This window comes from Flavobacterium sp. ZB4R12, assembly GCF_048276375.1.
GTDB classification, from domain to species: domain Bacteria; phylum Bacteroidota; class Bacteroidia; order Flavobacteriales; family Flavobacteriaceae; genus Flavobacterium; species Flavobacterium gawalongense.
Genome location: NZ_JBLNKS010000017.1, coordinates 1 through 57,671 on the forward strand (window position 1 = coordinate 1; position 57,671 = coordinate 57,671).

47 protein-coding genes are annotated in these 57,671 nt (G+C 34.8%); 18 read left to right on the forward strand and 29 right to left on the reverse strand.

The features are described from left to right. Positions 1 to 304: 304 nt before the first annotated feature. From ACNO7W_RS12965 to ACNO7W_RS12990, 6 genes are all read right to left on the reverse strand, one after another. A complete protein-coding gene (locus ACNO7W_RS12965; RefSeq protein ID WP_417938454.1) occupies positions 305 to 1,087 on the reverse strand; it encodes an enoyl-CoA hydratase/isomerase family protein in 783 nt (260 codons plus the stop codon). Between the two features lie 10 nt (positions 1,088 to 1,097). After that, entirely contained in the window at positions 1,098 to 2,513 is a 1,416-nt protein-coding gene (locus ACNO7W_RS12970; RefSeq protein ID WP_417938520.1) for a sensor histidine kinase, read from the reverse strand. A 59-nt stretch (positions 2,514 to 2,572) separates the two neighbouring features. Further along, positions 2,573 to 3,130 (reverse strand): CopD family protein, encoded by a 558-nt coding sequence (locus ACNO7W_RS12975; RefSeq protein ID WP_143388025.1) that lies wholly within the window; start codon positions 3,128 to 3,130, stop codon positions 2,573 to 2,575. Beyond that, a complete protein-coding gene (locus ACNO7W_RS12980) occupies positions 3,114 to 4,469 on the reverse strand; it encodes an MATE family efflux transporter (protein ID WP_417938455.1) in 1,356 nt (451 codons plus the stop codon). The genes ACNO7W_RS12975 and ACNO7W_RS12980 overlap by 17 nt, the downstream gene beginning before the upstream one ends. A gap of 1 nt (position 4,470) precedes the next feature. Then, complete coding sequence (gene hemH / locus ACNO7W_RS12985) at positions 4,471 to 5,532, reverse strand: ferrochelatase (RefSeq protein WP_417938456.1); 1,062 nt, start codon at positions 5,530 to 5,532, stop codon at positions 4,471 to 4,473. Positions 5,533 to 5,631: 99 nt separating this feature from the next. Further along, positions 5,632 to 6,507 carry a helix-turn-helix domain-containing protein gene (locus ACNO7W_RS12990; RefSeq protein WP_143388022.1) on the reverse strand — a complete coding sequence of 292 codons (876 nt, stop codon included), beginning with the start codon at positions 6,505 to 6,507 and terminating at the stop codon, positions 5,632 to 5,634. A gap of 229 nt (positions 6,508 to 6,736) precedes the next feature. Between ACNO7W_RS12990 and hemA the strand changes: the two genes are divergently transcribed. The 14 genes from hemA to ACNO7W_RS13060 all read left to right on the forward strand — a co-directional run bounded on the left by hemA (position 6,737) and on the right by ACNO7W_RS13060 (position 18,315). After that, positions 6,737 to 7,993 carry a glutamyl-tRNA reductase gene (hemA, locus tag ACNO7W_RS12995; RefSeq protein ID WP_417938457.1) on the forward strand — a complete coding sequence of 419 codons (1,257 nt, stop codon included), beginning with the start codon at positions 6,737 to 6,739 and terminating at the stop codon, positions 7,991 to 7,993. Beyond that, positions 7,993 to 8,910 carry a hydroxymethylbilane synthase gene (gene hemC, locus ACNO7W_RS13000; RefSeq protein WP_417938458.1) on the forward strand — a complete coding sequence of 306 codons (918 nt, stop codon included), beginning with the start codon at positions 7,993 to 7,995 and terminating at the stop codon, positions 8,908 to 8,910. Before hemA ends, hemC begins: the two co-directional genes overlap by 1 nt. A gap of 72 nt (positions 8,911 to 8,982) precedes the next feature. Next, a complete protein-coding gene (locus tag ACNO7W_RS13005) occupies positions 8,983 to 9,648 on the forward strand; it encodes a uroporphyrinogen-III synthase (protein WP_417938459.1) in 666 nt (221 codons plus the stop codon). A 109-nt stretch (positions 9,649 to 9,757) separates the two neighbouring features. Further along, complete coding sequence (gene hemE, locus ACNO7W_RS13010) at positions 9,758 to 10,783, forward strand: uroporphyrinogen decarboxylase (RefSeq protein ID WP_417938460.1); 1,026 nt, start codon at positions 9,758 to 9,760, stop codon at positions 10,781 to 10,783. Between the two features lie 152 nt (positions 10,784 to 10,935). Then, complete coding sequence (locus tag ACNO7W_RS13015; RefSeq protein WP_417938461.1) at positions 10,936 to 11,094, forward strand: hypothetical protein; 159 nt, start codon at positions 10,936 to 10,938, stop codon at positions 11,092 to 11,094. Then, positions 11,061 to 11,486: a transposase gene (locus tag ACNO7W_RS13020; RefSeq protein WP_417938462.1), complete on the forward strand. Its 426-nt coding sequence runs from the start codon at positions 11,061 to 11,063 to the stop codon at positions 11,484 to 11,486. The genes ACNO7W_RS13015 and ACNO7W_RS13020 overlap by 34 nt, the downstream gene beginning before the upstream one ends. Positions 11,487 to 11,617: 131 nt before the next feature. Beyond that, a complete protein-coding gene (locus ACNO7W_RS13025; RefSeq protein WP_417938463.1) occupies positions 11,618 to 11,998 on the forward strand; it encodes a hypothetical protein in 381 nt (126 codons plus the stop codon). A 96-nt stretch (positions 11,999 to 12,094) separates the two neighbouring features. Beyond that, positions 12,095 to 12,481 (forward strand): hypothetical protein, encoded by a 387-nt coding sequence (locus ACNO7W_RS13030; protein WP_417938464.1) that lies wholly within the window; start codon positions 12,095 to 12,097, stop codon positions 12,479 to 12,481. A gap of 58 nt (positions 12,482 to 12,539) precedes the next feature. Continuing rightward, complete coding sequence (gene hemF, locus ACNO7W_RS13035; RefSeq protein WP_417938465.1) at positions 12,540 to 13,460, forward strand: oxygen-dependent coproporphyrinogen oxidase; 921 nt, start codon at positions 12,540 to 12,542, stop codon at positions 13,458 to 13,460. 122 nt (positions 13,461 to 13,582) lie between these two features. Further along, positions 13,583 to 14,575, forward strand: a complete 993-nt coding sequence (gene hemB / locus ACNO7W_RS13040; RefSeq protein WP_417938466.1) for a porphobilinogen synthase — start codon at positions 13,583 to 13,585, stop codon at positions 14,573 to 14,575. Between the two features lie 277 nt (positions 14,576 to 14,852). Further along, positions 14,853 to 15,260, forward strand: a complete 408-nt coding sequence (locus ACNO7W_RS13045) for a c-type cytochrome (protein WP_417938467.1) — start codon at positions 14,853 to 14,855, stop codon at positions 15,258 to 15,260. A gap of 232 nt (positions 15,261 to 15,492) precedes the next feature. Beyond that, positions 15,493 to 15,963, forward strand: coding sequence for a methylated-DNA--[protein]-cysteine S-methyltransferase (locus ACNO7W_RS13050; RefSeq protein WP_143388011.1), 471 nt, complete (start codon positions 15,493 to 15,495; stop codon positions 15,961 to 15,963). A gap of 120 nt (positions 15,964 to 16,083) precedes the next feature. Beyond that, on the forward strand, positions 16,084 to 16,797 hold the full coding sequence (locus ACNO7W_RS13055; RefSeq protein WP_143388010.1) for a 3'-5' exonuclease: 714 nt from the start codon (positions 16,084 to 16,086) through the stop codon (positions 16,795 to 16,797). A 78-nt stretch (positions 16,798 to 16,875) separates the two neighbouring features. Then, positions 16,876 to 18,315, forward strand: coding sequence for a nucleoside recognition domain-containing protein (locus tag ACNO7W_RS13060; RefSeq protein WP_417938468.1), 1,440 nt, complete (start codon positions 16,876 to 16,878; stop codon positions 18,313 to 18,315). Positions 18,316 to 18,405: 90 nt separating this feature from the next. Here ACNO7W_RS13060 and ACNO7W_RS13065 read toward each other — a convergent pair whose 3' ends face one another. The 7 genes from ACNO7W_RS13065 to ACNO7W_RS13095 form a co-directional block, all read right to left on the reverse strand. After that, entirely contained in the window at positions 18,406 to 19,065 is a 660-nt protein-coding gene (locus tag ACNO7W_RS13065; protein WP_143388008.1) for a CoA transferase subunit B, read from the reverse strand. Between the two features lie 51 nt (positions 19,066 to 19,116). Next, on the reverse strand, positions 19,117 to 19,464 hold the full coding sequence (locus tag ACNO7W_RS13070; RefSeq protein ID WP_417938469.1) for a four helix bundle protein: 348 nt from the start codon (positions 19,462 to 19,464) through the stop codon (positions 19,117 to 19,119). 38 nt (positions 19,465 to 19,502) lie between these two features. Further along, complete coding sequence (locus ACNO7W_RS13075; RefSeq protein WP_143388006.1) at positions 19,503 to 20,204, reverse strand: CoA transferase subunit A; 702 nt, start codon at positions 20,202 to 20,204, stop codon at positions 19,503 to 19,505. A 160-nt stretch (positions 20,205 to 20,364) separates the two neighbouring features. After that, positions 20,365 to 22,674: a penicillin-binding protein 1A gene (locus tag ACNO7W_RS13080; RefSeq protein WP_417938470.1), complete on the reverse strand. Its 2,310-nt coding sequence runs from the start codon at positions 22,672 to 22,674 to the stop codon at positions 20,365 to 20,367. A 9-nt stretch (positions 22,675 to 22,683) separates the two neighbouring features. Then, positions 22,684 to 23,163 carry a gliding motility lipoprotein GldH gene (locus tag ACNO7W_RS13085; RefSeq protein ID WP_143388004.1) on the reverse strand — a complete coding sequence of 160 codons (480 nt, stop codon included), beginning with the start codon at positions 23,161 to 23,163 and terminating at the stop codon, positions 22,684 to 22,686. Then, positions 23,147 to 24,406, reverse strand: coding sequence for a PSP1 domain-containing protein (locus tag ACNO7W_RS13090; protein ID WP_417938471.1), 1,260 nt, complete (start codon positions 24,404 to 24,406; stop codon positions 23,147 to 23,149). The genes ACNO7W_RS13085 and ACNO7W_RS13090 overlap by 17 nt, the downstream gene beginning before the upstream one ends. Before the next feature lie 184 nt (positions 24,407 to 24,590). Next, on the reverse strand, positions 24,591 to 25,946 hold the full coding sequence (locus tag ACNO7W_RS13095) for a rhodanese-related sulfurtransferase (RefSeq protein ID WP_417938472.1): 1,356 nt from the start codon (positions 25,944 to 25,946) through the stop codon (positions 24,591 to 24,593). 440 nt (positions 25,947 to 26,386) lie between these two features. Here ACNO7W_RS13095 and ACNO7W_RS13100 point away from each other — a divergent pair, with 440 nt between their 5' ends. Further along, a complete protein-coding gene (locus ACNO7W_RS13100) occupies positions 26,387 to 28,927 on the forward strand; it encodes a PAS domain-containing protein (RefSeq protein WP_417938473.1) in 2,541 nt (846 codons plus the stop codon). 227 nt (positions 28,928 to 29,154) lie between these two features. After that, positions 29,155 to 32,007: a PAS domain S-box protein gene (locus ACNO7W_RS13105; protein ID WP_417938474.1), complete on the forward strand. Its 2,853-nt coding sequence runs from the start codon at positions 29,155 to 29,157 to the stop codon at positions 32,005 to 32,007. Positions 32,008 to 32,309: 302 nt separating this feature from the next. On the opposite strand, the gene ACNO7W_RS13110 is transcribed toward ACNO7W_RS13105, so the two are convergent. From ACNO7W_RS13110 to ACNO7W_RS13140, 7 genes are all read right to left on the reverse strand, one after another. Continuing rightward, positions 32,310 to 32,720: a BrxA/BrxB family bacilliredoxin gene (locus tag ACNO7W_RS13110; RefSeq protein ID WP_143387998.1), complete on the reverse strand. Its 411-nt coding sequence runs from the start codon at positions 32,718 to 32,720 to the stop codon at positions 32,310 to 32,312. Positions 32,721 to 32,818: 98 nt separating this feature from the next. After that, positions 32,819 to 33,970 (reverse strand): lycopene cyclase family protein, encoded by a 1,152-nt coding sequence (locus ACNO7W_RS13115; protein ID WP_417938475.1) that lies wholly within the window; start codon positions 33,968 to 33,970, stop codon positions 32,819 to 32,821. A 35-nt stretch (positions 33,971 to 34,005) separates the two neighbouring features. Next, a complete protein-coding gene (locus ACNO7W_RS13120) occupies positions 34,006 to 34,470 on the reverse strand; it encodes a thioredoxin family protein (protein ID WP_143387996.1) in 465 nt (154 codons plus the stop codon). Continuing rightward, positions 34,470 to 36,722: a TonB-dependent receptor gene (locus ACNO7W_RS13125; RefSeq protein ID WP_417938477.1), complete on the reverse strand. Its 2,253-nt coding sequence runs from the start codon at positions 36,720 to 36,722 to the stop codon at positions 34,470 to 34,472. Before ACNO7W_RS13125 ends, ACNO7W_RS13120 begins: the two co-directional genes overlap by 1 nt. A 161-nt stretch (positions 36,723 to 36,883) precedes the next feature. After that, a complete protein-coding gene (locus ACNO7W_RS13130; RefSeq protein WP_417938478.1) occupies positions 36,884 to 38,107 on the reverse strand; it encodes a hypothetical protein in 1,224 nt (407 codons plus the stop codon). Beyond that, positions 38,104 to 38,544, reverse strand: a complete 441-nt coding sequence (locus ACNO7W_RS13135) for a ubiquinol-cytochrome c reductase iron-sulfur subunit (RefSeq protein ID WP_143387993.1) — start codon at positions 38,542 to 38,544, stop codon at positions 38,104 to 38,106. The genes ACNO7W_RS13130 and ACNO7W_RS13135 overlap by 4 nt, the downstream gene beginning before the upstream one ends. A gap of 2 nt (positions 38,545 to 38,546) precedes the next feature. Then, a complete protein-coding gene (locus ACNO7W_RS13140; protein WP_417938479.1) occupies positions 38,547 to 39,746 on the reverse strand; it encodes a di-heme oxidoredictase family protein in 1,200 nt (399 codons plus the stop codon). A gap of 91 nt (positions 39,747 to 39,837) precedes the next feature. Here ACNO7W_RS13140 and ACNO7W_RS13145 point away from each other — a divergent pair, with 91 nt between their 5' ends. Further along, entirely contained in the window at positions 39,838 to 41,709 is a 1,872-nt protein-coding gene (locus ACNO7W_RS13145; RefSeq protein ID WP_417938480.1) for an Nramp family divalent metal transporter, read from the forward strand. Between the two features lie 147 nt (positions 41,710 to 41,856). Further along, the gene (locus ACNO7W_RS13150) at positions 41,857 to 42,510 is read left to right on the forward strand and encodes a metal-dependent transcriptional regulator (RefSeq protein ID WP_417938481.1); all 654 of its coding nucleotides are present in this window, start codon (positions 41,857 to 41,859) and stop codon (positions 42,508 to 42,510) included. Positions 42,511 to 42,758: 248 nt separating this feature from the next. Here the strand turns inward: ACNO7W_RS13150 and ACNO7W_RS13155 are convergent, their stop codons facing one another. The 9 genes from ACNO7W_RS13155 to ACNO7W_RS13195 form a co-directional block, all read right to left on the reverse strand. Further along, positions 42,759 to 45,212 (reverse strand): PAS domain S-box protein, encoded by a 2,454-nt coding sequence (locus ACNO7W_RS13155; RefSeq protein WP_417938482.1) that lies wholly within the window; start codon positions 45,210 to 45,212, stop codon positions 42,759 to 42,761. A 136-nt stretch (positions 45,213 to 45,348) separates the two neighbouring features. Next, positions 45,349 to 45,870 (reverse strand): YfiR family protein, encoded by a 522-nt coding sequence (locus ACNO7W_RS13160; RefSeq protein ID WP_417938483.1) that lies wholly within the window; start codon positions 45,868 to 45,870, stop codon positions 45,349 to 45,351. A gap of 74 nt (positions 45,871 to 45,944) precedes the next feature. Further along, positions 45,945 to 48,626, reverse strand: a complete 2,682-nt coding sequence (locus ACNO7W_RS13165) for a TonB-dependent receptor (protein ID WP_417938484.1) — start codon at positions 48,624 to 48,626, stop codon at positions 45,945 to 45,947. A gap of 595 nt (positions 48,627 to 49,221) precedes the next feature. Continuing rightward, positions 49,222 to 49,353 (reverse strand): FeoB-associated Cys-rich membrane protein, encoded by a 132-nt coding sequence (locus tag ACNO7W_RS13170; protein ID WP_143387985.1) that lies wholly within the window; start codon positions 49,351 to 49,353, stop codon positions 49,222 to 49,224. A gap of 6 nt (positions 49,354 to 49,359) precedes the next feature. Beyond that, positions 49,360 to 51,462, reverse strand: coding sequence for a ferrous iron transport protein B (gene feoB, locus ACNO7W_RS13175; protein WP_143387984.1), 2,103 nt, complete (start codon positions 51,460 to 51,462; stop codon positions 49,360 to 49,362). Next, positions 51,456 to 51,698: a FeoA family protein gene (locus tag ACNO7W_RS13180; protein WP_143387983.1), complete on the reverse strand. Its 243-nt coding sequence runs from the start codon at positions 51,696 to 51,698 to the stop codon at positions 51,456 to 51,458. Before ACNO7W_RS13180 ends, feoB begins: the two co-directional genes overlap by 7 nt. 173 nt (positions 51,699 to 51,871) lie before the next feature. Next, on the reverse strand, positions 51,872 to 52,537 hold the full coding sequence (locus ACNO7W_RS13185; protein ID WP_417938485.1) for an SCO family protein: 666 nt from the start codon (positions 52,535 to 52,537) through the stop codon (positions 51,872 to 51,874). A gap of 213 nt (positions 52,538 to 52,750) precedes the next feature. Beyond that, positions 52,751 to 55,069, reverse strand: coding sequence for a TonB-dependent receptor (locus ACNO7W_RS13190; RefSeq protein WP_417938486.1), 2,319 nt, complete (start codon positions 55,067 to 55,069; stop codon positions 52,751 to 52,753). Positions 55,070 to 55,302: 233 nt separating this feature from the next. Beyond that, positions 55,303 to 57,621 carry a TonB-dependent receptor gene (locus ACNO7W_RS13195; RefSeq protein WP_417938487.1) on the reverse strand — a complete coding sequence of 773 codons (2,319 nt, stop codon included), beginning with the start codon at positions 57,619 to 57,621 and terminating at the stop codon, positions 55,303 to 55,305. Positions 57,622 to 57,671 lie beyond the last annotated feature (50 nt).

A 57,671-nucleotide genomic window follows, 5' to 3' on the forward strand; every position in this document is an offset into this window, starting at 1 on the left:
ACTATCTGCCGACGTTCCATATTAGAAATTTCTATCGGCCTTTTAAATCCTAAAATAACTTTACTTGTTCTCATTTAATTGTCGTTTAAATGTGTAAACCTATTTTAGGACAAGACATTGATTTAAATTTGTTCTTTTCTATTTTAATTAAAAAAGTAGTGTCCCGAAGTGTCATAATCATGTTGGCTTTTTCATGTTATAATCAAAAAAACCTGTGAGAATCCGTCTAATCTGTCAAATCTGTGTTCTATTCTAATGTAGAAAATTTGTGTCCAGACGGTAGACCAAAACGGCTCTTTTGTTATTATTTTCCTGTAAACACCGCTTTTCTTTTCTCTAGAAATGCCGTTGTTCCCTCTTTAAAATCGTTAGTCCCAAAACATTTTCCAAACGCTTTTATTTCAGTTTCATATCCATTTTTGCCTTCTTTGAAATTGGCATTGATTGCTTTTATAGCTTTGCTGATTGCGTATGGAGAATTTTTTATTATTCTTTGTGCAACACTAGTACAGTAATCTAAAAGTTCCGCTTCAGGTACCACGTGATTTACCAGTCCGGTTCTATAGGCATCTTGTGCGGTTACCATTCCTGCAGTCATGATCATTTCCATAGCTCTTCCTTTTCCTATCAATTGAGGTAAACGTTGCGTTCCTCCATAACCAGGAATAAGCCCAAGTGAAACTTCAGGCAAACCCATTTTTGCATTTTCGGAAGCAACTCTGAAATGACATGCCATCGCCAGTTCTAATCCGCCGCCCAACGCAAAACCATTAATAGCTGCGATAACGGGAGTTTTTAGATTTTCTATATAATCAAATAATTTTTCTTGTCCTTCAGCAGCTAACAGCATTCCTTCTTCAATAGAAAAATTAGCAAATTCGGCAATATCAGCTCCGGCCACAAAAGCTTTTTCGCCACTTCCAGTTAGAACAATAGCACGAATTTCATTGTTTTTCCCCAATGTTTTGAATGCTTTATACAAATCAGTAATGGTAGCTTTATTCAAAGCGTTTAGTTTTGTAGGGCGATTAACGGTAATCGTTGCAATATTATTTTCTGTTGTAATTAAAATAGTTGAGTAATTCATGATTGTGATTTTAGAAGTTAATTATTGGAAGTGAAACCGTGAAAGTAGTTCCTTTTCCAAATTCAGATTCAAAGGTAATCGTTCCTTTATAATTTTCGATAATGTTTTTTATTATACCAAGGCCAAGACCCATTCCACTACTTTTGGTAGTAAATTTAGGTTCGAATATGCGGCTGATGTCTTTCGGTTGAATTCCAATTCCATTGTCCGCAACAGTAATCAGAACGTTGTTTAATTCTTTTCTTACGGTTACTACTATTGATTTTTCTTCTTGGTTTTCGGGAATGGATTGAATCGCATTTTTAACCAAATTTGTAATAATACGGATGAGTTGGGTTCGGTCTACTTTTGAAATAATTTCGGGTGAATCACTTTGAAAGGTGATATACTCTTCATTGAAAATATCCATTGCCAATTCTACCACTTCAACCACATTCAAGGTCTCGTTTTGTTGTGCTGGCATCGAAGCAAAATTGGAAAAAGCTGATGCAACCGCATTCATCGTGTCAATTTGTTGTATCAAAGTTTCGGAGTAATCCTTCATCTTTTGCTTTATATCCGCATCATTTGGATCAAATTTTCTTTGAAAACTCTGCACCGTTAATCGCATTGGCGTAAGCGGATTCTTGATTTCATGCGCCACCTGTTTTGCCATTTCTCGCCAAGCTTCTTCTCGCTCACTTTGCGCCAGTTTTATGGCGCTTTTCTCCAATTCATCAACCATTCCGTTGTATGCCTTTATCAATAAATTAATTTCTTTGCTATTGGCTTCTAATACAATTTTCTCGTTTTTTTGATACAAGCTGGTTTCACTTAACTTATCTGAAATCGTTTTTAAAGATTTTGTGATGTAGGAGGAAAGAAAATAAGCAACTGCAAAAGCGACAATTAGCATAAAGGAATACACTTGTCCTAATCGGATGAGGAAACTATTTAACTCATTTTTATAAAATCCGTCATCTTCAACATACGGCAAATTCAAAATACCAAGTGGTTTAAATTTGTCGTCTTTTATCTGGCTATAAGAGGAACGGTTTTTAACACCGTCAATGGTTTTGATATCAACGTATCTTTTTTCGATAGAAGAACGAACTAATTTCAGAATATATTTTGGAATAGAAGGCGATACCTTATCAACTGAAAACGATTCTTTAGATGATTTTAGCAGTTTTCCATCTAAGCTGTAAATGTTGATCTCAATATTGTGAATTTGCGCCAGTTCGTGAATTTTATCCTTAAAAATTAAATCTAAATTTCCGGATGTCAACGGATAAGTTGTAGTAGAGAGCACATAATTTATGTGCTGTTTTACGGCATTCTCGTTTCGTTCCAGACGTTCTTGGTGGTATTCTTTGGCTTCATTTTTAAATTGAATAATGGAAATGGACGCCAACAATATCGAAGCCATAATAATCAATACAATCATGGAAAGGAAAATCCTGATCCGTAATGAAAGCATTGTTGTTTTGAGGCTGTTGAACATAATTAAGATTGATTTCTTTCTCTAATTTTTTTATAAAATTTAAACCCGAGCATAATCAAAACGGAGAATAAAATAATCCCGATTACACCATAAATCCAGTTTACGGCATTTTTCAGTATCACTAAAAAAACCACCGAAAAAAGAATAATTGTGGCGCCCTCATTCCATAAACGCATGTAGTTTGTCGTGTATTTTACTTCGTCGTTTTGCAATTGCTTGAATATTTGATGGCATTTACCATGATATAAATACAACACAAATACAAAGCCAAGTTTTACATGCATCCAAGGCATTTTTAACCAAGCTTGTCCTAAATCCGTAAACAACAGCATCCAAAAAGCAAATATACTCGCTAATACTGCCGAAGGCCAAGTGATAATATACCACAGGCGATAGGTCATTATTTTGTATTGTTTTTGCAGAATTTCTTTCTCAGGAGATGGTTTTTGCGCGGCTTCAATTTGGTAAACAAATAAGCGTACAATATAAAATAATCCTGCAAACCACGTGATTACAAAGATGAGGTGTAAAGATTTAAGGTAATTATAATAGTCCGTCATTAGTTTGAATCAATTTTGTATTCATTTCTTTTTTTAGAAAATAGCCAGTAAGTATCGTCGATAAAATATCGGCGATTGGGAATGCAATCCATACTCCAAAAATACCTAAAAAATTTGGTAGAATCAGTACTAACGGAATTAGGAAAAATCCTTGCTTACTTAACGTTAAAAGCAATGCTTTTTTTGCCTTTCCCGCCGCTTGAAAATAGGCAGCGCCAATTAATTGAATAGCTATAATTGGCGAAGCTGCAAAAACCCAGCGCAAAGCTTCGGGAGTTTGTGCAATTACTATTGGATCTGTGGTAAAGATGGCTACGATTGGTTTGGCAAAAATTAAAATAACTACAAAAATCAGGGTAGCTAAAAAAGCAGCATATTTTATCGAAAGCAGAACACTTTCTTTAACTCTTTCATAATTCTGAGCACCGTAGTTAAAGCCTGCAATAGGCAGAAAACCTTGTGTAATTCCCAGAATTGGAAACAAAGCAAACATCAACATTCGGCTAATAATTCCATAAATGGCTACAGAATGTTCACCACCATACGTATATAAAGTATGATTCAGGATTATGGCTAAAATACTTACCACGCCTTGTCTAGAAAAAGTCACAAAACTCAGTTCCGTGATTTCTTTTACGATGGGAATTTTGAATTTAAAATGTCTCGCTTTTAGCTTTAATTCACTTTTAAAAACAAAAAACCATAGCACAAATACAAAACACATGAAATAGGATATTGCTGAAGCCAATGCAGCTCCAAACATCCCCATATTCATGTATTTTATAAAAATAATATCTAATATAATATTTACAAGAGCAGGAATAATCATGGCAATCATAGCAAATTTAGCTTTGCTTTCTGCGCGGATAATATTATTACCCATCATGCAAAGCGCTAAAAAAGGCACCGAAGTGATAATGGGATAGAAAAATTCCTTTGCGGGTTTCATTATTTCACCTTTGGCGCCAAAAAGCAACAGCATTTCATCGCTAAAAAAAATACCTAATAGCACAAAAACAGATGCCAATAGAAAAGTCATCATGATTTGGTTCCCAAAAGTGTGCAATGCTTTTTCTTTGTGATTGGCACCCAAAGCTCTTGAAAGTATAGAGCCTCCGCCCACGCCAATCGCCATTCCTAAAGAAGAAATCAAGAAGGTGATGGGCAAAACTACAGTTACTGCTGCAATGGCTAAGGAACCAATCCATTGTCCTACAAATATAGTGTCGATCACAACATTGACCGACATGAATAAAATCCCAATAGAAGACGGAACTGCTTGTTTTATCAAGAGTTTTTTGATATCCTGTGTTCCTAATTCATCGGCGGTAACGGCCATTTTAAGCGTTTGCTTTTTCAGAATCAACCTCTTTTTTCATTGAAGACGATGTATTGGACCAATTCGTAATCCAGTTACTCACGGTTTTACACCAATCGTCACTGTCATTTAAACAGGGAATCGCTTTGAAGTTTTCACCGCCGTGTTCTTTAAATTGATGATTGGCTTCCATGGCAATTTCTTCCAAAGTCTCCAAACAATCCGATACGAAAGCAGGCGTAACAACGGCCAGGTTTTTAATTCCTTTTTCCGGCATTTTATTCACTTCCACATCAGTATACGGTGTCAACCATTTGTCTCCAGCCAAACGGGATTGAAAAGTCTGACTGTATTTTCCTTCTGGAATTCCCAATAATTTCACGACTTGTTTTGTGGTTTCGTAACATTGATGACGGTAACAAAATTCATGTGCCGGTGAAGGCGTGTTGCAACAAGAACCGTCAATTTTACAATGTGATTTGGTGATATCCGTCTTGCGAATGTGACGCTCCGGAATTCCGTGATACGAAAATAATAAATGATCGTAATCAAAACCTTCTAGATGTCCTTTGATAGAATCAGCAAGGTTTTTTATATAATCGGGTTTGTTATAAAATGCGGGAACGATAGTAAATTTCATTTCCGGGAAGTGCTTTTTACGCAAATCTTCGGCCAATTCCAGAATGGTAGTGGTGGAAGCCATAGCATGTTGTGGATACAATGGAAAAAGCATCACTTCATTTACCCCTTTATCGTGCAATTCTTGTAATCCTGACAAAAGAGAAGGATTTCCATAACGCATCGCCAAGGAAACTGGAATATCAACTAGTTTTTTTACCTTTTCGTGCATTCTTTTGGAAATAACCACAAGCGGAGAGCCTTCATCCCACCATATTTTTGCGTAAGCAGCAGCTGATTTTTCAGGTCTTTTTCTTAAAATAATCCCGCGAACTAATAATGCTCTTAACAAAAACGGAACGTCAATTACGTATTTGTCCATTAAAAATTCGTCTAAATAGGGTTTAACATCTTTTGGAGTTGGACTTTCTGGAGAACCTAAATTAACTAATAATACACCTTTCATGTTATCTTTTTTTGTTGGTACAAAAGTAAATAAACTTACTTTTTTATAAATTGCGATTAACTATTTTTTATTTATTGTTTAATATGATAAATCAATTGTTTACTGCATATTTGGGTTGATCGACATCAAATATTTCTTTGGCGTTGTTGCAAATTTTTTCTTGAACGCCGCTATAAAATGACTTCCTGTGCTATAACCAATTTTTAATCCCACTTCGTTTACATTATAGGAACCACTGTCTAATAATTTTCGGGCAAAATCCATTTTATAGTCAAATAGAAACCCGTAAACCGTATCACCATAAATTTGTTTGAAACCCATTTTTAGTTTCTTTAGATTCAAACCAATTTCATCGGCTAATTCCTGTAATCCTGGCGGTTCGGCCATGTTTGCAATGATGATTTCTTTGGCTTTTTTAATTTTCATTACATTATCCTCGTCGATTAAAAAGGGACATTGTTCCGCGTTTGGATCTTCAGTTCGGTTGAAATACAAACTCAATAATTCATATCCTTTTCCTTTATAATAGAGATTTTTTATGGACGGATGCAAACTGTAATGAAACAATTGTGATAAAACGATTGCCATCGATGGACTGATATTTCCTTCGTTATAATATTTTTTGTCCTTATTGTCGGCACTTAAAAAGGTGATGTAGTCTGCTTCTGTCGAAAACAAAGCGTGAAACTTTTTGATCGAAATAATTACAGAAATCACCCAGGAATTTGGCGCTAACTCCAGATTTAAAGGCAATTCTTTCTGCGGATTGTATAAAAGCAATGATTTTTCTTCTTTTAATTCCAAAGCATAATTTCCCTGATTGAAGATGAATTTGGCACTTCCTTTTAATCCAAAATGGAACTGAATCAAACCGCTACCCACTTCGCGTTGTGCATTGAAAGTATCAACACTATCATTTTGAAAACGAATCAGGGTAAAATCATCTTCAATTTTTATAATTTCCTGAGAACCCATAGCGATATTTTTTTATTACAAATATGATAATTATCAGACATTTTTATTTAGAACAACTCTAAATAATTTGATTCCAACAACTTGATTTCACTACAAAAATAGAATTTTTTATAATAAAATAAGCAATTAGAATTAAAAAATCACTCAGCGATACAAAAAGAACTTCTAGCGTTACTTTTATAAAAACTATAGTGATAATTTTGTGTCACTTTCTGGTAAAGTGCAAAATATGGAAAACAATAACACATCAAAGCATCATTATTTTTACTCCGTTGGATTGAGTTATAAAAAAGCAGATGCTGAGATTAGAGGAAAATTTAGTTTAGATGCTGCTGCAAAAACGCGTTTACTGGAACAAGCTAAGACTGAAGGAATAGAGAGTTTAATAGTTACTTCTACCTGCAACCGAACTGAAATTTACGGTTTTGCAGAACACCCATTTCAATTAATCAAATTAATTTGCGAAAACAGTCAAGGTTCTGTTGAAGCATTTCAAAAAGTTGGTTTTGTTTATAAAAATCAAGAAGCCATCAGTCATATGTTTCGTGTAGGAACCGGTTTGGACAGCCAAATTCTTGGGGATTTCGAAATTATTGCTCAAATAAAATCCAGTTTTTCACAATCAAAATCTTTAGGTTTGGCTAATGCTTTCATGGAAAGATTGGTGAATGCCGTTATACAAGCCAGTAAAAAGATCAAAACCGATACAGAGATCAGCTCTGGAGCTACTTCGGTTTCTTTTGCTGCTGTTCAATATATTTTCAAGAATGTAGAAGACATTGGAAATAAAAATATTCTATTGTTTGGTACTGGAAAAATTGGTAGAAACACCTGTGAGAATTTAGTAAAACACACTAAAAACGAACATATTACTTTAATCAACAGAACGAAAGCCAAAGCAGAGAAGCTAGCCGGAAAATTGAATTTAGTTGTAAAAGATTATTCAGAATTGCATCTTGAATTGCAAAAAGCAGATGTTGTTGTTGTGGCTACAGGAGCTCAAAATCCTACGGTCGATAAAGCGATTCTGAATTTGAAGAAACCGTTATTGATTCTGGATTTATCCATCCCAAAAAATGTGAATAAAGATGTGGAAGAAATAGAAGGTGTTACGCTAATTCACATGGATTATTTGTCACAACTAACAGACGAAACTTTAGAAAATAGAAAAAAACATATTCCTGCTGCTGAAGCAATCATTGAAGAAATAAAGGAAGAATTTATTACTTGGACCAAAGGCAGAAAATTTGCTCCAACAATCAATGCTTTGAAAGCAAAATTGAATGCGATAAAAAATTCAGAATTGGATTTCCAAAGCAAGAAAATTTTAAATTTCAATGAAGAACAAGCCGAGATTATCAGTGCAAGAATTATCCAAAAAATAACAACACACTTTGCCAACCATTTGAAAGATGATGACACTATGGTAGATGAAAGTATTGAATGGATTGAAAAGGTTTTCAAAATTGGAACGACCACAAAATAATGAATAAAATTATACGCATAGGAACCCGCGATAGCGAACTAGCACTTTGGCAAGCCCATACAGTCGAAAGAAAACTAAACGATTTAGGGTATAAAACCGAAATTATAGCGGTAAAATCACAAGGGGATATCATCCTTGATAAACCACTTTACGAATTAGGAATCACAGGAATTTTTACCAAAACGCTGGATATCGCTATGATCAATGGTCAAGTCGACATTGCTGTGCATTCCATGAAAGATGTTCCTACGGCTTTGCCAATAGGAATTGTTCAAGCCGCGGTTCTGGAAAGAGCGAATTTTTTGGATATTTTGGTACACAAAGGAAATCTTGATTTTCTTAATGGAGAAGGAACTATTGCCACAGGAAGTTTACGTCGTCAGGCACAATGGTTGCATAAATACCCAAATCACAAGACTGTCGATTTGCGTGGAAACGTAAATACCAGAATGCAAAAGTTTCAGGAAAGTGATTGGAATGGAGCTGTCTTTGCGGCAGCAGGATTGGAAAGAATTAACCTGAAACCTGAAAATCATATTAATTTAGATTGGATGGTTCCGGCACCTGCACAAGGTGCAATGGTTATTGTTGCTATGGGAAATGATGAATTTTCTAAAGAAGCCGTTGCCCAACTCAACGATATCGAAACCGAAGTGTGTACCCATATTGAAAGACAATTTCTAAAAACGCTTGAAGGCGGTTGTACAGCGCCAATTGGAGCTTTGGCAACGTTTGAAGAAGATACTATTTTATTCAAAGGCGTTTTGTTTTCTATTGATGGAAAAGAAAGAATCGAGGTAAATAAAACTGTTCCATTAGAAGATTGGAAAAAATTAGGATTTACATCTGCTCAGGAAATTTTAGGGAACGGTGGAACAAAATTAATGCGATCCATTAAAGAAACATTAAAAAAATAATAAGTAGAGACGCAATAAATAGCGTCTCTCACATATCGCATTTAAGATTTATCGCAATTCATTAACAAAAACATGAGCAGACAAATTCAAATATTTTCAACAAAAGTACTTTCTAGCGTTCAAAAACAAGAATTAGTAAAAGCTAATTTCAATGTCATCGAAGCGGATTTTATCGACACCAAAAATCAACCTTTCGAACTAAACGAAATCAATGACAACTTGATTTTTACCAGTCAAAATGCAGCTCAAAGTTTGTTGCTTCACCCTAAATGCGAAGAATTAAAAACAAAAAACGTTTTTTGTGTTGGGTTGAAAACCAAAATTCTATTGTCGGAAAGCGGTTTTAACGTCATTGCTTATACGGGTTACGCATCAGACTTGACAGAAATAATAACGTTGATTTACTCCAATGAAAGCTACACTTTTTTTAGTGGCAATTTGAGAAAAGAAACGTTACCAAAAGCGTTGAAAGAAGCCAAAGTAAAGTTCAACGAAATCCAAGTGTATGAGACTTCTTTAACACCACACAAAATAAAAACTCCTGTTGATGCCATTTTGTTTTTTAGCCCATCAGGCGTGGAAAGTTATTTGAAAGAAAATAAAATTAAAGGGGAACTTTGCTTTTGTATCGGTACTACGACTGCAGAAGCATTGAACAAAACTACTAAAAACATTATTATCGCAGATCAACCGTCTATTGAAGATGTGATTGAAGATGTAATTGAAGAATATAAATAACCCCCGAAGGGGAATTAGAAAAGAAACCTAAGAACGTTGCAACTTCTGGGAACAAACATAAAATAAAAACTTTGAGCCTTTGTGCCTTTGTGGCATTAAATAAGAAATTATGATAAAGAACGACCTATTTTTAAAAGCATTAAGAGGAGAAACCGTAGAACGTCCACCAGTTTGGATGATGCGTCAGGCGGGAAGGTATTTGCCTGAATTCATCGCTTTGCGCGACAAATATGATTTCTTCACCCGTTGCCAAACCCCAGAATTAGCTGCTGAAATCACTGTGCAACCGATACGAAGAATAGCTCCGGATGTTGCGATTTTGTTTTCGGATATATTAGTAATTCCACAGGCAATGGGAATTGAAGTCTTGATGAAAGAAAATTTTGGTCCGTTTTTGCCAAATCCTATTCGAACGATTCAGGATGTTGAGAAAGTGATTGTTCCGGATATTCAGGAAACTTTAGGTTATGTGATGGATGCCATTAAATTGACCAAAGAAATGTTGAATGATGAAGTGCCATTAATAGGTTTCGCTGGTTCACCATGGACAATTTTCTGTTATGCAGTGGAAGGAAAAGGTTCCAAAAGCTTTGATATGGCTAAAGGATTCTGTTTTTCGCATCCGGAAGCGGCACATGTTTTATTGCAAAAAATCACAGATACCACTATTTTATATTTAAAAGAAAAAGTAAAAGCTGGAGTTGATGCCGTTCAGATTTTTGACTCTTGGGGCGGAATGCTTTCTCCAGTTGATTATCAGGAATTCTCTTGGAAATACATCAACCAAATCGTTGAAGCTTTAGCCGATGAAACCCATGTAATTGTTTTTGGAAAAGGATGTTGGTTTGCGTTGGGTGAAATGGGTAAAAGTAGAGCATCAGCATTGGGTGTTGACTGGACTTGTTCTCCAAGGAATGCGAGATACTTGTCAGGTGGAAACATCACGTTGCAAGGAAATTTTGATCCGTCAAGATTGTTGTCGCCTATTCCTGTCATTAAGAAAATGGTTCATGAAATGATTGATGAATTCGGAAAAGACAAATACATCGTGAATTTAGGTCACGGAATTTTACCAAATATTCCAGTTGATCACGCGAAAGCGTTTATTGATGCGGTGAAGGAGTACGGGAAATAGTGTTCAGTGTTCAGTAATTAGTGTTCAGTTTGCAGTATCTCTCCTGCAAGGTTTTTTTCGAACCTTGTAGGGATGTTTGATAATATCAGCCTAAGCGATACCTACGAGGTTTTGGAAACCTTGCAGGATTGTAAATATATAAAAGCCGAAATATGAAATTAGAAGTTTTAGAAAAAGATGGTTATTATCATATTTATAATAGAGGAATAAACGGGTGTTTAATTTTCGAAAATGATGAAAACAAAAACTTCTTTTTAAAACAACTTTCAAAATATTTATGGGTAAAATCTCAATATTTGGATATTGCTTAATGGATAATCATTTTCATTTGGTCATTCGATTAAATGAAGATGAAGAAATAGTGACACAAGCATTTTCTAATTTTTTTAATTCTTATGCTAAAGCTTTTAATAAGGAAATAGATAGAACAGGAAGTCTTTTTGAAAAACATTTCAAGAGAATAAGATTGAATGGTGATGATTACTTAAAGCAATTGATAGTATATGTTCATTTGAATCCGAAGCATCATTTAGATTTAAAATTTCAGGATTATAAGTATTCGTCATATAAAGTTTTTATTTCTAATAAAGAAACTAAAGTCGAAAGAGAAGAAGTGTTGAAGTTGTTTGGTGGTCTTGAAAATTTCATTTTTTGCCATAATCAAAGAAATGATTTTTTAACTGAAAAATATACATTTGAGTAATATTGTGGCAATCCTGCAAGGTTTTTTTTAACCTTGTAGGTATGTTTGATTAAGATTGTCATTACTAGTAATACCTACAAGGTTAAAAAAAACCTTGCAGGAAACAAAAAAACAAAAATTAAGTAATAAAAATGCTAAACAAAGGATTACGAGACCAGGAAAGTGTGCGAATAGACAATGTTCTAAAGACGTTGCTTTCTATAGTTTTTGTGCCTAAATTTTGGGATTTAGAAGATAAAATCAACATAGAAGATCAATTGAAAGACTTTGGATTGAATATTCAAAGTCTGATTGATTGTAATGAAAAAGATTTAATTAAGCATTTGTTACGTTGTCATTTGGATTGGAATCAGCTGGAGCAATTTGCCGATTTTTTAGTGATTGCTTCGAAAGATAATCCGTTTGATTTTTCTGAAAAAGCGATTGCCATTTACAATTATATTCAGCAGGAAAGTAAAATGTTTTCGTTTGGAATCAATAGTAAAATAGCTGCTGCAAAAGCAAATTTATAATGAAAGAACAATCCTATTTTTGTTTTACCTTCTTAAATAGCATAGATTTGTTAATGTCTCATTCCTAATTAGAAAAGTTTCTATAAATTATTTGAAATGACAGAAAATGAATTACAGAATTACCTAAAAACTAACTACCCACGTGAAAACGAAAAATGTGAGTGGAAAGAATTTAAGTCCTTAAAAAGTGCTGTTTCAGGAAGAGCCGGTGACGATGTGAATTTAACAAATAACGAAGAATTAAAAGCGGAATATCTAGCTAATCGTAGTTTTGATGATTCTCATTTTAAAGATATGATTGTTGGATATCTCAAAAAGTTCGGGAAATCGAAACGGCAGTCTATTGATAATTTAATTATTCCAAAACTCTCAGCCGCACTTACTGAAGAGAAAAGGAAAAAGAAAGTAACTAATTTTCTTTCTGCCTTAGGGAAAGAGGGAAAAATAAAGTGCACACCCGGATATTATTGGGAATTGATTTAAATGCTTTTTAGACACTTTTAGACACTTTTATAATTTGTTTAAAATCATCATAATTATAATGAAACAACAATTTTACCAATACATACAAAACCTTCAAGACCAAATCTGTAAAGGACTGGAAGCAGTTGAAGGTCAGGCCAAATTTCGTGAAGACCTTTGGAATCGTCCGGAAGGCGGCGGCGGAAGAACCCGCGTGATAGAGAACGGATCAGTTTTCGAAAAAGGCGGTGTCAATATTTCGGCGGTACACGGGAAATTACCGGACAGCATGCAAAAATTGTTCAATGTAGGCGAAGCTGATTTTTTTGCCTGTGGATTGAGTTTGGTCTTGCATCCAAAAAACCCAATGGTTCCAACCGTTCATGCCAACTGGCGTTATTTCGAAATGTACGATGATAACGGAAATGTAATCCAGCAATGGTTTGGTGGCGGACAGGATTTAACACCATATTATTTGTTTGAAGAAGATGCAATCCATTTTCATCAAACCTGTAAAACCGCTTGTGATAAGCACTCCCGAAGCGTCGGGACAGATTTTTATCCAAAATATAAAAAACAATGCGATGCCTATTTCTGGAATGTGCATCGAAATGAAGCCCGTGGAATTGGAGGATTGTTTTTCGATTATTGCAAAGCAACTGATGCAATGTCAATGCAAAATTGGTACAACTTCGTAACCGAAGTTGGCAATAGTTTCCTCGAAGCTTATGTTCCAATTGTAGAAAAAAGAAAAGATTTACCCTATACTTCTGAACAAAGAACTTGGCAGGAGATCCGTCGTGGTCGTTATGTGGAATTTAACTTGGTTCACGACAAAGGCACTTTATTTGGTTTGAAAACCAACGGAAGAATCGAAAGTATCCTGATGAGTCTGCCGCCACATGTGCAGTGGGTGTACGATCATCATCCGGAAACTGGAAGTGAAGAAGAAAAATTAGTAAACGTATTAGAAAACCCAAAAAATTGGATTGCAGATTGATGATTAACGATTTTTGATTTCAGATTTTCTGTCATCACTAATTTGTTTTAAATCATAAATCGGCAATCGTAACCCGAGAGCTTTGCTCGAATTGGCGAAGCAATCAAAAATCATAAATCATTATGTTCCCATTACACAGAGGCAGAAGATTAAGAACAAACGAATCAATTCGAAGTTTAGTTCGTGAAACCAGTTTAAGTCCAGCGGATTTTATGTTTCCCATGTTTGTAGCAGAAGGCGAAAATGTACAAGTGGAAATTCCTTCCATGCCTGGAATATTTCGTCGTTCCATTGATTTAACCGTAAAAGAAATTCAAGAATTATTCAATTTAGGCATCCGTGCGGTAAATATTTATGTAAAAGTCAGTGAAAATTTAAAAGACAATACGGGATTAGAAGCATGGAATCCAAACGGATTAATGCAAAATGCAATTCGTGCTATTAAATCTGCTTGTCCGGAAATGATTGTAATGCCAGATGTGGCTTTGGATCCCTATTCTATTTATGGTCATGACGGAATTATTGCAAATGGCGATGTAGAAAACGATTCAACCAATGATGCATTGGTAAAAATGGCCGTTTCTCATGCTGAAGCGGGTGCTGATTTTGTTGCGCCATCTGATATGATGGACGGACGCGTGCTGCGTTTGCGTGAAGGTTTAGACGCTGCCGGTTTTCATAATGTGGGCATCATGAGTTATTCTGCAAAATACGCTTCCGCATTTTACGGACCGTTCCGTGATGCCTTAGACAGTGCTCCTGTTGATGCAACTGAAATCCCAAAAGACAAAAAAACCTACCAAATGGATTATGCTAATCGCATTGAAGCCATCAAAGAAGCTTTATGGGATGTGGAAGAAGGCGCCGATATGGTCATGGTAAAACCAGGAATTGCCTATTTAGATATCGTTCGAGAGGTTAAAAATGCGGTAAATGTTCCTGTAACGGTATACCATGTTTCGGGAGAATATGCTATGATTAAAGCCGCTGCCGAAAGAGGTTGGCTAGATCATGATAAAATTATGATGGAGCAATTAATGTGTATCAAAAGAGCAGGAGCAAGTTTGATTTCGACTTATTTTGCTAAAGAAGCTGCGATACTTTTAAACAAGTAAAATTTAGATTTTTTTGATTCTAATAATTTTTTTAAGGCTCTTCGCCAAAAGTAGTGGAATTCAAAAAAAACATTAATTTACCAATGAATAAATTTCGTAATTATCGCAAAATATCCTTTAAAAATAAGTGTTTATTTAAAGTTTAATTTCCATTCCTAAACGACCTAACTTAGTTTTCCACTACTTTTGGCGAAGAACCAATTTTAATTCTTTTTTTTGATTCTAATTTCAAAAAATAAATTATTTTTGAGAAAACTAAAAAACTAAAAAAACTAAAATGAAAAAAGTATTAATAATTGCAATCGCATTTTTAGCTTTTTCTTGTAAAAAGCAAGAAGCTGAACCAGCTGAAAAACAAGCTGAACCTGAAGCTGCAGTTTCTGAAGGAATGCAAGAAGAAGTTCAAACACCGGAACAATTAGGAGAGACCCTTTTTAAAGGAAAAGGAACCTGTGCTTCTTGTCATAAAGTAGATACGAAACTAATAGGACCAAGTTTACAAGATATTGCCAAAATCTACAAAGAGAAAAACGGTAGCATTGTCAGTTTCCTAAAAGAGAAGAGTGATCCTATTGTTGATCCTTCTCAATATGCATTAATGAAACCAAATATTGTCCTTACAAAAACGATGACTGACGAAGAATTAAATGCATTAGAAGCATATGTTTATTCAACTTTGAAATAATTTTATCATCCTGAGCGTGGTCGAAGGAAGAAGCTAATCCCGCTATCATTCCAATCTTTTCTTTTTTAAAGAAAAAAAGAAAAGGATTTTCCCTTCTATCGGGGCTATAAAACAAGAACCATTCGTCTAGGCGAATGGTTTTTTTATTTCTAATACTATTCAAGTTTTCATTTCTTTGTGAAGTTTGTGTCTTCTTCGTGAACATTGTGGTTAATTTTTTTATCTTTAAAATATGGAAACAGCTTACATCAAAACCCCTTTAGGAATCGCAACTATTATTGGAGACGAAAATGGGATTTCAGTAATTTCAGTTGCTGATGAAGGAGTCCTTTCAAGTGTAATTCCTGCTGTTTTGCAGGAAGCCGTTTCGCAACTCAACGATTATTTCGAAGGAAAAAGAACCGATTTTGATTTTGTACTCAATCCAAAAGGAACCGATTTTCAGCAAAAAGTATGGAAAGGATTATTGGAAATCCCTTTCGGGAAAACCATGTCTTATATGGATTTATCCAAAAAATTAGGTGATGTCAAAGCCATTAGAGCTGTGGCTTCCGCCAATGGGAAAAACCCGCTATGGATTGTTGTCCCGTGTCACAGAGTCATTGGAACAGATGGTTCGCTTACCGGTTATGCTGGTGGGTTATGGAGAAAGAAATGGTTATTGGAACATGAAAATCCAACAACGCAACAAAGTTTGTTTTAAAATAGACCTCTTAGATTTTTAGACGGGTAGACAAGTTAGATTTTAAAAGATTAAGGAAGTCTAATAAGGTAATAATCTAAAATGTCTGAAAATCTAAGAAAGTCTAACAAAATCTGAATTATGATTGATAAAATCCACCTCAATAACATCTTATTCCTCGATATAGAAACCGTTCCGGAAGCAGCTGATTTCAACTCTCTGGATTCCGAAATGAAAGACCTTTGGGAACACAAGACCCAATACCAGCGCAAAGACGAATACACTCCGGAGGATTTTTATGACCGTGCCGGAATTTGGGCCGAGTTTGGGAAGATCGTTTGTATTTCGGTAGGCTATTTTACGATCAAAGGCGATATTCGGAATTTTAGGGTGACTTCTTTTTTTGGTGAAGAAAAGAAAATTCTACACGATTTTATCAATCTGTTAAACAATCATTTCAATCAACCGCAACACGTTTTATGTGGCCATAATGCCAAGGAATTCGACATTCCATTCATTGCCCGACGCATGATTATCAATCAAATCGCCATTCCTAACAAACTGAATTTATTTGGTAAAAAACCATGGGAAATTCCACATTTGGATACTTTGGAACTATGGAAATTTGGGGACTATAAACATTATACTTCTTTAAAATTGATGTGTAAAGTTCTCGGAATCCCTTCTCCAAAAGGCGATATCGATGGCAGTCAGGTGGGACATGTTTTTTATGTTGAAAAAGACATTGATAGAATTGTAACTTATTGTGAAAAAGATACGATTGCCGTAGCACAAATTTTCCTTCGATTACGTCGAGAAGATTTATTGATTGAGGAGGAGATTATTCATGTTTAAATTGTCGTAACCCAATGAGGGTTCAAAACTCTGATTGGGTTTGTTAATAAATAATTACATTTACAAAAATTATAAATTATGGTATTGAGTAGATTTTGGCTGGCTATTTTTATTTCTTCAATTGTATTTGTAGTCATTAGTTTGTTTTCGGGGAATAGTTACACTATTGATTATATTTTGAATGGTAAAAAAGACGACCCAATTTTACTGTCCGAAAAATACATCGAACAAGTACCTGCTTTTATCAGAGACAGCATCAAAAAAGCACCAGATCAAACTATGATTGTCAACAGAGATACCATAAATGCCGATACGACGTATGTTTTCAAAAGCCAAACGGTAAAAATATACAGCGGCGTTCAAAAATCAGATGGTTTATTACCTACTTGCAAGAATACTTTACTCGATTTAATCATTCCTTTAATTGCCTATTTAGCTTTTTTCTGCGGACTGATGCAATTACTGATTGATTCTGGTGCTGCCGAAAAATTAGCCAAAAAACTGAGTCCCGTTTTTGTGAAAGTGTTTCCAACTATTCCCAAAAATCACGAATCCATCTCTTACATGACCTTGAATTTTGCAGCTAATTTTCTAGGGCTGGATTCTGCCGCCACACCTTTTGGACTAAAGGCTATGCAGAGTTTGCAGGAGATTAATCCCGATAAAGACAAAGCAAGCGATGCGCAAATTATGTTTATGTGTTTGCATGCAGCGGGACTTACTTTGATACCAACATCTATCATTGGCTATCGCGCTGCCGAAAATGCTGCAAATCCTGCCGATGTCATGTTACCTTGTATTATCACTTCGTTTATAGGAACGATTGCTGCCTTTTTGATCGTTGGAATTAGACAAAAAGTCAATTTCAAAAGTGCTTCATTAATCGTTGCATTAATGACCATAATTGCAGCCATTGTTGGTTTATTACTGTACATAAACGGTTTAGATTTAATTGGTAAAAACTTTTTTACCTCCAATCTTTCGGGTTTAATGTTAGTAACAATCATTGCATTTACGTTGGTTTTTTCCTTTATACATGAGAAAAAATTCATTGCTTTAAATACCACCATTTTCGATGCATTTGTCACTGGTGCTAACAATGGTTTAAAAACTGGAGTTACAATTTTCCCGTATGTTTTGGGGATGCTGGTAGCTATTTCGTTTTTTAGAAATAGCGGTTTATTTGAAATTATAAGCAACGGAATCTCTTTTGTTTTCTCGAATATTGGAGTGAGCAAACAGATTACCGATTCTTTGCCGGTTGCTATGCTAAGGCCTTTTAGTTCCGGCGGATCGCGAGGGTTTATGATAGATTCTATGCGTACTTTTGGGCCGGATTCTTTTACCGGAAGGTTGAGTTGTATTTTCCAATGCAGTGCCGAGACCACTTTTTATGTAATTGCCGTTTACTTCGGTTCTATCAATGTTAAACACACACGTTATACCCTTGGCACGATGCTTTTAGTAGATCTGATATGTGTGATTACAGCTATTTTTGTAGCAAGTTGGTTTTTCTAAATATTTAACCGCAAAGGGCGAAAAAAAACCACAAAGTTCACGAAGTAAATTTCTAATTTTGTGGTTTTTATGTATTTAAATAATTTTAGTTTACTCAATCACCATTTCAGGAATTTCTCCTTCAATAATTAAATCCGCTTCAGTGGAAGCAATAATATGTTCTACGGTTACACCTGGTGCGCGTTCCAATAGTTTGAAACCTTTTGGGGTTATTTCAAGAACGGCCAATTCTGTAACTATTTTTTTTACACAACCCACGCCTGTTAGTGGTAAAGTGCATTTTTTTAGGATTTTAGATTCTCCGGCTTTGTTGACGTGCATCATGGCCACGATAATATTTTCGGCAGAAGCGACTAAATCCATTGCCCCACCCATTCCTTTGACCATTTTACCCGGAATCTTCCAGTTGGCAATATCGCCGTTTTCGGCGACTTCCATAGCGCCAAGAATTGTCAAATCAACATGCTGTCCGCGAATCATCCCGAAACTCAAAGCCGAATCGAAAAAAGATGCGCCCGGTAAGGTAGTAATGGTTTGTTTTCCGGCATTAATAATATCTGCATCTTCTTCTCCTTCAAAAGGGAATGGCCCCATGCCCAGAACGCCATTTTCACTTTGAAATTCCACGTCAATTCCTTGTGGGATATAGTTTGCCACTAATGTTGGGATTCCGATTCCGAGATTCACGAAATAACGGTCCTTCAATTCTTGAGCGATTCGTTTTGCAATTCCTATTTTATCCAATGCCATATCTTAATGTATCAATTTATAAATATAACAATATATCAATTTTGACAACTGTTACTCATTATTTTTACTAGTGCTTAGGATTTTGTAAACTATTAATCCTAATTCATTAATTTGAATTTTTAGGCTTTCATCAAAAGGATACGAGGATGCTTTTTCACAAAGCAAAAGCCAGTATTTTGTTTCCTCTAGTTCTTTGGCAGCAATTTTAATTTTGTGAATAAAATCTGCTCTACTTTCTGCATTCTGTGCTTCATGAATATTAGCGCCTATACTTGTTCCTGATTTTAATAGTTGATTGGCAACAATAAATTTGCGTTTATTTTCTAATATTTCACAAAAAGCTATAATGCCTAATGCAAAATCAATGGATTTAGTAACAACAATATTCTCTTTGTCCATTTTTTATTAATTGTTATATTAAAAAATTGCTAAATTGTTTAATTTTTTGCACGAACCGTTCTCTGCTCAATTCTCTTTTCGTATTGCTCGCCTTGAAAAATGCGTTGCACAAATATTCCGGGAATATGTATTTGGTTTGGGTCTAAAGTTCCGGCTTCCACTAATTCTTCTACTTCGGCAACGGTGATTTTTGCTGCTCCAGCCATACACGGATTGAAGTTTCTTGCAGTTCCTTTGAAAATTAAGTTTCCTGCAGTATCGCCTTTCCATGCTTTTACGATTGCAAAATCAGCTTTGAAAGCGAGTTCCATTACATGCATTTTTCCATTGAATTCGCGTGCTTCTTTACCTGTTGCCACTTCGGTTCCATAACCGGCCGGTGTGAAAAAAGCCGGAATTCCTGCTTGTGCAGCACGACAACGTTCCGCTAATGTTCCTTGAGGAATAAGGTCTACTTCGAGTTCACCGGAAAGCATTTGGCGTTCAAATTCAACATTTTCTCCTACATAAGAAGAAATCATTTTCTTGATTTGACGTTTTTGTAAAAGCAATCCAAGACCAAAATCATCTACACCTGCGTTGTTGGAAATACACGTTAAATCGGTATTTTCTTTTTTTACTAATTCGGCGATGGAATTTTCCGGAATACCGCATAATCCAAAACCGCCAAGCATGATGGTCATTCCGTTTTCAATTCCTTGAAGTGCGTCTTGAACGTTGTTTACCTTTTTGTTGATCATATTGTGTTTTTTAGCCCATCCCGAAACTTCGGGAGGGAACGGCATCCTTTCTAGTCCTGAACTTGTTTCAGGATCCTGAAACAAGTTCAGGACTAGAAAGATATAGTGTACAGCTGGAAATAGCTCCTAATTCCTAACTTCGGGGGAATAGATGATTAAATTATAATTCAAATTCTTCGGTATCTTGTTCTACGGCCGTAGTGTCTTTTACTTTTGGAGCGGAATAACAGTCTACTTTTATCGAAAGATTAGCGGGTCTGTCAAATTGTGCTTTGGAGACTTTAAGAGCTGGGTCAGCGTAGCAAAGTTTCATAAAATAACCCCAAACCGGGAGTGCTGCAGTAGCTCCTTGACCATATGTGATGCTTTTGAAACGGGCCGAACGATCCTCGCAACCTACCCAGATTCCAGTTACCAAATTAGGAACCATTCCCATAAACCACCCATCAGACTGGTTTTGTGTGGTGCCTGTTTTTCCTGCAATTGGGTTTTTGAAAGAATACGGATAACCAGTCCAGCGGTTGTCCCCATTACCGCCGCCAGTAGTGCGCAAACGGTCTCCTGAACCGCCTTCGGTTACACCTTCCAGTAATTTTATAACCGCATAAGCAATGTCTTTGTTTAAGACATCATGAGATTCTGGTATTGGTTCGTAGATTACAACGCCACTTTTGTCTTCAATTCGAGATATAAATTGTGGTTTCATATAAACCCCTTGATTGGCAAAGGTGCTGTAAGCGGCAACCATGTCTTCTACCGTTATTTCAACCGCACCTAAAGCAATGGAAGGTTGGTTTACAATTTCAGATTTTACCCCTAATTTATGTGTTAAATCTATTACTGCTTCCGGGCCAACTTTATCAATTAATTTTGCCGATATAGTATTTATGGAATTAGCCAAACCTCGTTTTAAGGTAACCATTCCGCGGTATCTGTTGTCAGAGTTTCTAGGCTCCCAATCTTCGGTAACATGATGGCGTCCTTTTCTAATCACAAAGGGTCCATCAATAATCGAGTCACACGGAGACATATTTAATTGTTCTATGGCTGTTGCGTAAACAAAGGGTTTAAAAGTTGAACCTACTTGTCTTGCTCCTTGTCCTACGTGATCGTATTGAAAATATTTGTAGTTGATTCCGCCAACCCAAGCTTTTACATTGCCCGTTTGCGGTTCCATTGCCATCAATCCGGATTGTAGAAAGTGTTTGTAATAACGGATAGAATCCAATGGTGTCATAATGGTATCTTTTTCTCCTTTCCAAGAAAATACAGTCATTTTTGTTTTTTCGCTAAACGATTTTATAATTTCTTCATCACTTTTATCCAATGATTTCATCACAGCCCATCGGTTGGAGGATTTCATTGCCTGATTCAGAATCCGTTGTGTTTCTACAGAAGAAATATTAACAAAAGGAGCGTTTTTATTACCCTTAGATTGATTAAAAAACTCTTCTTGAAGGTTTGCCATGTGGGCTGTAACCGCTTCTTCAGCATGCAACTGCATTCTGGAATCAATGGTCGTGTAGATTTTTAGACCGTCTTTGTAGATGTCATAATCAGAACCATCCGATTTTTTGTTGTCTTCGGCCCATTTTTTCATGTAATCGCGTAAATATTCTCTGAAATAAGTTGCCGTTCCTTCTTTATGTGTTTCTAATTTGAAGTTTAATTTGATCGGTAAACTTTGTAATTTTTCTTTTTCTTCTGCAGTGATGATTTTTCCTTTTTCCATTTGCGAAAGCACCACGTTTCTACGATTTTTCACACCTTGCGGGTTTCTTACCGGATTGTATAAACCGGAGTTTTTAAACATTCCAACTAATATTGCCGATTCACTGATGGTTAAATCTTTCGGCTCTTTGGAAAAATAGGTTTTTGCCGCTGAACTTACTCCAACAGAATTATTACCAAAATCATACACGTTGCAATACATGGCAATGATTTCGTTTTTAGTGTATTGTCTTTCTAATCGAATAGCAATAATCCATTCTTTTATTTTTTGTACAATTCTAAAGGGTAAAAATTTTGAACCCTCTCCATGAAATAATTGTTTGGCTAATTGCTGTGTTAATGTACTGGCTCCACCGCTTGTCCCTAAACTTGAAATGGCTCTTAACGTTCCTCTTCCGTCGATACCGGAGTGTTCGTAAAAACGAGCATCTTCAGTAGCTATTAATGCTTGTACCAGGTTTTTTGGTAAGTCAGAATACTTTAATTGGGATCTGTTTTTTTCAAAATATTTACCCAGAACCACTCCGTCAGCCGATATGATTTCTGTAGCTAAATTAGAATCTGGATTTTCTAAATCTTCAAAAGAAGGCATCGAACCGAAGATTCCCCATGAAGCAAATAAGAAAAACAAACCGACGCTTCCTAAGCCTAAAAAGAAGATTTTCCAAAATTTCTTTTTGTAGTAAGTGATGTCCTTATCAATATTTTTTGTCTGATTGTTATTTTTTTTGATAGCCATAATACTATTTTATTCTTTTTTTTCTATTCTAAAACCTACTTCTGTAATTCCATCTAAAACCGTTACACCAGGAACTTTTCCAGTTTCTCTAACGGCTTGTTTTATATGGACTTTGTATTTTCCTCTGAACTTTACATTTTCTTTGTAATACAGTTTGCTTTCTTTTATATCCGAAAATCCATCACCTAATAGCGTTCCGTCCGGATCTGCCATTTGGTATTCGAGAGTGTCCACTTTTGTAAAACCATTTGGTAATTCCAAGGCCACAATCAGAAATAGATTGTTGTACTGATAATTGTTATTAGCTCTCAAATTAACAAATAGATTGTATCGTTTTGTGGAGTCTAATTCTGGTAAATTGAAAGTTACAATGCTGTCTTTATGCCAAGCGCTTCCGACAGATTTATATTCATCAAAGACTCTTTTTTTATCACATGAAGAAAAGAGGATTACAACCAAAAGAAGTAAAGCGCTATTTTTTATCCACATTTTTAGTAATAATTATAGGTTTTCTCGGCTCCGCTGGCTTTTTGTCATTTGGAGTCTGACGGTTATTGTTATTTGTAGGTTTGTTGTTGTTTGCTACAATTGCATTTTCACCGGCAGGTTTGCGTTTTTTATTCTGTTTTTTCTTTGGTTTTGGCTGGTCAAAACGAGTCAAACTTTCCTGACCCATTGCATTATTGAAGTTTTTCTCCGGTTCTACAACAATTTCTATGGCAAAATCTTCCAGTGAAGAGACTTTGTTTTTTAATTTGTTTTCAGCAACAATTTCTTTGACCTGTTCAATTTTTAAAACATGCCAATTAGCAAAATTATTGGTATAAGCAAACCACATTAGCCCTTTGAAAATATCTTGTTTTTGGCAAATGGCATCTCCTTTTTCAGTCACCAATTTTGTTTCGAAATCTGGAAAATCTTTCAAGGCATCCATGTAAGTATCCAACTCATAGTTCAAGCAGCATTTTAATTTTCCGCATTGTCCCGCTAGTTTTTGTGGATTTAAAGATAATTGTTGGTAACGTGCCGCTGAGGTGTTTACACTTCTGAAATCCGTTAACCAGGTTGAACAGCATAATTCTCTTCCGCAAGAGCCAATACCGCCTAAACGAGCAGCTTCCTGACGGAAACCAACTTGCTTCATTTCGATTCTGGTACTGAATTCTTTAGCAAAATCTTTAATTAAAGCACGAAAGTCAATACGGTCATTTGCCGTGTAATAGAACGTAGCTTTTGATCCGTCACCTTGAAATTCGATATCGGAAATCTTCATTTCCAGTTTTTGAGCAATTGCTAATTCACGTGCCCGTACCTTCATAGGTTCTTCTTTGTCTCTAGCTGCGGACCAAATATCGATATCTTTTTGGGATGCTTTTCTATAGATTTTAGGAACATCATTGCTTAAATGATTTACTCCTTTTTTCTTCATTTGAATTTTTACCAATTCGCCTGTCAAAGTAACAATTCCTATGTCGTGTCCTGGTGAAGCAACCGTAGCTACAATGTCTCCCATGCTTAAAGTCAACTTTTCAGTATTGCGGTAAAACTCTTTTCTTCCGTTTTTGAAACGTACTTCAACACAGTCAAAAGGAGCTTCGCCATTAGGCAAACTCATGTTGGAAAGCCAATCGAAAACCGTTAATTTATTGCAGCTATCGGTGCCGCAAGTCCCATTATTTTTACAACCCTTAGGTGCGCCACCATCAGAAGTTGAACAACTTGTACATGCCATAATCTTATATGTAGTGTTGTGACTGGCACAACTTAAGTTCTTAAAACGTTTAATGTGTAAAGATAGTATTTTTTAGTTTTAAGTAGCAACGCATAAAAGCACCAATAAATCATAAATTTTTAATAAAAAAACCCATTACAATTTGTTTTGTAATGAGTTTTTTTATAAGATTTTATCCTAATTTTTAATCTAAAATTTTATACAATTTATCAGATAATCGGATTCGGAATGGCAGTTTAAAAGTACAGGTGTCTCCAGAAACTGCTTTTTCTTGAGCCAAATCGTTAACCAGCATTTCTTCGATTACTAATTTTTGTTCTCCAGTTGTGGAGCCTTTTATTAGAACCGTATCCCCAATTTTGATTTCGTTTTCTTCAATTAAAAACTGTCCAATACTTGGTTTTGGAAAGAAATGCGTTCCTTTTCCAATATAAATTTTCTTAACTTTTGGTTCTTTTTTGATTGCAGTTTTTGGTTTGTCCGCAACAAAAACACTATGGGTTTCTTCATTGTTCTTGAAAGTCAAAACGTCTGATTTTCCTTTTTTGAAAATCTTATTTCCGTTTTTAATCCCTCTGCGAATGGCTTTTTGCTCTTCTTCCGGCAAATGAATTACACGCACACATTCTTGAGAACAACACCCTTCCATAGCCGTTGCACATTCTTCACATTGGATAAAAAGCAAATGACATCCTTCGTTCACACAATTCGTATGTATGTCACAAGGTGCTCCGCATTGATGGCATTGGGAAACGATATCGTCTGTAATTCTTTCGCCTAGACGATGATCAAATACAAAGTTTTTACCGATGAATTTACTTTCCAATCCTTCGGCTTTTACCTGGCGCGTGTATTCTATAATTCCGCCTTCGAGTTGGTATACATTTTCAAAACCTTTGTGTTTGAAGTAAGCGCTGGCTTTCTCGCAACGAATTCCTCCGGTGCAATACATCAAGAGTTTTTTGTCCTGTTTATGTTCGGCTAATTGCTCTTCAATAATCGGTAATGATTCTCGAAAAGTATCAACATCTGGTTTTATAGCTTTGGTAAAATGACCAATTTCACTTTCGTAATGATTTCGCATATCGACCACAATCGTGTTTGGGTCTTCTAAAAGTTCATTGAATTCCTTCGCTTTTAGATGAATTCCTATATTGGTTACATCAAAAGTTTCGTCAACTAAACCATCGGCCACAATCTTATCACGAACTTTTACGGTGAGTTTTAAAAACGAATGATCGTTATGTTCTACAGCAATATTCAAGCGAATGCCTTTCATGAAATCATAGACTTCAATTGAATCTTTGAAGGCGTAGAAATTATCGGCTGGAAGTGACAATTGGGCGTTGATTCCTTCGTGGGCAACGTAGATTCGGCCAAGAACTTCAAGGGAGTTCCAAGCCAGGAATAATTCGTTACGAAATTGTGTCGGATCTGAAATTTGCGCATAAGCATAGAAAGACAACGTAAGACGTTGTTTTCCGGCATCATCAATCATGATGGCTCTTTCTTCTGCGCTTAATGTGTTATACAGTTGCATGCTATAAACAGTTTTAAGTTGAGAAATTTATTTTCGATAAAATATTCAAGTCAATTTTCTTGAACGGTGCAAAAGTAAGGATTAATTTGGAAATGAAATAATTTCCTAATCCCAAATGCCTAGCCCCGATAAAAGTGGAAATCCCATCTCGTTTTTTTAACGAGATGGATTGAAACGGATAGCGGGAAATTGCTCCAAACAAAAATTTGGATAAGCTTAAAGACAGTATTTTTTATCTTATAAAGTGCTCTAATGTTTTTAGCATATTTGTTTGACTGTGGATGTATTTCTTTTTTTTCTGGTTAAGCGGGTAGTTTCGAGATAATATGTTAAAATCGATTGCGACAATTGAATATAATTCACTAACTTTCATGTGTATAAGTAGATTATTTTTCGGTTTGTTGAGGTTAATGATTGTTAAATTTAATGCCATTTTTATTATGAAAATTTCTTTTGAAAAAAAAATATTACTGGGATTTATTATCAATTTACTAGTTGTCATTGCTTCAGGGTGGGTTTTCATTTCCAGATTTAATAAGCAAAGAGATGAGGCAATGGATTCATTGCTAAATTGGATAGAACTTTCATTGTTTGTTCTTTCTATTGTTTTACTGACCATTGTCTATTTTATTATTAAAGCGCAATTGCGAGCTAAAAACATCTCCCAAAACTTACTTTTGGAAAACAAACAATTGCTTCAATCTATCATTGATAACACTTCCAATCCTATATTCATTAAAAAAATAAACGGGGAATATGTATTGATTAATAAACAATTTGAATCTTTATTTCAAATCTCGAATGAAGAAATAATAGGGAAAACTGATCATGATTTTTTACCAAAAGAAGTGGCTGATGGTTATCGAAATTCTGATCTTGAAGTGGCAAAAGCATTAAAGGAATTAAAAATGGAAGAAACTATTCAACAGCCGGATGGTCCCCATACCTATATTGCAGTTAAATTTCCACTATATGATTCAACAGGGAGAATTTATGCTATTGGAGGAATTTCCACAGATATCTCAGAAAGGAAAAAATTAGAAGAGTCTTTCAAAGTAACAGATAAATTTTTTAATATGTCTTCGGACATGATGATTATTGGAACGAAAGAAAAATTTGGTAAAGTTAACCCTGCTGTTATTAGAATTTTGGGGTATTCTGAGGCGGAGTTGTTGAGTAAGCCCTATACTTTTTTTGTACATCATGAAGACTTAGAAATCACAAAAAGAGAAGTTGGTAAACTTCAAAAGGGTGCTTTAATGATTCAGTTTAAAAATAGATTTGTTTGTAAAGACGGATCAATAAAATGGCTTGTATGGTCCATTTCCCCTGAACTTTCAACGGGATTATTATATGCTGTTGCACGGGATGTTACAGCGCAAAAAAAAACGGAAGACTCTTTGGTCATTGCCGATAAATTTTTCAATATGTCCAATAACTTGCTTGTTGTTGCAAAAGGGGAGTATTTTATAAAAATAAATCCGGCTTTTACCAAAACACTTGGCTACACTCAAGAGGATATGAATACCATAAAATTTATGGAATTAACGCATCCCGATGACAAAAACATAGCTGACGAAGTGTTGGCTAAACTTCTAAGGGGGGATGCAATTGTAAATTTTGAAGATCGTGTTCGTTGTAAAGATGGCACTTACAAATGGCTGGACTGGCATAGCACTATTGATGTACAACAAGGCGTATTGTATTCTGTTGCACGTGATATTACCGAAAAAGTTAAAAATGAACAATCCTTAAAAATAGTCAACAATTTTTTTGAGATGTCATTTGATGCTTTTTTTGTTGAAAAAGAAAAGAAAATCATAAAAATTAACCCTGCTTTCACTAAAATTTTGGGTTATAATCAAAATGATTTAGAGAAAATGTCACTTTTAGACCTGATGCATCCAGATTATATAAAAATTGTCAGTGAAAGGAGAGCAAAACGGTTGAAAGGAGAGGAGGTAGAGGCAGATGTTATGTTTCCAATATTATGCAAAGATGGTTCCTACAAATGGACTGAATCAGTGGTGTCAACGGATGTTAAAGAAGGAATGATATATGCCGTTTTACGTGACATCACCCAAAAAAGGCTTGATGAAGAATTGTTAAATAATTATACTCAGAAATTAAAAGATAACGAACAGCAAATACAAACCATTTTTGATGGTGCTCCTGATCCGGTTATCGTAATTGATAGTGAAAGCAATGTTTTAAGATGGAATCCAAAGGCAGAATCTGTTTTTGGATGGAAAATTGCCGAAATTATTGGGAAACCCCTTTTTGAATTCATTGTTCCTACACGATACCGGGAATTACATAAGACAGGTATGGAGCATTTTTTAACATCTGGAATCGGGCCTATCTTAAATAAACCGTATGAAATAGAAGCGGTCAATAAAGAGGGAGCGGAATTTCCAGTATCTCTCAGTGTTTCACCTGTCAAAATGGGAGAAAAATATTTCTTTATTGGTTTTGTAAGGGATATTACTGAAAGTAAACAAGCCATTAACGAATTGTATGAAAATGAAGAAACGTTACGGTTGATTATAGAGAATATAGGTGAGGGTGTTGTCGTTGCAAATGCAGATAAAGAAATAGTAATGGCCAACTATATGGCCAATGAAATTTTCGGGATTGAAGAGGATAGTAAAATATCACTTAATTTATCGGATCATTTTGAGTTGTATTTTCCGGATGAAAAGACTGTTTTCCCCTCCCAAAACTTACCGATGGAACGTGCGCTGGGTGGCGAAGAAACAAATGATGTTGATATTGTACTTTGGAATCCAGTTGCACAGGAAAAGAAACGTGTTCTTATTAGCGGAAGACCATTAATTGATCAAAATGATAAAGTAATAGCTGCTGTGGTGACTATAAAAGACATCAGCAAATACAAAAAAATGGAAGAAGAATTAAAAGAAACAGAATTGAAGTACAGACAGTTAATAGGTTTTAGAAAAGGGGGCGATACAGTCATTTGATTTTTTTATAAAGGAATCTGATTGCTTGGATGCGTTCAAGTAATGATAGAAATAGAAATCCTTTATTTTTTTCTTTAGAATCAATAAAGATTAGATCGCTATACTTTTATAATGGGAGTTCAGTTAATTCCTGTTGAATTAATAACATTCGGTCAGGTGCCTTTAGCAACTGCTGAAAAAAGCAACAATCGTACATTAATAGATGTTGAATTTAATACCATAAAATCATGAAAATTTCTTTTGAAAAAAAAATATTCCTAGGGTTTATTATCAATTTATTTGCTGTAATTGCTTTGTCATGGGTTTTTGTTTTACTATTTGATAGACAAAGAGAACTAACTTTAGATAAAAAATTGAATTGGATAGCACTGTCATTGTTTGTTCTTTCCATTATTTTATTCTCTTTCGTTTATTATATTATTCGCGCCCAACTTCATGTTAAAAATGCATTCCAAAACCTCCTTTTTGAAGATAAGCAACTGCTTGAGTCTGTTTTTGATAACACTTCTAATCCCATCTTTATTAAAAAAATAAATGGAGAATATTTATTGATTAATAAACAGTGCGAGTCTTTATTTCAAATCTCGAGTGAAGAAATAAAAGGCAAAACAGATCATGATTTTTTACCTAAAAAACTAGCAGATGCTTACCGGAATTCAGATCTTGAAGTCGTAAAAGCACTAAGAGAATTAAAGACAGAAGAAACCATTCATCTGCCGGATGGTTCACATACCTATATTGCAATTAAATTCCCGTTGTATGATTTAGCAGGAAGAATTTATGCCATTGGAGGGATTTCTACAGATATCACCGAAAGGAAAAAATTGGAGGAAACATTCAAAGCAGCCGACAAATTATTTTATATGTCCTTAGATATCATGGTTATTATGTCGGAGGATAAATTTGTAAAAATTAATCCGGCATTGAGTAATTTATTGGGTTATTCCGAGGAGGAATTATTAAGTCAACCATTTCTCACTTATGTACACCCGAAGGATCATGTAATCACACAAAAAGAAATTGTTAAACTTCAAATGGGTATTTTAACAATAAAATTTGAAAACAGATGGATTTGTAAAGATGGATCAATTAAATCCCTTGTTTGGTCAGCCTCCCCTGATCTTTCAACCGGACTGATATATGCTGTTGCACATGATGTTACGTTGCAAAAAGAAATTGAAAGCTCTTTAGTTGTTGCACAGAAATTTTTTAATATGTCCTATGACATGCTTGTCGTTTCAAAAGGGGAGTATTTTGAAAAAGTAAATCCAGCCTTCACAAGAAATCTTGGCTACGATCAAAAGGATATGGACGGCAAACCATTTTTATCTATTGCCCATCCTGATGACGCCAATGCTTATATTGATGCCATTAATAAGTTGAAAAAAGGAGAGTCCATGGTCAATCACAGGGCTCGCGCACGTTGTAAAGACGGATCATATAAATGGTTGGATTGGTCCAGTACTATTGATATTCAAACGGGAATAATGTATGCGGTGGCTCGTGATGTTACTGAAATAGTTGAAAATGAAGGATCCTTAAAAATGTCAGAGAAATTTTTCAATATGTCCTATGACATCCTTGTTGTTGCAAAAGGGGAGTATTTTGAAAAAGTAAATCCAGCCTTCACAAGAAATCTTGGCTACGATCAAAAGGATATGGACGGCAAACCATTTTTATCTATTGCCCATCCTGATGACGCTAATGCTTATATTGATGCGATTAATAAATTGAAAAAAGGCGAATCCATGGTCAATCACAGAGCCCGCGCACGTTGCAAAGACGAATCCTATAAATGGTTGGATTGGTCCAGTACTGTTGATATTAAAACGGGAATAATGTATGCGGTGGCTCGTGATGTTACTGAAATAGTTGAAAATGAAGGATCCTTAAAAATGTCAGAGAAATTTTTTAATATGTCCTATGACATGCTTGTCGTTGCAAAAGGCGAGTATTTTGAAAAAGTAAATCCAGCCTTCACAAGAAATCTTGGCTACGATCAAAAGGACATGGACGGCAAACCATTTTTATCTATTGCCCATCCTGATGACGCTAATGCTTATATTGATGCGATTAATAAATTGAAAAAAGGCGAATCCATGGTCAATCACAAGGCTCGCGCACGTTGCAAAGATGAATCCTATAAATGGTTGGATTGGTCCAGTACTGTTGATATTAAAACGGGAATAATGTATGCGGTGGCTCGTGATGTTACTGAAATAGTTGAAAATGAAGGATCCTTAAAAATGGCAGACAAGTTTTTTAACTTGGCATTTGACATCCTTACGGTTGCAAAAGAGGAGCATTTCATTAAAATCAATCCGGCTTTTACCAAAACACTGGGTTATGATGAAAAAGATTTGGATAAAATAAAATTTACCGACTTAACACATCCTGATGATAAGGGTGTTGCCAATGAGATGTTTGCAAAACTTTTAGAGGGAGAACCGGTTGTGAATTTCAGAGACCGTGTACTTTGTAAAGATGGAACATACAAATGGTTGGATTGGCATAGTAATTTCGATTTACAGCATGGCGTATTGTATTCCGTTGTGCGAGATATTTCGGAACAGATTAAATTAGAAGAAGAACAGCAAACGGTAACAAAGGAACTGTATGAAAATGAGGAAAAATTACGATTGATTTTAGAGAATTTAAGTGAAGGGGTTATTGTTGCCAATGCAGATAAAAAAATAGTATTGGTTAATGATATGGCCAATGAATTTTTTGGAATTAGAGAGGATGATAAAATATCACCTAATATAATAGACCATTTTGAAATATATTACCCAGATGAAAAAACTATTTTTCCCTCCCAAAACTTACCTATGGATCGCGCGTTGAAAGGAGAGTCAACAGATGACATTGATGTGGTGCTTTTGGATCCGGCTACAAAGGAAAAGAAGCGGATTCTTATTAGCGGGAGACCATTGGCTGATCAAAATAATAATGTAATTGCATTTGTTCTTACTATAAAAGACATCAGCAAATACAAACAATTAGAGGCAGAATTAAAAGAAACGGAATCAAAGTACAGACAATTAATAGGTTTTAAAAAGGCTGACGATAAAGAAGTTTGATTCTTTTTTTAAGAAGCCCGATTGCGTGGATACATAATCCACATCGCTCGGATATGTTTACGTAATGATACAATGGAAATCCTTTGTTTTTTCTTTAGAAACAATAAAGATTAGGGTCACTATACTTTTATTCTAATGGAAATTCAGTGGATTTCATTTGAAATATAAAGCAGGAAATCAAAGATTCAGCGAAGCTAAATGGCTTTAGATGATGAAAGCTAAATGGCTTTAAATAGAAAAACCACGACCTAAGCGACAGCGAACTGACGAAGCAATGGACGTGGTTTTTCTTTTTTATTGAATTAACAATATTCGTTGAAAGCATCTTTCAGGTTTTCAGCAATCAATTCTGCCGGGCGGCCCTCAATGTGGTGACGCTCTAACATGTGAACCAATTCACCATCTTTAAACAAAGCGATGCTTGGCGATGATGGAGGAAAAGGAAACATAAATCCTCTTGCTGCATCAACAGCTTCTTTATCTACACCTGCAAAAACGGTTACTAAATAGTCTGGTTTTTTAGCATTATCCAAACTCATTTTTGCTCCCGGACGTGCGTTTCTTGCAGCACAACCACAGACAGAATTTACAACCACAAGTGTTGTTCCTTCAGCTTTTATTGCGTTTTCAACTGCTTCAGTTGTATGTAATTCTTGAAAACCTGCGTCAGATAACTCAGCACGCATTGGTTTTACCATTTCTTCTGGATACATGTTTTTTATTTTAAAATTTATAATCTCAAGTTGCAAAGTTACAAAGTTTAAAACCAACATGTTTATCTGAACTATAAAGTTTTGTTATAGTTTGATTGTTATTTTATTTTTCTGAAAGCCACATGCAGTAACGCTTGAATAAAAGGTGTTTTTGGGCATTTTAGAATGACTTGAATGTCTTCTAAAAGAGAAGTTTCTTCGTCCAAGAATTTGAAAATTAGTTTTGGACTTCCTTTTTTGAATAATGAAGAAAAAATAGTGGAGCCGATTTCGTTTTTTCGGTCCAAAATATCTAAAAGTAACAAATCGTAAAACCAGAATTTGGTTGTTTTATGGAATTTTTTGAAGTCAGTTTCGGTTTGAAGAAATAAAACTAATTCAGTTGATTTTTTATCGGAATATTTGAAAGTATAACCTGTACTTGCTTTAGTCCAACCACCTGAAGTACCAATATTTATTACGTTTTTAGTGTTCGCTTCCCAAAAAGGATAACAGGTCATTGGAATACTTCCCTGTTCTTTTTCGATAATTTCGTAATTGGTAATACCTAGATTTTGAATGTATTTTTGGATTTCGGTTTCGTATTCCTGTCTCTGAAGTAGATTTTTAGAAAACAAGGTGTATTCAATTAAAGCCTCTGTTTTGGAAGTAGGTAAAACATACATAAAACGGGTATTGCCTCTTTGCTCCACCGAAAAATCCATGAACGTTGCTTGTTCGGGATTAAAAACAGGCTGTTCACTTTTGATAAACCAACCAATAAAATGTTGTTGTAAAACCGGATATTCCGTTTGACTTTCCGCTTTTTGTTTATTGTAAATACTATTGAGAAGTTTGGAGCAGGAAAAGCTTTCAGTATCGGTTTGTATCAGAATCAGATTTTCCGATTCTTCGATTTCGATTACTTTCTGACTGAAGAAAGTGATGTTTTTTTGTTTCGAAATCAAATCAAATACTAGGTTGTAAAAATCCAACCCTTTCACCATATTGTATCGATACGGTTTTAAATCCAAGCCCCGACGAAAATTTTCATCAGCAAAAAGAGCTGAATTCCATTTTTTGTGGATGATCGTTTCCCAAGTTCCGTTTGATTCTTCCCAAAAACACCAAGTCCTGTCGTTTGTTTTTTTTGGATTTTCATCCAATAACAGCATACTTTTATCATTGAATTTGCCAGATTGTACCATTTTATAGACGGTCATCAAAGCCGATAAACCTGAGCCGGTAAAAATGTAATCGAAGTGTTTCATGTTAATTTCAGGAAATTCTTCTCAAAAGTAACCAATTATTCCATTTTCTCAAGGATAGAAACAAGAGCTTTTGCATTTAGAAAAGAATGTTTTTGAAACAATATCGAAAAATCAGAGGCAAGAATGGTAATTGTTGGATAAACTACTTCGCGGTCAATTGTTGCTAATGCTGTAGCCAATTCATGGATTCCGGTGTTTTGTCCTTTTGGTTTGAATTTGAAAGTATGATTATTGAAAGTAATCTCTTTTTTGCTTTCGGCATCTAATGAAATGAAGTAAAAATTATTATTTAAAAGCGTAATTATTTCTGGATTTCTAAAAGTGGAATTCTCCATCATCTTGCAGTATTTGCACCACGAAGTATGAATAAGAACTACAATAGGTTTTGGATTTTCTTTAGATAATTTTTCCACTTCTTCAAAGGAATAGGTTTTCAATTGGGCAAAACCGGATGGAATTGCCCAAAAGAAAATCAATAGTATAAAAAAGCGTTTCTTCATTATTTTAAAGTATAACGCAATCCAAAAAAGCTGCGAATTCCTTGATTTGGTCCATAAACATAGCCTGGATCAAAGGTTAAAGCATACGGATTATCAGGTGTTGCCTGAACATTCCCATTGGTGTCAAATTGTACATTTTTATCGAAAGGATCATCTGCTCTGGCAATGATAAACGGATTGCCTTTATTTGGCGTCCAATTCAGTAAATTTTTTATTCCAAGATAGATTTCGAAATTTTTGAGTTTATTATAAGTAAACTGAATGTTTTGTATACTCCATGTTGGAGAATATTCCTTTCTTGGATCTAACGCGCCCAAAAGGGGTAAACGCATAGGTCCATATACATTTCCGGTATAATCAATATCCAAAAATAATTTAGGTAATCTATAAGAAATAGCCCAAGTTCCCGTGAATTTCTCGGTAAGCATTTGACGTGTTCTAATGTTATTTTCTGTTTTGGATACATCCATAAAGGTTGCGCCAAGAATCATTTTTAGTCCATTATTGAAAACCATGTCAATGTTGGTGCTTATTCCTTTGGTAACAGCGTGTCCGTTTAAGTTTTTATAAATAATCTGGTTCGGATTGCTATCATAATCAGGAATAATAGAATTCGTGAAATACGTGTACCAAGCTGTAGTTTCCCAGCCGATGAAGTTTCCGTTTTTAGTGTAGATTTTCTTTAAATAATTTAGATTGGCATTATACGAACGTTCCGGTTTCAATTCTTCAAGAACAATTACATCACGCGAACCTGTTAAAGCGGCATGCTCTTCGGTAAAAAGATTGACAATTCTAAACCCAGTTCCCGTGTTAAATCGCAATATGTTGTTGTCGTTCACTTTCCATTTGTAAGCCAAACGCGGCGTGAAAATAGATCCGTGATTGTTGTTGTAATCGTAACGCGCGCCTAATAAAAGTTTGTGCTTTTCAGCCAAATTGATTTCGTCCTGAACAAAAACACTAGGAATCCAATTAACGTCTGCCTTGGTTGTAGCTGTAGTATTGTCATCATAATATTGATAGCGAATGGCAGTTCCAAAAAGCAAATCGTGATTGTTTAATTTTTTATCCCAAGTCAGTTGTCCAAAACCAATGCGTTGTTTCGCTAAATAAGGAATGTTCCCATAAACTGAATTTTGGTCATGATCCGTATAAGAAAAGGAAAACAACATTTTTTCAGAAACCGGAAGTTCATAAGCACCTAATAATTCCCAGCGTTTGGTATAAATGCTTTCTCCATAGACTTCATCTCCACCACGGTATTTTTTCTCCCATTGCATTTCACCACCCCATCGGTCTTCATAGAAAAAACGTCCTGCCATTGAAAATAGTTTGTTGCTTTTTCTGTTGAAATTCCACTTTTGGAAAACGGAAATTCGGTCTTGTAAAGTCACATCGGTAAAATTATCATGGTTGTTATCAATCGGGTTGCTGTAATTGAAATAATTGATACCAGTTAATACCGAAGCACTTTTTCCTACATTGGCTTTAAAGCCTAAATCAATATTGGCTTCGCCCCAACTAGTCGAAAATGCATCGGCTGAAAAAATAGCTGCATTTTTAGGGTCTTTAGTGATAATATTGATTAACCCGCCCACGGCTTCACTTCCGTATAAAGAGGATGCAGGACCTTTCACAATCTCTATTCGCTCCAATAATGAATTGGGGATTCCCGATAATCCATAAACTGTCGAAAGCCCGCTAACAATGGGCATTCCGTCAATTAAAACCAAGGTATAAGGGCCTTCCAGTCCGTTAATGTGAATGTCACCCGTGTTGCAAACATTACAATTCAATTGCGGTCGAACGCCATTTACGTTTTGTAAGGCTTCGAAAATATTTGCTGTTGGATTTTTTTTGAAAAATGTGGGTTTGTAAACTTCCACAGGAACGGGACTTTCCAGACGACTTACGGGTTTTAATGTTCCAGTTACAACCACTTCATCCAGCGTATTGTTTTCTTTTAAATCAAAATCTAAAATGATATCAATAGAGTCAATAACTGTAATGGTTTTTCTTTGGGATTTAAAACCAGTATAAGAAACCACCATTTCATAATTTCCAGAGATGATATTTTTAATGCTATAAGAGCCGTCCTCATTACTTATAGTTGCATTTTTAGTGTTTTTCAACACAATGTTAGCTTGTTGCAAAGGCATGTCCTGGGAGGTAATTTTTCCTTTTATGGTGGATTGTGCAAATGAAATAGTATTGATTAGAATACAAAAAAAGAGAATTATATTTTTCACGATTATAATTTTAGACAAACTTAAATTTAATATTTAGGCAAAGCTAAAAATTATATTTCAGAAAACAAATTTTTTAATTACTTTAGCATCAATAATTTAATTCAATCATGGACAAATCACTTGAAGAAGTAAACCAATCGGTTGCTACGCAAAACAAAACATTAAAAATAAGTAGAAACCCCAATGTTAAACCCAGCAGTATTTGCTGGCGGATTTCCTAAAATATCACGTTGTTTTTGAAAGCGGTAATTTAATCTGAAAACAGTTTGTGATGTTGGGCGAAAACTTATCGCAGGCATTACACTCCAAATATCTTCTCCGATATTTCCGCCCATTTCATTAAAAGTTCCCACGTTCCAATCCACATATTCCAATCGACAAGCAATGTTTAATACAGCGTTTTTCCAACCTAAAATATTTTTTGTCAATAACGGTTGAACAATATCTATAAACCCACCGAATTGTTTGTTGCCAAATTGTTGACCATAGGTGCTCGGAACATCTATTTTAATCCATGCCAATTCAGAGGTTATAAAAGTTTTGATTTTAGGAAGCGTGGTGTTAAAATCTAATGCGAAAACATCAACACGTCTTTTTTCGTCTATTATTACCCCATCATCTTGGAATTTATTGTAAACACCTCCCATATAGGATAGTCCTAATTCTCCAATTCTACTGTTTCGAATAGCAATTTTACCTGTAAATAAAGGTAATCCGCTATTTATTTCTTCAAAACGTTCCGGATTGTTTTTGGCAGCTGGCAGAAAAGTTTTGTTCTCTGTATTTTCAATTATCGAATTGTCGAAACTTCCTGAGAAATAAGCTTCATATCCAATCATCCAATTGTTCGAGTATTTTTTTCCAAAAAGCCCAACTCCAGCATTACTAAAAGTACTCGGCAGCATCTGTGTGGACGAAATAGGTCTATCCGTAAATTCCCATTTTGGACCATCGTGATTCTGATTGAAAGCCCCAATAGGGTTCATGATTATTCCTCCTCTAAAATTAACCAAGGGATGAAATTCCACATCGACAGAGGCGAACTCTATGGCGATTTCTTTTCCGCCATCTTCAAATTCGATTTCGCTTAAAAATTTCACACGTTTGCTGATTGCCGATGACATAAATATGGTTAATCGTCTGGCCTGAAGTTGATGTCCTTCGGAAACGCCATCGGTGGAAAGGCGTTGCCAATTGGCTTCCAGATAACCTCCAACGGCTATGGGTGTTTTTCCAATATTTAAAAAAGGACGATTGTAAACCGCATCCATGTTTAATGCTTGTTTTGTACTGTCTTTTTGGGTTCTTTTTAGTAAACTGGAGTCTATTTGTGCATAGAAATTTAAGGAAAACAAAAATGTTATATAGAGGAATTTTAATCTCATTTTAATGATATTTTAAGGGTATTGTTATCTATTTTAATTGGAAAATTTCGTAAATTTCTGTCAGCTGGGCCGTTTTCTACATTTCCTTTGTTGCTAAATTCACTTCCATGTGCTGCGCATTGTAATTTGTCTCCAAAAACCTGCAATTCGGTTCCTTGATGTGTACATTGCATTAATAAGGCGCTATAATTATTGGCACCAAATCGATAGACACAAATAGGATATTTCAGTTTTTCGTTTTGTATGATTACGTATTTTTTATATTCGATTGTCTCCTTGTTTTTGATTTCAAAATCAGTTAATGGGACTAAAATATCAGAACCGATTATCTCTTTTGCCAAAATCTGAGAGGAACTGCAGCTTTGTAAAAAGGTAAGGGTTGAGAGTCCTGCCAAACAACCAAAACCACACGTTTTTAGAAATTTTTTTCTATCCATAATTACAATGATTTTATAAATTTCAGCAATGCTTCTTTGTCTGGTTGGGAAAGATTTTGAAAGTTAGATTTGCTTTTGCTTGCTTCACCGCCATGCATTAAAATAGCCTCTTCAATACTTCTTGCTCTGCCATCATGCATTAGAAAATAGCTTCCTCCTTGTGCGTCTTGAGAAAGTCCTATTCCCCACAATGGTGGCGTTTTCCATTCATGGGTTTTCGCATTTCCTTCGGTATAGCCATCGTCTAAACCGCTTCCCATATCGTGTAATAACAAATCGGTATAAGGAGCAAATGTTTTATTTGAAAGGGCTTTAATAGGTGAGTAGCCTGTTTTTAATTCAGATTTGTGACATCCTGTACAATTGATTTGGTTAAAAACAGCTGCTCCTTTATTAACCACTGCGTCACTTTGATTGCGTTGTATAGGAGCCTTTAATGTTTGTAGGTAAAAAACAACGTCGTTTACGGTGCTAGTTGTAATTTCGGGGTCAATTTCCAAATTGGTATAAGCATCAATAGGTCTGAATATGGATGTTATTCCCATATCTTGATTGTATGCGTTTGCCGTTTGATGTAATAAACTATGAGCTGCTGCTTTTTTGCCATAACGACCAATGTATTTTCCGTTTTGAGAAATAGCATTTGATGATGGCATTACAAAATCAGGGATGTCTATCCAGTTTGGAACACCAGATATTCCATCACCATCACTATCATTAGGATCTGTCATTGCCATAATATCAGCATCTGTAACAAATTGTAAAAACCCCAAACCTGTATTTGCGGGTGGGGTAAACTTAGCAAAAGTAGCCCCGGCAGGGATTTGTTCCGGTAAGAATCCCGGTAATCCTCTGTTTTGTAATTGTGGACCTCCTTGGTTTAAGAATAAATTTCCGGTTTCATCAATTTGCCCAAAACGGGTAAGTGTAGTGGAGGGATGTCCTTTACCATCACCGGCATGACAACTAATACAGCTTGTTGAAACAAATGTAGGGCCAAGTCCTGTTTCTCGGGTAAAAACCTCATTGAACGCCGCATCGCCTTTTAAGAAACGTGCTAGCTCTTCGTGGGAAAGCCCTTCTACAGTTCCATCTAAAACTTCATCATCAGCAGGAATTTCGGTATAGTTTTCATCGCATGATATAAATAACAGGATTAAGAGTATTGGTATAACTCCAAAGAGGACACGAATAATTTTCATTTGTATAAATTAAAATTTAGGCAAATCTAAAACTTATATTTCGCAAAACAAATTTTTTAATTACATTTGCTTTAATAATTTAATTTCAACCATGGGAAAATCTTTAGAAGAAGTTCACGAATCAGTAGCGGCTCACAACAAAACATCAGTATTCAGAAAAATATTAGCTTTTTCCGGGCCTGCTTATTTGATCAGCGTGGGCTATATGGATCCGGGAAATTGGGCAACCGATATTGCAGGCGGCAGTCAGTTTGGCTACGCTTTGATTTGGGTTTTATTGATGAGTAATATTATGGCTTTGTTGCTACAAAGTTTAAGTGCCCGACTTGGAATTGTTACCCAACGTGATTTGGCGCAAGCCTCACGCGAAACGTATCCTAAATTCATCAATTATATTCTTTATTTCCTTGCCGAAATTGCTATTGCTGCCTGTGATTTGGCCGAAGTTTTAGGAATGGCAATCGGGATTAATCTATTGTTTGATATTCCATTAATCGAAGGGGTGCTGATTACGGTTTTAGACACTTTTTTATTATTGTTTCTAATCAACAAAGGCATCCGAAAAATGGAGGCTTTCATCATTGTATTGGTTGGAATCATTGGGTTTTCATTCATTTTTGAAATGATATTCGCCCAGCCTGAATTGGATAAGGTGATTTATGGTTTGATTCCTTCACTGCCCGGAGAGGCCGCTTTATATATCGCCATCGGAATTATAGGGGCAACGGTAATGCCTCACAATTTATATTTGCACTCTGCCTTGGTGCAAACCAGAAAATTAGACAGAAGCAAGGCGGGGATTAAGGAAGCGTTGAAATATAATTTCATTGATTCTACCATTGCTTTGAACTTAGCCTTTTTAGTAAATGCGGCCATTTTAATATTGGCGGCAGCCACATTTTATAAAAGCGGTATGTTTAATGTATCGGAGATTCAAGATGCGCATAAATTTCTGGAGCCGCTTTTGGGGAGCAAATGGGCACCAATATTATTTGCGGTGGCTTTGATTGCCGCAGGGCAAAGTTCCACCATTACCGGGACACTGGCCGGGCAAATTGTTATGGAAGGCTATCTGAATTTACGCATCCAGCCCTGGATTCGAAGAATCATCACCCGACTTATAGCTATCGTTCCGGCAGTCATTGTGATTTCAATTTTTGGCGAAGGCGTTACGGGTAAATTACTGATATTGAGTCAGGTGATTTTGAGTTTGCAATTGGGTTTTGCCATTATTCCGTTGATTCATTTTGTGAGCGATAAATCAAAAATGAAAGGTTTTCACATCGGCAGACCCACACGGATTTTTGCATGGCTTATCGCATTAATTATTGTTTCGCTTAACTCCAAATTGGTTTTTGACGAAATAAACGGATGGCTCGAAACCTCTGAAAATCCAATACTATTATGGTTAACGGTTGTTCCGTTAGCCATAGGTTTCCTGATTTTGTTGCTTTATATTGTATTTAATCCTTTTGTTACAAAATCGAAAATAGATATTTATAACCATTCGCCACATAATTTAAAACTGCAATTTTCTAAATCAGGATGTTATGACAAAAAGAATATTGCCGTTACTGTAGATTTTTCCAGCGCAGATGAAATCGCTTTAAATAGTGCTTTTGAATTAGGCGGAACAGATGCAAAATATACCTTAATTCACGTGGAAGAAACGGTTGGAGCCATGATTTATGGTGAAAATGTTGATGATCACGAAACTTTAATAGACGAAAAATTATTAGAAGAATACCGAGAAATGCTAACGGAGAAAGGATATAAAATTACCACAAAATTAGGTTTTGGAAAACCCAATAAAGTCATCCCTCAAATGATTAATGAAGGGAAATTTGATGTTTTAGTAATGGGAACGCATGGGCATACGGATTTCAAAGATTTAATCTTTGGAACTACCGTTGATAAAGTGCGACGCAAAATATCGATTCCGTTATTTATTGTGAAAAATTGAATATTGTATTAAGTATATTGCATCAAGTATTAAGATATTTGTAATATGATATAAATTTGTGAAAGTTTATGGTGTGATGCTGAATTTATCAAAGTACATGTCATAAATCTGCAATCTAAAATCTGCAATCTAAAATCTAAAATCCCAATGACATTTTCAGAAGAGAACTATCTTAAAGCTATTTATCATTTAACAATTTTGTCTGATTCCGAAGTCAGCACGAACGCCATTGCCGAAATGATGGAGACCAAAGCGTCCTCCGTAACCGATATGCTGAAAAAATTAGCCGAAAAAGATCTGGTGAATTATAAAAAATACCAGGGCGTTTCATTGACCGAAAACGGAAAGTTAGCTGCTAAAATGATTGTGCGAAAACACCGTTTATGGGAAGTTTTTTTAGTGGAGAAATTAGACTTTTCCTGGGATGAGGTACACGATGTTGCGGAACAATTGGAGCATATTAAATCCGAAAAACTCATTAATAAACTGGATGATTTTCTAGGCAATCCAACCGAAGATCCGCATGGTGATCCCATTCCGGATGCAAATGGGCGAATCGTTAAAGTTGAAAAGCAATTGCTTTCGGAATTACACGAAAATCAAGCAGGAATATGTGTTGGCGTACAAGACACTTCATCAGAATTTCTAAAATATTTAGACAAACAAGGGATTGCACTGGGTTCTAAAATTGAAGTAATTAGTAAGGAAAGTTTCGATTTGTCCTTAAAAATAAAAGTTGACAGTAAGGATTTGACGATTTCAAATAAAATCGCAAGCAATCTCTTTGTGAAGTTAACGTAATAATTTTGGCCTTATCTTTGAATCAATTATTTACATAAAGATTGGGTATGTAAAGTAAGCCTGGTTCCAACAGTAATTATAGTTGTATTTTTACTGCAACAAAATGCAATAATTACGGCATTTCTTAAATGGACTTAAATTCCTTATATGGTGAAAAATATAAACCATATAAGGAATTTAAGTCCATTTAAGTTTAAAAAAAGAGTACAGTAAATTCTATGTTTAATTGGATAGTATCGTTCTGTTTTTTATCCCTTTTTAAAACCAATTAATTTTCGATATTTCTGTTCGCTTTCCTCTAAAGCCACCTCAAGTTCTTTGTAATAGGTAATGTCTTTTATATTTGCAACTGCGGCTATAATATAGTTGTTTTCATCTATTATTGGTCTACCGCTAATGATAACCCGTTTTTTGGCTTTAGTTTCTGAATCTTCAATTATTATTTCAACGTCATCGGTTGATTCTCCTTTTAATGCTTTTTCCAACGGAAGGTTCTGGGCAGGAAAAATGGTTTGTTCGTCAGGATAATATAAATCATATTTAGTTGACCAATCAAGAGTAGTGGGGTGTTCGGTATCTTGCTTTATTCCTATAATTTCTTCCGCCATGTGATTGGATAAAACAATTCTTTTCTGGCTATCGGTAACAATAATTCCCTCTCCAATATTTTCCAGAATTAATTTCAATTTTAATTCATTAAGATGCACTAATTTGTCTGCTTCTTTTTTTTCATTTTCCATTTTTTTTCTTAATGATATATCTTTGATAAAAGCAATGAAGATATACTTACCTAAAATAGTAGCTGGAGACACTGTCAGCTCAATATCAAATTCTTCATTTTTTTTATTAAGGGCCGTGATTTCTATTGTTTTATTAATAATAGGTCCTTCACCTGTTATAAGGAAATTTTTGAAACCTTTAGTATGATTCTCTCTATACTGTTCAGGAATAATTAAATCACGCATAGGTTTTCCTATAGCCTCCACTAATGACCATCCGAATGTTTTTTCGGCTTGTGGATTCCATCTAATAATGATTCCCTCATCATTTATCACAATTAAGGCATCTGGTGCCTCATTAAATATGGTTTGCAATTGGCCTTCGCTTTCTTTTAATTTTTGTTCGGCCGCTTTCCGTTCAGTTATATCTCTCATAATAGATTTATGTCCGGTTATCCTATTCCCTTCTCTTAATTGCATTACCGTTTGTTCAACCCATTTTTCTTCTCTGGCTTTGGTAATGATGGGAAATGAAAATAATGTTTCATCTATTTTATTTTTAAATTGATTTAAATAGAACTCGGCCACACGGTCTCTCCACTCTGGAGCAACGATTTCTGAAAAATGTTTTCCTATAATTTCATTTTGTATGTAACCCGTTAGTTTTTTACATGCAGGATTGATGTAGGTAAAATAACCTTTGTAATCCGAAGTATGGACTACATCGCTGATGTTTTCCACTATTTCACGATATTTTTCTTCGCTTTTGCGAAGTGTTTCTATGGCTTCTGCCAATTGGGCTGTACGTTCTGTTACTTTTCGTTCCAGTTCTTCATTTAGTTTTTTAATCTCGTTTTCTGAATTTTTTCGTTCCGTGATGTCATGAATAACTAGAACCCCACCAGTTATTCCACCAGCTAAATTTTTTAAAGGTCTGGCAGTTACAATTACAGAAAGACCTTCGGGTTTTTTGTAATTTTGGATAAATATTTCCATATTGTCCACTTCTTCACCATTTAATGCTTTTACTAAAGGAAGTTCATTAGTATTAAAAATTGCTCTGGTATCGGGCATAAAGAAGCCATAGGTTTCAGCCCATCTGTCTATAGGAATATCCATAGGTCCAATTCCAATTATTCTTTCGCCGGCAGCATTCCAGAGTATGAATTTTCTATTCTCATCAGCAACGATCAGTCCATCACCCATATTTTGTATAACCGATTGTAAAAGTGTATTTTGTTTGTTCAATTGTTCTTTGGATTGTGCCACTTCATTGTCTCTTTTTTCAATATTTTCCAGCATATCATTAAGCCCTAAGGAAAGGATGCTGATTTCATCTTTTCCTTCAATAACCATACGGGTTTTATAATCACCTGTATCCTTTATCTGTTGTATTACTGTCACCAAGTTCAGCAAGGGTTTTGAGATGTATTTTTTAATAATCATGGCAATTAAAAAAGCGAGTCCGATTCCGACAATTAATAATACTATTCCCAGACGCAAAACAGCCATTTTTATTTTATTCAATTCCGATAGTTCAAATCGGATACAAACTAATCCTATCGTTTTATTATCTTTTATGATTTTGTTGTAAACAAAAAGATTTTCATTGGTAAACAGGAAACTTTTTTGATCCATCGCAGGTACAGAAAAGCGATATTTAGGATTGGAGCCCGGTTTTGTATAGGATGCAAAAACAGTTCCTTTTTTGTCCAGAATAGTTGCATTTAAAATGTCATTTTGTACTGTTAATTCTGATAGAATTTTTTTTGCTGCAACATTGTCCAAAAACTCAAGAGCAGAAACACTATTAAAACCGACTACTTGCGCAATGGCAATTGAACTGACCACTTTCCGGTCTTTGAATCCTTTAATGTCTATTAGTACAAAAGCTGTAATACAAAGCCCTAATACAAATGCAGAGGTAAAAACCTGCATTAGCACCAGCTTGTTTTTAATGGAGATGTTACGTAGATTCATCATTTGTTTGTTGTTTTTCAATATTAAAAATAGTACTTCGCATACTAAAAACACTGTCGCTGCACTTTCTCTCAAGTCTTCTTCTCTTCACTCGAATTCATACACAAATGGAACGATGAAAATTTGTAATTTGATACAACTATTGCACAATAATTGCATGTTGCAGCAAGAATGAACTGATTCCAATTCCGGATTTATTTATTGCTTTTAGATTTACTTCAAATTTTAATTTATTTTCAACCATAACAAAATTCATATGCGATCCTTTCTTTCCGTAGCCATTTTGTTCTGTTACAATCAATACGGGCTTGCCGGAAAATTTTGAAAGAATTGTTTCAATTGGAATGGTACAATCGTAAGGGACAAACAGGATATTACAAAAACCTGTCTCGTTCAAATTTTTATACTCCTTTATTTCCATTTTTTTGTTTTTAGTCATATTCAGCAATGAGGAAGTAATTGGGCTTTCTTCCAGAATAGCGATCTTAAAAGTTTTGTTTTTAGAGTAATCTTTCCAATAAACATAATCTACAAAACGAATAAGAAAAGCAGCTTTTAATTCATACTCTTCCATCTTGATTTTCTTCTGAGCTGCTATTGGATTTCCTCCCATCAGTATGATGATCCCTGCCAAAAATAATATGTGATTTTTAATTGCCATTATCTTTTATTTTTAATGAAGTTTTGCCGTGATTTGAAATAATTAATGCTGTTTTATTTTTAAAAATTCTGATTTTAGAATTTATAATTTAATGACAAACTGAACAAGGTTCCTAATTGACTAAAGTGGAATCCTTGGTAGGTCGTTTGATAATAACGGCCATTGAATGTAATCAAGTTAAATTCTGATTTTACTTGAGCAGGATTATTCAAAATGGCAGCTCCAACTGCGTTTTCGGCTTTAAATTTCCATTCAGGCAATACATTTAATAAATTATTCACATTAAGTGCCAGTATTAATTTATCAGTTGCAGCGAAATCTATTCCTAAATCAGTAACTATTTTTGGCGTAAACTCAGTTCTTAAATTTGAATCTAAACCTTGCTGTTTGAAAGTAGCTTTTCCAAAATAAGTGTTGTTAATAGTTAAGTCAAATTTTCTAATTCTGTAATTTGCTCCCAAAATCCATTTTGTTTCGGGTCTTGATGTAAACATTAAAGCGTCTAATGTTGTTCCAAAATTATCACTTGCAACCGGTGAAATTCTTTTATTTTCAAAAGTTACGTTTCCTGACAAATTGAATCCTAATTCTCCGGTTCCTAATTCTATAGTCCTGTAATTAATGACTACATCTAGGCCTGAGGTTCTCGAATCGAATGAATTTTCAAACCAGGCAACGCTGCCAAATTGTGTGGCTACTTTATCTCCCAAGATAATTCTGTCTTTTACTTTAATGTTATAATAGTCTATAGTGAAGTTAAAGTTTTTTAGAGGTTTCACACCTATTCCCACAGTTATGTTGGTTGATTTTTCAGCGTCTAATCGAGGGATGCCTAATTGGCGTGCCTGTAGTGAAACATTGTTTATAATACCATTAACTTGGATTCCCTGTCCTGGAGAAAATGAATATTGTGATTTTTGGGTGTAAATTTGGTGTAATGTCGGCGCTCTAAATCCAGTGGAAACAGACCCCCTTAAGGTAATTTTATCGTCAGAAAATTTATATCTAGAACTTAATTTCCAAACCGTTGCCCCACCAAAATCACTATAATCCTCATAACGAACCGTACCGTTTACTAAGAAATCTTTAGTAAAATCATAAGCTAAATCAAAGTATCCGCCTAAATTATAACGATTCCATTTTCCTGAATTCTCGGGTCTATTACCGGCAAATGAATCGGCACCAAATCCATCCCAAGATGCTTTGTCTCCTTCAATCACTTCAAAAGTTTCTGTTCTAATTTCAGAACCAAAACCGACACTTATTTTATCAGATAATACTTTAGAAATATCTAAGTTACCCACAATATGGTTAAACGCTTCTCCCCCTGGTTTAAAAAATATTGGACTGTTCTCTTGATAGACATTAACCCCATTAGAATCTTTTATGTCTGATCTGTTATGTGAGTTTTCTACCGTATAGGTTTGCGTATTACCACCTACAGTTATGCTGGCATCAGTATTCCATCCATTCCTTATAAATTTATAACCCAAGGAAGCATTGTAATCGTTCAAATCTCCTATAAATGTCGGGTGATACCCTTTGTAAGACGCAACTGTTCCGTCTCCAAAGAAGTCTAATAAGTAGGGAAGATCGTTTAAAGTAATGCCTCCTCCATAGCCCCAGTATGGTGTTCTATAATTGGCGAAAGAATTTACTTTTTTATAGACATAAGCGGCATTATAATACAATTGCGTATCAGCTGATAAATCAGACCCACCGTTTATCAAAAATTTTGCAGCAGCAGTTTCTGGAGATCCATTGATGGTTTGGGCATCTGGATATTTTGCAAGAAAAGATTTAACATCTGCTAAGGTGTTAACACCAGAGATAGTCCCCCCGAAGTCAGCAAAATCTCCATCTAAATCAACTTTTCCGGGTCTATCGGCCAAGTTCACTTTTGAAAAATCTAAAGTATAATTTACAAATCCTTTTTCTCCCACAGTTGAACCATTGTTCAAACTCACACCTAGCATTTCGCCATCACCTTCAGCCGTAATGCCTGTTTTTACAGTTATGGAGCCATTATCTGTTCTCTTTTTTAAAATAATATTTATTACCCCAGCTATCGCATCAGAACCGTACTGGGGCGATGCGCCATCCCGCAGAATCTCTACTCTTTCGATAGCGTCAATTGGTATTGCAGAAATATCAGCACCTGTTTCTCCTTGGCCTGGAGACGTTTGAACATAAAGTAAGGAACTTAAGTTTTTCCGTTTTCCGTTGATAAGTATTAAGGTTCTACTGGGCCCCATATTTCTAATTTCGTATGGGTCAAGTAATGAAGTCGCATCATTTACAGGAGTTTGAGCCGTGTTAAAGGATGGAATTCTGTACTGTAATGCTTTGTCAAAAGTTGATTGTCCGGTTGAAGTCAGGTCTTCAGCTGATAATATATCGATAGGAAGTGTAGTCGTGGTATTGCTTCTGGGCGTAGCTCTTGTTCCGGTAACCACAACTTCGCTGAGACTTTGTCCACCTTCTTCGGATAAAACAACATTTAGAATGGGATCAGTTGTGTCGTATTCTTGCTTAGGAAAATTAAAATAACTAAAGACTAAAGTTGCTCCCTCTTTAACATTAATCTGGTATGCCCCATTGATATCTGTAGAAACACTGTTATTTGTTCCTTTTTCGGTGATGTTAACACCTGACAAAGCAACTCCGGCGTTATCTATTACAAAACCAGAAATTTCTTTTTGAGCAAATAGAAACGTGACGTTTAGCATAAATAATAATAAAGCAAGCTTTTTCATAATTAGTTGATATCGGTTTTTTTGATTTGAAATCAATTGCAACATCATAATTGTAAAAAAATGTCCATTTAACGGCTTAACACATTAGTGAAAAAGTAGCCAATGAAAAGAATAATTATGAAATGAAAAGGATAGTTTCTTTTTTTTCATAACGGTATTTGTATTGAGGTTTCTTGTAGTTTTCTCCTTTAAATTATTAAAAGATGCCAATCCAATTACAACGATTAGATCTCTATGACAAAATCTGAAATATTTTAATTAGGATTGAAAGTTTTATAACTCATTAATCACATATTTTACTAAAAATTATGACTGTTTAATCGTATACCGATTACCAATTCATAATAGTTCTATAATTCCGATTGCTTGTGTAGGAGTAAAGCTAAAAGTCTTGAAATTATATCGAGAAGGCACTTTAGATTCAAGTTCAAATCGGAAGCCATTCTTTTGAAATAGAAAAAATGAAAACAACTGACTTTAAGTCTAATACTACACTTTTATGCTATGTAAATTTAGTTAATTTAAATTAATTAACTTAAATTAAAGGATTGTTTTTTTAAGGGAAGTTTAACCCGAATGAATTTAAACAAAAATTTTAATGACAGCCACAATCATCATCATCACCGCAATTTTTATCTGATTTCTTCTTTTTTAAAAAGAATTTTCGGATTAAAAAGGCAAGGGCAATCGCAAGTGCAACAAAAGCTAAAATTTCTTGAATATCCATAATCACTTATTTCAGTATTTGATAGGCAATCAAAGCAACGACATAGGCAAACCCAGACATGAATATCAATTGTCCAGCCGGCCATTTCCAAGAATTGGTTTCTTTTTTTGTAACGGCAAGTGTGCTGGCACATTGCATGGCAAAAGCATAAAACAGCAATAAAGATATGCCTGAGGCAAAATTGAATATTTTTTCTCCCGTTACAGGATTGATTTCAGCAGCCATTTTATTTTTGATGGTAACTTCATTATCACTCCCGCCTACACTATAAATGGTAGCCAATGTTCCCACAAAAACTTCTCTCGCTGCAAACGAACTGATAATAGCTATGCCTATCTTCCAGTCGTAACCCAAAGGCGAAATTGCGGGTTCAATGGTTTTTCCCATTAACCCGATATATGAATTTTCCAGTTTCTGTGATGCTACCGCATTTTCAAATTCTGCTTCTGATAATGGATTTTCCTTTGTATTTTCAGTAACTATCTTTTCTGCATTATTGAATTTTTCTCCTGGTCCGTAAGAGGCCAAAAACCATAAAACAATAGAAATGGCTAATATGATTTTTCCTGCGCCAAAAATAAAGGCTTTGGTTTTCTCAATTACATTGATTCCCACGTTCTTGAAAAGAGGTAATTTATAATTGGGCATTTCAACAACAAAGTACGTTTTTCCTTTAATTTTTAAGATTTTATTTAAAATGTAAGCCGAAAAAATAGCCATTCCAAAACCCAAAAGATACAACAACATCAATGTCATTCCTTGCATATTCAGGAAACCAAAAACGCGATTATCTGGGATTACCAGTGCGATAATAATCGCATAAACAGGCAATCTGGCGGAGCAGGTTGTAAATGGGGTTACCAAAATGGTGATGAGTCTTTCCTTCCAGTTTTCAATATTTCGGGTGGCCATAATCGCCGGAATGGCACAGGCTGTTCCTGAAATTAGCGGCACAACACTTTTACCGGATAAACCAAATTTTCTCATGATTTTGTCCATTAGGAAAACCACTCGGCTCATGTAACCACTTTCTTCGAGAATGGAGATAAACATAAACAAGAATGCGATCTGTGGGATAAATATCAAAATTCCTCCAATTCCCGGGATAATTCCCTGCGAAATTAAATTGGTTAGAACTCCAGCGGGTAAATTGTCAGCAGTTAGAGAACTCAACGAAGCAAAAGTGCTATCGATGAAATCCATCGGAATTTTAGACCATTCGAAAATAGATTGAAAAATTACAAATAAGATCAAAAAGAAAATAAAGTAACCCCAAACCTTATGTGTGAGCACGCGGTCCAGTTTGCTACGGAAATCTTTAGCGACAGTTTCGTCAATTTTTAATCCAACTTTCAGCACATCATTAATAAACTGATACCGTTTTATGGTTTCTTTTTGTTGCAAACGCTTTAAATCCGAATGCGATTTGGTAAACGAACTTCGGATTTCTTTACGATCTAAATTCAGGAAATTTACATCCTGCGTAATCACTAACCACAATTTATACAATAATTGGTTGGGAAATGTTTTGCGCAACGTATTGAAATATTCAGGGTCAATACTCGATGCATTCAAACAAGGTTCACTGGAAATAGATTTGTAATTAACAATCAATTTTTTTAATGCATCAATTCCAAAGCCTTTTCGGGAACTAATCAGTGCAATTTTTGTTTTTAAATGTTCTTCAAGATAAGGAATGTCTAGTGTTATTCCTTTATACGCCATTCTATCAGCCATGTTTATGATCAGAATAGTCGGGATTTCTAAATCTTTTATTTGTGTAAAAAGAAGTAAATTTCGTTTTAGATTTTCAACATCAGTGACTACAAGTGCCACGTCCGGATATAATTTATCGTTTTTGTTCAGCAATAATTCAATAACTACATTTTCGTCAATCGAACTGGCATTCAGGCTGTAGGTTCCGGGCAAATCCAGAATATTAGCTTTGACATTATTGGGTAATTTGCAAAAACCAATCTTTTTTTCAACCGTAATTCCGGGATAATTCCCCACTTGTTGGTTCAAGCCAGTCAGTTGATTAAAAACCGATGTTTTGCCCACATTTGGATTTCCTATCAAAGCGACATTAATGTTCTGATTGCTTACCATAAATTGGTTTTGATTATGTCAACTTCAATTTCTTTTGCTGTTTCCACACGGATGGCCACATGTGAACCATTAATATTCAAATATAGAGGATCTCCAAAAGGAGCAATTTGAAGTAATTCTACCAAGTTACCAGGCAAGCAACCCATTTCCAATAATTTTAATGGAACGGTATCGATGTCAAAGTCTTTTATAATGGCTTTCTCGCCTTTTTTGAGAGAATTTAGCGTTGTTTGCAAACCTTATTTAGATTGAATTAAGATTGCAAAAATACACATTATAATACAAACAAAAATGATAATTATCACATTTGTAACAGAATTAAAATAAATGGCAGCAGCCTAAAGAATGGGTGCTAAGTTTGAAATAAAAAAGGGAAAGTAAAGAAAAGAATAGCTGTAAAAAGGATGTGTTATTCGTTGCTCAAAAAATTAATATCTTCGATCAAGCGTTTTATGTCTTCTTTATTTGTTCCGTCATAAAAACCACGAACCCTTTTTTGGGTATCCACCAGAACAAAGTTTTCGGTATGAACCATATCGTATAGTTCGCTTGGTTTTCCCATTTTTACTGCCAAATAGGACTTTCTGGCCATAGTATAGATCTCTTTTTTGTCTCCAGTTACTAAATTCCATTTACTATCGATAACTCCATTTTTTACGGCATAAGCTTTCAAAACAGGAACGCTATCAGTTTCCGGGAAAACGGTATGGGAAAGCAGCATCACCTTTGGATTATTTATAAAAGCTTTTTGAACTTCCGCTAAATTAGTTGTCATTTTTGGACAAATAGAACCGCAGGTGGTAAAGAAAAAATCAGCAACATATACTTTTCCTTCATAATCTTTTTGAGTGATGGTTTTTCCGTTTTGGTTTACAAAAGAAAAATCAGCAATGGTATGGTATTTACTGATGTATTGTACAGTACTGTCTACTAATTCCGGGTTTACATCTGATGGATTAAAAATCGGAAGTGATTTACTGGGTTTAAGAGCCACATAAAACAAGTAAATCGTTATGATGGAGAAGGCTAATAAAACACCAAAGAACTTTCGGTATTTGTAAAAAATAGATTTCATAAGAGTAATTTGGGGCAAAATTACGAAAAGGTAATTTTAAAAAAGAATCTCTTTTAATTTTATCAAATTTGAATAGTAAAAAAATTAAAAACAGCTGTATTTTTAAGACAAATACTATTGAATTTTTTTTCGTTTTTTCAAAATTGACTTTAACATACAAAATTTGCTGACTTCCAAACTGATGTTAGCGGTTGCCTCATTCCTTTATCATTGTTAAAATTTAAAAATCAAATTGCAAAATAGTTGTCTTCCATGCAACAAAAATTGTTTTGGACCACCTATTCTTATATTGGGTTGATAAAATTGGGAATCAAACACATTCGTAACTAGTAATTGTGTAGTAATTTCGGCATCGTACACTTTTATTTTTACATAAGAAAATGTCAAATCAATCTTAGCATAAGATGGGATGGTAATTATTTGTGTAATGTCCTTATTGCCATGTTTTGCTTGAATTTCAGAATAATAATTAATCCTTGAATTGATTGTAAAGGTATCAGTTGCATTAAAAGTCAAACCTCCGGTTATTCTATGGGGATAAACACCAAGATTCACGGTACTAACACCAGCGTAATCATCAGGATCTTTATGAACATAAGAATATCCAATTTCAGTTTTAATTTTTCCTATTTTATAAAACAATTGGCTCTCAATACCAAAGACATTTATTACATTATCTGAATTTATGAACCCCCCCGTTTCGGTAGGTTCAATAAAATTTGTTGCTATATTTTTGTAGGCAACAATATTTGCTATTAGATTACTTGTAAACGATTGATTAATTCCAACCTCAAAAGTATTCATACGTGCCGGATCAAGTTCATTAACCACGTTTTTTACCGATGAGGCACCAAGTTCAAAAATATTAGGTTCACGGAAAGCCTGTCCAAAAAGAAATTTTATTGAAGTTTTCTGAAATGGGGTGTAAACCAAACCACTGCGAAAGGTAAAAATGGATTTATAAATATTGTGGTGATCAAATCGTCCACCCAGCGTGAGATATAATTTATCAAAAAGTGTTTTTTGCAATTGTAAAAACAGTGAATTTTTATACTGACGAAAAAATGGTTTGCGCATTCTATTTTCGATAGAGCGTGTTTCATCAAAACTAGGATTTAATCTATCTGTAGAACGAGCTAAACCTAATAAATCAAACAGATCAAAAGTATAACCACCGATAATAGATAAAGTTTGACTTGGAACATAATTTAATTGTATATTTCCTTTATATCGTTTTGAACCTGAACTCGATTGCTGTGAATATACATCCATAAAATTGTCTTTAATTTCTTGTTGAGTAAGGGGCATGTCCGGATTATGCCCATTTTTCACAAGAGTGTCATAGATAGCGTTGTCAAAAGTGTAGTTTACCCCCCAGAATCTTTCTTTATAAAATTGAAGCTCTGCATTAATTTTAAGTTTGGCAGTAATTTCTTTTTCTATACCGGCATAATACAAGGCTAATTGACGGTAATCACTTTGATTAGTGTAATCTAACGAAATATTTTCAAGTCCTTTACTGCCTTTAAGCTCATAACCCTCTATTCCCACATAAAGACCTTTGTAAGAAATTTTTGCAGCATATGGAAGCGACCAGCTAGTCTGTTTAAATTCTTGGTTTACGGGAAATGCGTTAGAAGGAACTCCTTGTCTGAAATTTAGGGTGTCTTTTATAAAATCTTTATAATCCCAAAGAGTACTACGGAAATATCGAAAACTACCACTAATACGAAAATCATTTAGATTTCTTCCAAAAACAATGCTTTGAGATTGAGTTCCTTGTGTTCCAATTTCAGTATGATACTCTATTTTATTAAAATCAGAGGAGTCATTTTTTGTGATGATATTAATAACACCAACCAAAGCATTTGCACCATAAAGAGCAGAAGCCGGACCTTGCAGAATTTCAACCTGTTTTATGTTATGCGTTGCAAATTGTGTTGAAATAAATGTTTCGGAAGCAAATAAATTTTGCATTTCTCGTCCGTTTACCAACAGTATCGTTTGCGAAAAATTACTTAAAAAACCACGTTGTCCGCCAAAAGTAAAATGGTCGGTTCTTATAGCTACCACACCTGGAACGTTTTCCAATAAACTGGTTAAATCAGTGTAACCGTTTTCAATAATATCTTTTTCAGTGACAACATAAATTGTTGCCGGTGCAATTTTCTGATTTTCTGATTTTTTAGAAGCAGTTATAACTTCAACATTCATTAGTTCTTCCAGACTGAGTTCAATCAAATCAATATCAGCAATCAATGTTATGTTTAAATTTACCGTTTCACTGGTGATTTCAACCACTTGCACTTTGAAATTTTCTTTTATAAATTCAAGAGTTCCTGTAGCTGCCGGTACTTCAAGTGAATACTTTCCTGCCGCATCTGTAAAAGTTTTTTGGTCTGTATTTTTCACGCTAACTTTTACATTTTCAATAGGTTTGTTTGTTTTGTCGGCTATTACTCCAGTTACTATTCGTTGTGCAAATGCTATATTTACTGTGAGAATCAATATAATAAATAAAAACTTTTTCATAATTTCTTTTTTCAGTTGATAATTGATAATTTGTTGGTAAAAAAATGGTCATCTTGCATTTATAACTTGATTCCGCCTTTTATCAAATTTCAAGATCAAAAAAATTAAAAACAGCTGTGTTTTTAAGAGAAATACTATTGAATTCTTTTTCGTTTTTTAATAATTGTCTTTAACATACAAAATTTGCTGACTTCCAAACTGATGTTAGCGGTTGCTTCATTCATTTATCACTGTTAAAATTTAAAAATCAAATTACAAAACAGTTGTCTTCCAGGTTGTAAAAATTGTTTTGGGCCACCTATTCTTATATCGGGTTGATAAAATTTTGAATCAAACACATTCGTAACTAGTAATTGTGTAGTAATTTCTGCATCATACACTTTTATTTTTACATAAGAAAATGTCAAATTAATCTTAGCATAAGATGGAATGGTAATTATTTGTGTAATGTCCTTATTGCCATGTTTTGCTTTAATTTCAGAATAATAATTGATTCTTGAATTTATTGTAAACGTATCAGTTGCATTAAAAGTTAAACCTCCGGTTATTCTATGTGTATAAACACCAAGATTTACAGTGCTAACTCCGGCGTAATCGTCAGCATCTTTTTGAACATAAGAATAACCAATTTCAGTTCTAATTTTTCCTATTTTATAAAACAATTGACTTTCAATACCAAAGATATTTATTACTTTATCTGAATTTTTAAAAATTACCGTCTCAGTAGGTTCAATAAAATTTGTTGCTATATTTTTGTAGGCAACAATATTCGCTATTAAATTACTTGTAAACGATTGATTAATTCCAACCTCAAAAGTATTCATACGTACTGGATTAAGTTCAATAGCCACTTTTTTTACCGTTAAGGCACCAAGTTCAAAAATAGTAGGTTCACGGAAAGCTTGCCCAAAAAGAAATCGTATTGAAGTTTTTTGAAATGGTGTATAAACCAAACCACTGCGAAAGGTAAAAATGGATTTATAAATATTGTGATGATCAAATCGTCCACCCAGGGTGAGATATAATTTATCAAATAGTGTTTTTTGTAATTGTAAAAACAGTGAATTTTTATACTGACGGAAAAATGGTTTACGCATACTATTTTCAATAGAGCGTGTTTCGTCAAAATCAGGATTTAATCTATCTGTAGAAAGAGCTATACCTAATAAATCAAACATATCAAAAGTATAACCACCAATAATAGATAAGGTTTGACTTGGAACATAATTTAATTGTATATTTCCTTTATATCGTTTTGAACCTGAACTCGATTGCTGTGAATATACATCCATGAAATTTTCTTGAATTTCTTTATCTGTAAGTGGTAAGTCCGGATTATGTCCGTTTTTTATAAGAGTATCATAAATAGCGTTGTTAAAAGAGTAGTTTACCCCCCAGAATCTTTCTTTATAAAATTGAAGTTCTACATTAATTTTAAGTTTATCCGTAATTTCTTTTTCTGTACCGGCATAATACAACGCTAATTGACGATAATCGTATTGACTTTTATAATCTAACGAAATATGTTCAAGTCCTCTACTGCCTTTAAGCTCATATCCCTCTATTCCCGCATAAAACCCTTTGTAAGAAATTTTTGCAGCATATGGGAGTGACCAGCTATTCTGTTTAAATTGTTGGTTTACGGGAAACGCTTTAGTTGGAAATCCTTGCCTGAAATTTATGGTATCTTTTATAAAATCTTTATAATCCCAAAGAGTACTACGAAAATATCGAAAACTGCCGCTAATACGAAAATCATTTAAATTTTTTCCAAAAACGATGCTTTGAGCTTGAGTTTGTTGTGTTCCAATTCCAGCATGATACTCTGTTCCATTAAAATCAGGGGAATCATTTTTTGTGATGATATTAATAACACCAACCAAAGCATTTGCACCATAAAGGGCAGAAGCCGGACCTTGCAGAATTTCAACCTGTTTTATGTTATGCGTTGCAAATTGTGTTGCAATAAATGTTTCGGAAGCAATTAAATTTTGCATTTCTCTTCCGTTGACCAACAGTAGCGTTTGCGAAAAATTACTTAAAAAACCACGTTGTCCGCCAAAAGCAAAAATGTCGGTTCTTATAGCGACCACACCCGGAACGTTTTCCAATAAACTGGTTAAATCAGTGTAACCGTTTTCAATAATATCTTTTTCAGTGACAACATAAATTGTTGCCGGTGCAATTTTCTGATTTTCTGATTTTTTCGAAGCAGTTATAACTTCAATATTCATTAGTTCATCCAAACTGAGTTCAAACAAGTCAGTATCAGCAATCAATGTCATGTTTAAATCTACCACATTATCGGTAATTTCAACCACCTGGACTTTAAAATTTTCTTTTGCAAATTCAAGTGTTCCATAAGCTGCTGGCACTTCAATTGAATACTCACCAGTCGCATCTGTAAAAGTTTTTAGGTCTGTATTTTTTACGCTAACTTTTACACTTTCAATAGGTCTGTTTGTTTTGTCGGTTATTACCCCAGTTACTATTCGTTGTGCAAATGCTATATTTACTGTGAGAACCAATATAATAAGTAAAGACTTTTTCATAATTTCTTTTTTCAGTTATGACTAAGTAATCTCAATTAACGCTATAAAAT

Excerpts from the sequence above, each read along its gene's own strand:
- ACNO7W_RS12965 (WP_417938454.1), bottom strand. The coding sequence starts at position 1,087 with ATGAATTACTCAACTATTTTAATTACAACAGAAAATAATATTGCAACG.
- ACNO7W_RS12970 (WP_417938520.1), bottom strand. The coding sequence starts at position 2,513 with ATGATTGTATTGATTATTATGGCTTCGATATTGTTGGCGTCCATTTCC.
- ACNO7W_RS12975 (WP_143388025.1), bottom strand. The coding sequence starts at position 3,130 with ATGACGGACTATTATAATTACCTTAAATCTTTACACCTCATCTTTGTA.
- ACNO7W_RS12980 (WP_417938455.1), bottom strand. The coding sequence starts at position 4,469 with ATGGCCGTTACCGCCGATGAATTAGGAACACAGGATATCAAAAAACTC.
- hemH (WP_417938456.1), bottom strand. The coding sequence starts at position 5,532 with ATGAAAGGTGTATTATTAGTTAATTTAGGTTCTCCAGAAAGTCCAACT.
- ACNO7W_RS12990 (WP_143388022.1), bottom strand. The coding sequence starts at position 6,507 with ATGGGTTCTCAGGAAATTATAAAAATTGAAGATGATTTTACCCTGATT.
- hemA (WP_417938457.1), top strand. The coding sequence starts at position 6,737 with ATGGAAAACAATAACACATCAAAGCATCATTATTTTTACTCCGTTGGA.
- hemC (WP_417938458.1), top strand. The coding sequence starts at position 7,993 with ATGAATAAAATTATACGCATAGGAACCCGCGATAGCGAACTAGCACTT.
- ACNO7W_RS13005 (WP_417938459.1), top strand. The coding sequence starts at position 8,983 with ATGAGCAGACAAATTCAAATATTTTCAACAAAAGTACTTTCTAGCGTT.
- hemE (WP_417938460.1), top strand. The coding sequence starts at position 9,758 with ATGATAAAGAACGACCTATTTTTAAAAGCATTAAGAGGAGAAACCGTA.
- ACNO7W_RS13015 (WP_417938461.1), top strand. The coding sequence starts at position 10,936 with ATGAAATTAGAAGTTTTAGAAAAAGATGGTTATTATCATATTTATAAT.
- ACNO7W_RS13020 (WP_417938462.1), top strand. The coding sequence starts at position 11,061 with ATGGGTAAAATCTCAATATTTGGATATTGCTTAATGGATAATCATTTT.
- ACNO7W_RS13025 (WP_417938463.1), top strand. The coding sequence starts at position 11,618 with ATGCTAAACAAAGGATTACGAGACCAGGAAAGTGTGCGAATAGACAAT.
- ACNO7W_RS13030 (WP_417938464.1), top strand. The coding sequence starts at position 12,095 with ATGACAGAAAATGAATTACAGAATTACCTAAAAACTAACTACCCACGT.
- hemF (WP_417938465.1), top strand. The coding sequence starts at position 12,540 with ATGAAACAACAATTTTACCAATACATACAAAACCTTCAAGACCAAATC.
- hemB (WP_417938466.1), top strand. The coding sequence starts at position 13,583 with ATGTTCCCATTACACAGAGGCAGAAGATTAAGAACAAACGAATCAATT.
- ACNO7W_RS13045 (WP_417938467.1), top strand. The coding sequence starts at position 14,853 with ATGAAAAAAGTATTAATAATTGCAATCGCATTTTTAGCTTTTTCTTGT.
- ACNO7W_RS13050 (WP_143388011.1), top strand. The coding sequence starts at position 15,493 with ATGGAAACAGCTTACATCAAAACCCCTTTAGGAATCGCAACTATTATT.
- ACNO7W_RS13055 (WP_143388010.1), top strand. The coding sequence starts at position 16,084 with ATGATTGATAAAATCCACCTCAATAACATCTTATTCCTCGATATAGAA.
- ACNO7W_RS13060 (WP_417938468.1), top strand. The coding sequence starts at position 16,876 with ATGGTATTGAGTAGATTTTGGCTGGCTATTTTTATTTCTTCAATTGTA.
- ACNO7W_RS13065 (WP_143388008.1), bottom strand. The coding sequence starts at position 19,065 with ATGGCATTGGATAAAATAGGAATTGCAAAACGAATCGCTCAAGAATTG.
- ACNO7W_RS13070 (WP_417938469.1), bottom strand. The coding sequence starts at position 19,464 with ATGGACAAAGAGAATATTGTTGTTACTAAATCCATTGATTTTGCATTA.
- ACNO7W_RS13075 (WP_143388006.1), bottom strand. The coding sequence starts at position 20,204 with ATGATCAACAAAAAGGTAAACAACGTTCAAGACGCACTTCAAGGAATT.
- ACNO7W_RS13080 (WP_417938470.1), bottom strand. The coding sequence starts at position 22,674 with ATGGCTATCAAAAAAAATAACAATCAGACAAAAAATATTGATAAGGAC.
- ACNO7W_RS13085 (WP_143388004.1), bottom strand. The coding sequence starts at position 23,163 with ATGTGGATAAAAAATAGCGCTTTACTTCTTTTGGTTGTAATCCTCTTT.
- ACNO7W_RS13090 (WP_417938471.1), bottom strand. The coding sequence starts at position 24,406 with ATGGCATGTACAAGTTGTTCAACTTCTGATGGTGGCGCACCTAAGGGT.
- ACNO7W_RS13095 (WP_417938472.1), bottom strand. The coding sequence starts at position 25,946 with ATGCAACTGTATAACACATTAAGCGCAGAAGAAAGAGCCATCATGATT.
- ACNO7W_RS13100 (WP_417938473.1), top strand. The coding sequence starts at position 26,387 with ATGAAAATTTCTTTTGAAAAAAAAATATTACTGGGATTTATTATCAAT.
- ACNO7W_RS13105 (WP_417938474.1), top strand. The coding sequence starts at position 29,155 with ATGAAAATTTCTTTTGAAAAAAAAATATTCCTAGGGTTTATTATCAAT.
- ACNO7W_RS13110 (WP_143387998.1), bottom strand. The coding sequence starts at position 32,720 with ATGTATCCAGAAGAAATGGTAAAACCAATGCGTGCTGAGTTATCTGAC.
- ACNO7W_RS13115 (WP_417938475.1), bottom strand. The coding sequence starts at position 33,970 with ATGAAACACTTCGATTACATTTTTACCGGCTCAGGTTTATCGGCTTTG.
- ACNO7W_RS13120 (WP_143387996.1), bottom strand. The coding sequence starts at position 34,470 with ATGAAGAAACGCTTTTTTATACTATTGATTTTCTTTTGGGCAATTCCA.
- ACNO7W_RS13130 (WP_417938478.1), bottom strand. The coding sequence starts at position 38,107 with ATGAGATTAAAATTCCTCTATATAACATTTTTGTTTTCCTTAAATTTC.
- ACNO7W_RS13135 (WP_143387993.1), bottom strand. The coding sequence starts at position 38,544 with ATGGATAGAAAAAAATTTCTAAAAACGTGTGGTTTTGGTTGTTTGGCA.
- ACNO7W_RS13140 (WP_417938479.1), bottom strand. The coding sequence starts at position 39,746 with ATGAAAATTATTCGTGTCCTCTTTGGAGTTATACCAATACTCTTAATC.
- ACNO7W_RS13145 (WP_417938480.1), top strand. The coding sequence starts at position 39,838 with ATGGGAAAATCTTTAGAAGAAGTTCACGAATCAGTAGCGGCTCACAAC.
- ACNO7W_RS13150 (WP_417938481.1), top strand. The coding sequence starts at position 41,857 with ATGACATTTTCAGAAGAGAACTATCTTAAAGCTATTTATCATTTAACA.
- ACNO7W_RS13155 (WP_417938482.1), bottom strand. The coding sequence starts at position 45,212 with ATGATGAATCTACGTAACATCTCCATTAAAAACAAGCTGGTGCTAATG.
- ACNO7W_RS13160 (WP_417938483.1), bottom strand. The coding sequence starts at position 45,870 with ATGGCAATTAAAAATCACATATTATTTTTGGCAGGGATCATCATACTG.
- ACNO7W_RS13165 (WP_417938484.1), bottom strand. The coding sequence starts at position 48,626 with ATGAAAAAGCTTGCTTTATTATTATTTATGCTAAACGTCACGTTTCTA.
- ACNO7W_RS13170 (WP_143387985.1), bottom strand. The coding sequence starts at position 49,353 with ATGGATATTCAAGAAATTTTAGCTTTTGTTGCACTTGCGATTGCCCTT.
- feoB (WP_143387984.1), bottom strand. The coding sequence starts at position 51,462 with ATGGTAAGCAATCAGAACATTAATGTCGCTTTGATAGGAAATCCAAAT.
- ACNO7W_RS13185 (WP_417938485.1), bottom strand. The coding sequence starts at position 52,537 with ATGAAATCTATTTTTTACAAATACCGAAAGTTCTTTGGTGTTTTATTA.
- ACNO7W_RS13190 (WP_417938486.1), bottom strand. The coding sequence starts at position 55,069 with ATGAAAAAGTTTTTATTTATTATATTGATTCTCACAGTAAATATAGCA.
- ACNO7W_RS13195 (WP_417938487.1), bottom strand. The coding sequence starts at position 57,621 with ATGAAAAAGTCTTTACTTATTATATTGGTTCTCACAGTAAATATAGCA.